57 protein-coding genes (1 of these 57 only partly in view) are annotated in these 57671 nt (G+C 60.9%); 7 read left to right on the forward strand and 50 right to left on the reverse strand.

Features of this window, described 5'->3' with window-relative positions; genetic code table 11:
- The 34 genes from NITMOv2_RS16090 to bamA all read right to left on the reverse strand — a co-directional run.
- Positions 1–260 carry the 5' end (the start) of a glycosyltransferase family 2 protein gene (locus NITMOv2_RS16090; protein ID WP_053380837.1) on the reverse strand. 754 nt of this gene lie to the left of the window's left edge, so the window shows 260 of its 1014 coding nt (coding positions 1–260); its start codon is at positions 258–260; its stop codon lies off the left edge, out of view.
- 21 nt (positions 261–281) lie between these two features.
- A complete protein-coding gene (locus NITMOv2_RS16095) occupies positions 282–1361 on the reverse strand; it encodes a glycosyltransferase family 4 protein (protein WP_053380838.1) in 1080 nt (359 codons plus the stop codon).
- 45 nt (positions 1362–1406) lie between these two features.
- A complete protein-coding gene (locus NITMOv2_RS16100; RefSeq protein WP_145976383.1) occupies positions 1407–3122 on the reverse strand; it encodes an ABC transporter ATP-binding protein in 1716 nt (571 codons plus the stop codon).
- A 207-nt stretch (positions 3123–3329) separates the two neighbouring features.
- Entirely contained in the window at positions 3330–4421 is a 1092-nt protein-coding gene (gmd, locus tag NITMOv2_RS16105) for a GDP-mannose 4,6-dehydratase (RefSeq protein ID WP_053380839.1), read from the reverse strand.
- A 29-nt stretch (positions 4422–4450) separates the two neighbouring features.
- On the reverse strand, positions 4451–4954 hold the full coding sequence (locus tag NITMOv2_RS16110; RefSeq protein ID WP_053380840.1) for a UpxY family transcription antiterminator: 504 nt from the start codon (positions 4952–4954) through the stop codon (positions 4451–4453).
- Between the two features lie 5 nt (positions 4955–4959).
- A complete protein-coding gene (locus NITMOv2_RS16115; RefSeq protein WP_053380841.1) occupies positions 4960–5340 on the reverse strand; it encodes a four helix bundle protein in 381 nt (126 codons plus the stop codon).
- 141 nt (positions 5341–5481) lie between these two features.
- The gene (locus NITMOv2_RS16120; protein WP_053380842.1) at positions 5482–6042 is read right to left on the reverse strand and encodes a winged helix-turn-helix transcriptional regulator; all 561 of its coding nucleotides are present in this window, start codon (positions 6040–6042) and stop codon (positions 5482–5484) included.
- Between the two features lie 174 nt (positions 6043–6216).
- On the reverse strand, positions 6217–7020 hold the full coding sequence (locus tag NITMOv2_RS16125) for a glycosyltransferase family 2 protein (RefSeq protein ID WP_053380843.1): 804 nt from the start codon (positions 7018–7020) through the stop codon (positions 6217–6219).
- A complete protein-coding gene (locus NITMOv2_RS16130) occupies positions 7017–8267 on the reverse strand; it encodes a glycosyltransferase (protein ID WP_083448116.1) in 1251 nt (416 codons plus the stop codon). The genes NITMOv2_RS16125 and NITMOv2_RS16130 overlap by 4 nt, the downstream gene beginning before the upstream one ends.
- Entirely contained in the window at positions 8171–8668 is a 498-nt protein-coding gene (locus tag NITMOv2_RS24040; protein WP_238590371.1) for a class I SAM-dependent methyltransferase, read from the reverse strand. The genes NITMOv2_RS16130 and NITMOv2_RS24040 overlap by 97 nt, the downstream gene beginning before the upstream one ends.
- 37 nt (positions 8669–8705) lie before the next feature.
- Positions 8706–10211 (reverse strand): B12-binding domain-containing radical SAM protein, encoded by a 1506-nt coding sequence (locus NITMOv2_RS16140; protein WP_053380846.1) that lies wholly within the window; start codon positions 10209–10211, stop codon positions 8706–8708.
- 45 nt (positions 10212–10256) lie between these two features.
- On the reverse strand, positions 10257–11345 hold the full coding sequence (locus tag NITMOv2_RS16145) for a glycosyltransferase family protein (protein ID WP_053380847.1): 1089 nt from the start codon (positions 11343–11345) through the stop codon (positions 10257–10259).
- A 3-nt stretch (positions 11346–11348) separates the two neighbouring features.
- Positions 11349–12386, reverse strand: coding sequence for a putative lipopolysaccharide heptosyltransferase III (rfaQ, locus tag NITMOv2_RS16150; protein ID WP_053380848.1), 1038 nt, complete (start codon positions 12384–12386; stop codon positions 11349–11351).
- Positions 12387–12395: 9 nt separating this feature from the next.
- Positions 12396–13514 carry a glycosyltransferase family 4 protein gene (locus NITMOv2_RS16155; RefSeq protein ID WP_053380849.1) on the reverse strand — a complete coding sequence of 373 codons (1119 nt, stop codon included), beginning with the start codon at positions 13512–13514 and terminating at the stop codon, positions 12396–12398.
- Between the two features lie 22 nt (positions 13515–13536).
- On the reverse strand, positions 13537–14298 hold the full coding sequence (locus NITMOv2_RS16160) for a glycosyltransferase family 2 protein (RefSeq protein WP_053380850.1): 762 nt from the start codon (positions 14296–14298) through the stop codon (positions 13537–13539).
- A 9-nt stretch (positions 14299–14307) separates the two neighbouring features.
- On the reverse strand, positions 14308–15078 hold the full coding sequence (locus tag NITMOv2_RS16165; RefSeq protein ID WP_053380851.1) for a methyltransferase domain-containing protein: 771 nt from the start codon (positions 15076–15078) through the stop codon (positions 14308–14310).
- A gap of 18 nt (positions 15079–15096) precedes the next feature.
- Complete coding sequence (locus tag NITMOv2_RS16170; protein ID WP_053380852.1) at positions 15097–15942, reverse strand: glycosyltransferase; 846 nt, start codon at positions 15940–15942, stop codon at positions 15097–15099.
- Positions 15939–16532, reverse strand: coding sequence for a Uma2 family endonuclease (locus tag NITMOv2_RS16175; protein ID WP_053380853.1), 594 nt, complete (start codon positions 16530–16532; stop codon positions 15939–15941). The genes NITMOv2_RS16170 and NITMOv2_RS16175 overlap by 4 nt, the downstream gene beginning before the upstream one ends.
- Before the next feature lie 11 nt (positions 16533–16543).
- Positions 16544–17287, reverse strand: coding sequence for a glycosyltransferase family 2 protein (locus tag NITMOv2_RS16180; RefSeq protein ID WP_202967250.1), 744 nt, complete (start codon positions 17285–17287; stop codon positions 16544–16546).
- Entirely contained in the window at positions 17284–18399 is a 1116-nt protein-coding gene (locus NITMOv2_RS16185; protein WP_053380854.1) for a glycosyltransferase, read from the reverse strand. Before NITMOv2_RS16185 ends, NITMOv2_RS16180 begins: the two co-directional genes overlap by 4 nt.
- Entirely contained in the window at positions 18396–19442 is a 1047-nt protein-coding gene (locus tag NITMOv2_RS16190) for a glycosyltransferase family 9 protein (protein WP_083448119.1), read from the reverse strand. The genes NITMOv2_RS16185 and NITMOv2_RS16190 overlap by 4 nt, the downstream gene beginning before the upstream one ends.
- Positions 19442–21226, reverse strand: coding sequence for a lipopolysaccharide heptosyltransferase II (gene waaF, locus NITMOv2_RS22920; RefSeq protein WP_083448120.1), 1785 nt, complete (start codon positions 21224–21226; stop codon positions 19442–19444). Before waaF ends, NITMOv2_RS16190 begins: the two co-directional genes overlap by 1 nt.
- Positions 21227–21279: 53 nt before the next feature.
- Positions 21280–22344: a tetraacyldisaccharide 4'-kinase gene (lpxK, locus tag NITMOv2_RS16200; RefSeq protein WP_053380856.1), complete on the reverse strand. Its 1065-nt coding sequence runs from the start codon at positions 22342–22344 to the stop codon at positions 21280–21282.
- 1 nt (position 22345) lies between these two features.
- Positions 22346–23749, reverse strand: a complete 1404-nt coding sequence (locus NITMOv2_RS16205) for a 3-deoxy-D-manno-octulosonic acid transferase (protein WP_083448121.1) — start codon at positions 23747–23749, stop codon at positions 22346–22348.
- A 134-nt stretch (positions 23750–23883) separates the two neighbouring features.
- Entirely contained in the window at positions 23884–24522 is a 639-nt protein-coding gene (locus NITMOv2_RS16210) for a lysophospholipid acyltransferase family protein (protein ID WP_053380858.1), read from the reverse strand.
- Positions 24523–24542: 20 nt separating this feature from the next.
- Entirely contained in the window at positions 24543–26288 is a 1746-nt protein-coding gene (gene msbA, locus NITMOv2_RS16215) for a lipid A export permease/ATP-binding protein MsbA (protein ID WP_053380859.1), read from the reverse strand.
- Entirely contained in the window at positions 26276–27406 is a 1131-nt protein-coding gene (gene lpxB / locus NITMOv2_RS16220) for a lipid-A-disaccharide synthase (protein ID WP_053380860.1), read from the reverse strand. Before lpxB ends, msbA begins: the two co-directional genes overlap by 13 nt.
- A gap of 87 nt (positions 27407–27493) precedes the next feature.
- The gene (locus tag NITMOv2_RS16225; RefSeq protein ID WP_053380861.1) at positions 27494–28447 is read right to left on the reverse strand and encodes a Gfo/Idh/MocA family protein; all 954 of its coding nucleotides are present in this window, start codon (positions 28445–28447) and stop codon (positions 27494–27496) included.
- Between the two features lie 24 nt (positions 28448–28471).
- Complete coding sequence (locus NITMOv2_RS16230; protein ID WP_202967251.1) at positions 28472–29314, reverse strand: LpxI family protein; 843 nt, start codon at positions 29312–29314, stop codon at positions 28472–28474.
- Positions 29315–30127 carry an acyl-ACP--UDP-N-acetylglucosamine O-acyltransferase gene (lpxA, locus tag NITMOv2_RS16235; protein WP_053380862.1) on the reverse strand — a complete coding sequence of 271 codons (813 nt, stop codon included), beginning with the start codon at positions 30125–30127 and terminating at the stop codon, positions 29315–29317.
- Positions 30128–30209: 82 nt separating this feature from the next.
- Positions 30210–30644, reverse strand: coding sequence for a 3-hydroxyacyl-ACP dehydratase FabZ (gene fabZ / locus NITMOv2_RS16240; protein ID WP_053380863.1), 435 nt, complete (start codon positions 30642–30644; stop codon positions 30210–30212).
- Positions 30645–30791: 147 nt separating this feature from the next.
- Positions 30792–31331 (reverse strand): OmpH/Skp family outer membrane protein, encoded by a 540-nt coding sequence (locus tag NITMOv2_RS16245; protein WP_083448122.1) that lies wholly within the window; start codon positions 31329–31331, stop codon positions 30792–30794.
- 15 nt (positions 31332–31346) lie between these two features.
- Positions 31347–31895, reverse strand: coding sequence for an OmpH/Skp family outer membrane protein (locus NITMOv2_RS16250; protein ID WP_053380865.1), 549 nt, complete (start codon positions 31893–31895; stop codon positions 31347–31349).
- Between the two features lie 167 nt (positions 31896–32062).
- The gene (gene bamA / locus NITMOv2_RS16255; RefSeq protein ID WP_083448386.1) at positions 32063–34384 is read right to left on the reverse strand and encodes an outer membrane protein assembly factor BamA; all 2322 of its coding nucleotides are present in this window, start codon (positions 34382–34384) and stop codon (positions 32063–32065) included.
- Positions 34385–34712: 328 nt separating this feature from the next.
- Here bamA and galU point away from each other — a divergent pair, with 328 nt between their 5' ends.
- The 5 genes from galU (at position 34713) to NITMOv2_RS16280 (ending at position 41171) form a co-directional block, all read left to right on the forward strand.
- Entirely contained in the window at positions 34713–35606 is an 894-nt protein-coding gene (gene galU / locus NITMOv2_RS16260; protein ID WP_053380866.1) for a UTP--glucose-1-phosphate uridylyltransferase GalU, read from the forward strand.
- A gap of 87 nt (positions 35607–35693) precedes the next feature.
- Positions 35694–38201 (forward strand): endopeptidase La, encoded by a 2508-nt coding sequence (gene lon, locus NITMOv2_RS16265; protein WP_053380867.1) that lies wholly within the window; start codon positions 35694–35696, stop codon positions 38199–38201.
- A 9-nt stretch (positions 38202–38210) separates the two neighbouring features.
- On the forward strand, positions 38211–39245 hold the full coding sequence (thiL, locus tag NITMOv2_RS16270; RefSeq protein ID WP_053382126.1) for a thiamine-phosphate kinase: 1035 nt from the start codon (positions 38211–38213) through the stop codon (positions 39243–39245).
- On the forward strand, positions 39242–39739 hold the full coding sequence (locus NITMOv2_RS16275) for a DUF2062 domain-containing protein (protein ID WP_053380868.1): 498 nt from the start codon (positions 39242–39244) through the stop codon (positions 39737–39739). The genes thiL and NITMOv2_RS16275 overlap by 4 nt, the downstream gene beginning before the upstream one ends.
- 13 nt (positions 39740–39752) lie before the next feature.
- Positions 39753–41171 carry an HD domain-containing protein gene (locus tag NITMOv2_RS16280; protein ID WP_053380869.1) on the forward strand — a complete coding sequence of 473 codons (1419 nt, stop codon included), beginning with the start codon at positions 39753–39755 and terminating at the stop codon, positions 41169–41171.
- Between the two features lie 232 nt (positions 41172–41403).
- Here the strand turns inward: NITMOv2_RS16280 and NITMOv2_RS16285 are convergent, their stop codons facing one another.
- Positions 41404–42171, reverse strand: coding sequence for a hypothetical protein (locus NITMOv2_RS16285; RefSeq protein ID WP_053380870.1), 768 nt, complete (start codon positions 42169–42171; stop codon positions 41404–41406).
- A 199-nt stretch (positions 42172–42370) separates the two neighbouring features.
- Here NITMOv2_RS16285 and NITMOv2_RS16290 point away from each other — a divergent pair, with 199 nt between their 5' ends.
- Complete coding sequence (locus NITMOv2_RS16290; RefSeq protein ID WP_145976384.1) at positions 42371–42733, forward strand: hypothetical protein; 363 nt, start codon at positions 42371–42373, stop codon at positions 42731–42733.
- 15 nt (positions 42734–42748) lie between these two features.
- Here NITMOv2_RS16290 and NITMOv2_RS16295 read toward each other — a convergent pair whose 3' ends face one another.
- From NITMOv2_RS16295 to thiS, 9 genes are all read right to left on the reverse strand, one after another.
- Positions 42749–43720 (reverse strand): M23 family metallopeptidase, encoded by a 972-nt coding sequence (locus NITMOv2_RS16295; RefSeq protein WP_083448125.1) that lies wholly within the window; start codon positions 43718–43720, stop codon positions 42749–42751.
- A complete protein-coding gene (pafA, locus tag NITMOv2_RS16300; protein WP_053380873.1) occupies positions 43717–45093 on the reverse strand; it encodes a Pup--protein ligase in 1377 nt (458 codons plus the stop codon). The genes NITMOv2_RS16295 and pafA overlap by 4 nt, the downstream gene beginning before the upstream one ends.
- Before the next feature lie 93 nt (positions 45094–45186).
- A complete protein-coding gene (gene prcA / locus NITMOv2_RS16305; RefSeq protein ID WP_238590372.1) occupies positions 45187–45882 on the reverse strand; it encodes a proteasome subunit alpha in 696 nt (231 codons plus the stop codon).
- Positions 45879–46706, reverse strand: a complete 828-nt coding sequence (gene prcB / locus NITMOv2_RS16310) for a proteasome subunit beta (protein WP_053380875.1) — start codon at positions 46704–46706, stop codon at positions 45879–45881. The genes prcA and prcB overlap by 4 nt, the downstream gene beginning before the upstream one ends.
- A 29-nt stretch (positions 46707–46735) precedes the next feature.
- Entirely contained in the window at positions 46736–48238 is a 1503-nt protein-coding gene (gene dop / locus NITMOv2_RS16315; protein WP_238590373.1) for a depupylase/deamidase Dop, read from the reverse strand.
- An 8-nt stretch (positions 48239–48246) separates the two neighbouring features.
- Positions 48247–50016, reverse strand: a complete 1770-nt coding sequence (gene arc / locus NITMOv2_RS16320) for a proteasome ATPase (RefSeq protein WP_083448126.1) — start codon at positions 50014–50016, stop codon at positions 48247–48249.
- A gap of 127 nt (positions 50017–50143) precedes the next feature.
- A complete protein-coding gene (thiE, locus tag NITMOv2_RS16325; RefSeq protein WP_053380877.1) occupies positions 50144–50770 on the reverse strand; it encodes a thiamine phosphate synthase in 627 nt (208 codons plus the stop codon).
- Positions 50771–50860: 90 nt separating this feature from the next.
- Positions 50861–51634, reverse strand: a complete 774-nt coding sequence (locus NITMOv2_RS16330; RefSeq protein WP_053380878.1) for a thiazole synthase — start codon at positions 51632–51634, stop codon at positions 50861–50863.
- Positions 51627–51899 (reverse strand): sulfur carrier protein ThiS, encoded by a 273-nt coding sequence (gene thiS / locus NITMOv2_RS16335; RefSeq protein ID WP_238590375.1) that lies wholly within the window; start codon positions 51897–51899, stop codon positions 51627–51629. Before thiS ends, NITMOv2_RS16330 begins: the two co-directional genes overlap by 8 nt.
- Before the next feature lie 90 nt (positions 51900–51989).
- Between thiS and NITMOv2_RS16340 the strand changes: the two genes are divergently transcribed.
- A complete protein-coding gene (locus tag NITMOv2_RS16340) occupies positions 51990–52466 on the forward strand; it encodes a histidinol-phosphatase (RefSeq protein ID WP_083448127.1) in 477 nt (158 codons plus the stop codon).
- On the opposite strand, the gene NITMOv2_RS16345 is transcribed toward NITMOv2_RS16340, so the two are convergent.
- From NITMOv2_RS16345 to NITMOv2_RS16370, 6 genes are read right to left on the reverse strand one after another with little or no spacing between them, the layout of a single operon-like run.
- The gene (locus NITMOv2_RS16345) at positions 52444–53772 is read right to left on the reverse strand and encodes a S41 family peptidase (RefSeq protein ID WP_053380879.1); all 1329 of its coding nucleotides are present in this window, start codon (positions 53770–53772) and stop codon (positions 52444–52446) included. The two genes, NITMOv2_RS16340 and NITMOv2_RS16345, sit on opposite strands and share 23 nt — an antisense overlap.
- 50 nt (positions 53773–53822) lie before the next feature.
- On the reverse strand, positions 53823–55004 hold the full coding sequence (locus NITMOv2_RS16350; protein ID WP_053380880.1) for a murein hydrolase activator EnvC family protein: 1182 nt from the start codon (positions 55002–55004) through the stop codon (positions 53823–53825).
- Positions 55001–55900, reverse strand: a complete 900-nt coding sequence (locus NITMOv2_RS16355; RefSeq protein ID WP_053380881.1) for a cell division protein FtsX — start codon at positions 55898–55900, stop codon at positions 55001–55003. Before NITMOv2_RS16355 ends, NITMOv2_RS16350 begins: the two co-directional genes overlap by 4 nt.
- A complete protein-coding gene (gene ftsE / locus NITMOv2_RS16360; protein ID WP_053382130.1) occupies positions 55897–56565 on the reverse strand; it encodes a cell division ATP-binding protein FtsE in 669 nt (222 codons plus the stop codon). Before ftsE ends, NITMOv2_RS16355 begins: the two co-directional genes overlap by 4 nt.
- Before the next feature lie 24 nt (positions 56566–56589).
- Positions 56590–56991 (reverse strand): YraN family protein, encoded by a 402-nt coding sequence (locus tag NITMOv2_RS16365; protein ID WP_053380882.1) that lies wholly within the window; start codon positions 56989–56991, stop codon positions 56590–56592.
- On the reverse strand, positions 56981–57640 hold the full coding sequence (locus NITMOv2_RS16370) for a ribonuclease HII (protein ID WP_238590376.1): 660 nt from the start codon (positions 57638–57640) through the stop codon (positions 56981–56983). The genes NITMOv2_RS16365 and NITMOv2_RS16370 overlap by 11 nt, the downstream gene beginning before the upstream one ends.
- Positions 57641–57671: the final 31 nt, after the last annotated feature.

A 57671-nucleotide genomic window follows, 5' to 3' on the forward strand; every position in this document is an offset into this window, starting at 1 on the left:
CAAGTTCCCGTCGCGCGGCGGGCCAACTCGCAGAACGTGCCATCGTACCCTATATTCTTTTCATTCTCGAAATATCGGACAGGATACGGATGATGATCTTTAAATTCGGTGACAACGTTTCTTATCTCTTTTTGCCTAGGGCTGCAGTCTTCGCAAATAACCACCTCAATCTCATCTACCCGAACAGTGTCGATCGTCTTGAGAAGTCTGAGAAGCAATTCCGGGCGGTTGTAACTAAGGATGCAGATTGACGCGAACACAGGTTGGCTCATAGAGCAGGGCTAAGCGGCCATTCGAGCCTTCACAGGTTCCGACTGACAGAGCAAATCAAGTAACATCTTCACACGCTCATTCCATGCAGCCATTCCATAGACTTCTAATGTCCGTCTGCGCAAATATTCACGGTCACAAAATCTTTCACTTGCTCTCTTTTCAAGAACTTCCACAATCGTGTCGGCTATCATTTTCGTATCGTCTGGATTCACTAGGAGCCCTATCTCACCGTTCAGAAGGCCTTCACGGCATCCATACCCATCGCTTGCCACGACGGGTACACCACATGCCAGAGACTCAATAAAGACAATGCCGAAACCCTCGAACTTCGATGGTAGTACAAATACATCTGCAAGATTGTAGTAATCGACCCGCTCACTGTCCGAGATCGGTCCGGCAACAATAACGCTTCCATCAAGAACGGAAGATTCATGAAGAAGGGTGTTCACCCGATCATCGTGACCGCTCCCTACGATTAGATAGACGGCGTCGGGAATCCTTTTCAATACACGAGGGAAAGACCTTAACACCCTATCCTGACCTTTATGTTCAGAGGTCGCAAGACGAGCCAAGGAGAGAATGACAGGGCGACCTGCAATATTGAACTTTTCAATTAGCGATTGGCTCTTCTCCTTGATGTGAAAAATGGATCCATCCACAGCGCTCGGCAGCATAAAAATCTGGTCTTTCTTTTCAGGGAACTGACGAAGGATTAAATCTTTCGTATATTCCGAAATCGTAATGATGAGCTGCGCACCAAGCACTCCCTGACGCTTCAACAACCCATTGACTTTTATGACTTCGATTCCATAGAGAGCGAGTGTGTACGGCGTACCCCATATCGATTTCAGAATGATACAGACAGGGGAGAAATTGAGGTGACCACAAAAGATGATGTCTGGACGATGCTGCACAAACGTGAAGAGGAATCGACAAAGGAACGATGCCTTTGCCATGAACCCTCCCTCTCTTCTCTGGACAAGGCTGATAGTTGCACCAGCTTGCGAAAGAGCGTAAACGAAGTCCTTATTGTACTTTTCAATCCCCCCTATCCGTTTGACATCGCCGGCGACAAACAACACTTTCATAGTATCACTACCCCACTGAATAGCGATCGCGCATATCTAGCTCCTTTACTCCCCGTGAGCCAGAGCACTTCGACGGAAAATAGGTCTAGTAGCCAAGAGATCATCGTAGGTCCCTTGCGCCACAACGCGTCCACTCTCCAACTCCAGGATCATGTCGCAACAACGCACGGTAGTAAGCCGGTGCGCTATCAGCAAAACGGTGAGATCACGATCTAGAGCATTAATGGCGTCCATTACAGACTGTTCGGTAGCATCATCGAGTGCGCTAGTAGCTTCATCAAACACCAGCACGCTTGCTTGCTTATACAGTGCCCGCGCGATGCCGATTCGCTGCCGCTGGCCGCCACTCAAACGAACGCCTCGTTCTCCTACTATGGTGTTGTAGCCTTCTGACTGACTCTCGACGCAATCCGTGATCTGAGCCTGGCGTGCAGCGAGCCGAATACGCGCCATATCCATATCGGCGGCTGGCACACCGAGGGCGATGTTTTCAGCAATGGTCGTATCTGCCAAGAAGATACTCTGAGGAACATGAGCAATGGTTCGCTGCCATGCTCTCAGACGGTTGCCAGCAATGGGCTGGCCGTCTACCAGAATCTCGCCTTCGGTAGGGACCACTAGGCCCATTAACAAGTCTAGTACGGTGCTCTTTCCGCTACCTGTCCTTCCTACAATGCCGACCCGTGCACCCTTCGGGATGACTATGCTAAGCCCGTTTACAATCCAAGGTCCGTCGCTCCGATAACGAAAGCGGACTGAGTTGAAGGTGACATTGTCTAGAAACACTAGCGGGGGCGGAGGAGGCTGTACAGCCTCAGCGGAGAGTGGCTGGTCGAGTAATTGGAGAGTATCGATTACTGACGCGTGGTTCCCAATGACCACAGCCCATGCATTGTAGCCTTGCTGTAAGGCCGGTAGAATTCGTTGGGCGCCGAGCGCGAGTGCGCCCAATACCGGCAATGCCATAGCGATACCGCCAGATTGACGGCTAAGGACGTATGCTACGACCGCGATAACCATCATACCCAGAGCTTCAATGGCATACCGAGGGCAATGGCCCATAAAGATATTGTCGCCTTGTGCGACTCGTAGGGGTCGATCTGCTCTGCGGTAGGCATCACAATAAACAGCTTGAGTGCCATCTAAGAGTATATCCCGTATACCACCAAGACCTTCCTGCAAAACTTTGATAACCTGTGTTTGTTCAGTTGCAATCCGTTCGCTATTACGATTGAGCTTTCTTTTAAACAGAAAAGCGATGGCTCCATAGCTGAGCCCGAATCCGAGAGTTGTCGCCATAGCTGTCAGGGGATCAATCGCGATCAGCGCAGACGTCACTGCGATCAACAATACGACAGAGCTCAGCAGTATCAGCACTGGAAGCAGAACACCGAACACCACACCATTGACCTTGTTAGTTATGCCGTTAATGACTTCGCTACTATTGCGATTAACATGTACGCAATACGGCTGATACAGAGTACGTCGATACACCTCTATGCTCAGGTCTGCGCCACAGGCGAATGCCAGCCGGGTGCTCGCCCATAATAGGAGCAAGCGAATCGCTCCTGCGCTCAATGCGGCAATGGCAAAACCCATAGTGAAAGGCAAAACCAGTTCATCGGGCGAAGTAATACCCCAAACTCGCATTAATTCGGCAAGCATTGGATGGCTGAAGACCTTCTGTGGTGCTGTAAGGATTCCGATAAAAGGGAGCACTGCACCGAGGCTGATAACCTCGGCAACAGCGCTCACCAGCATGAGTAGCATTAGAAGAACAAGCTGCCTACGGCGGCGTGGAGTCAGATTCTCCCAAAGGCGCCATAGCATGGCTAGAAACCCGTTTCTCCACTTGCCTGACATCATCTCATGTCGAACTAGAACGAAACGACTCGATTGAGTATGTGGCGGGAATTCAGAACTAAGCAAGGCAGGATGTTAAGCCGAATTGATTCAAAATTACTGTGCCTACTCATGCTGACTCAAAACATCATAGCCGTGTTTCTTTACAAGCTTGTCTCTTTCAGCAGACTTCAAATCCGCACAGACCATTTCATCGACCAATTGCTGAAATGTAATCTTTGGCACCCAACCGAGCTTCGTCCTTGCCTTCGATGAGTCACCGAGAAGGGACTGGACTTCTGCAGGGCGGAAGTACCGGGGGTCCACTGCCACAATACATTTTCCGCTAGCATCATATCCCCTTTCATCGATACCAGTCCCTTGCCAATGAATCGAAATTCCCAATTTCTTAGCGACCGCCTCAATAAAATACCGCACACTGTGTTGAACACCCGTGGCAACCACAAAATCTTCAGGGTGTTCCTGCTGCAGCATCAGCCATTGCATTTCCACATAGTCTTTCGCATGTCCCCAGTCACGCTTAGCATCGAGATTCCCGATGTACAAAGTGTCTTGAAGGCCCATCTTGATGCGCGTCAATGCACGAGTAATCTTGCGAGTGACGAAGTTCTCGCCTCGAAGAGGAGATTCATGATTGAATAGGATGCCGTTGCATGCGTAGATGCCGTACGATTCACGATAATTTACTGTGATCCAATAAGCATACAGCTTCGCTACACCATACGGAGATCTGGGATAAAATGGCGTAGATTCTCTCTGCGGAGTCTCTCTTACCAGACCATATAGCTCAGACGTGGAGGCTTGGTAAAATTTGGTCTTCTTTTCCAATCCTAATATCCGAATTGCTTCCAAGAGCCGTAAAGTTCCTACCCCATCAACGTCTGCTGTATATTCGGGAGATTCAAACGAAACAGCCACGTGGCTCTGAGCAGCTAGATTATAAATCTCATCTGGCTTGGTCTGTTGAATAATTCTCGTCAAGTTAGAGGAATCGGTAAGATCGCCATGATGCAAGAAAAACCTCACACCCTCTAGATGTGGATCTCGATAGAGATGATCTATCCTTGCTGTATTAAAGAAGGATGCTCGGCGCTTGATCCCATGTACGATGTAACCTTTTTCCAACAACAGTTCCGTTAGATAAGCCCCATCTTGTCCAGTAACCCCAGTCACGAGCGCTACTTTTTTCGTTAGCACGCCTTACTCCCCTAGCTGGCTTTGCCGCATTATGACGGCATGACGTCTCTTACATCAATTTCCACCGCAGCCGCCTGCTGAATCAAATGGACGCCGAGCACCAACCGATGGCGTTTGTCTTTGCGCAGCAGAACGCCGTGCACACCCTGCAACGGCCCACGGACGACTTCGACTCGCATGCCTTCATGGAGATACGGATGTGGATCGTACGGCAGCACGCTCGTCATGAGCCGGCGGAGCGCGTCGATCTCTTCTTCCGGGATGGGCTCCGGCCGGCTGCCGCTGCCGACGATCTCGACGACGCCGGTGACCTTCTGCACCGGCACTTTATCGTGCTGCGCGAAGCGCACAAAGCAATAGCCGGAAAACAGCGGCACTTCGATTTCTTTCTTCCGATCTTTCCACTGGCTCAAGCGCTTCACGGTCGGCAGCAGCGGCTCGATCCCTTGCTTGTCCAGCTGATCACGGACCACTTTTTCGTGGCGGGACTTTGTGCGAAGGGCGTACCAGTGAAGACTGTCTATCTGGTCCATCTGGTCTATCTCGTCTGTCTCGTCTTAGTTCGGAGGTATTTGATGAGTCCGGAGATGATTTTGCTGGTCTTCTCCACTTGCGCATAAATGTCGTCGAAGCTGTCTTGGGAAAGATACTTTTGGTCAATCGCGACATAGAGATGGCTTTGGACTTCGGCTGAGGAAGACATAGCGATAAATAAAAATTGGACGAATTCTTTGTCAGAATGCCGGACGAATCCTTCAGCGATGTTCGACATAACAGATACAGAAGCCGCTTGAATCTGCCCGCATAGTCTAACGTCACGTTGCCAGATCGGATTTCGACTTATCGCTTCATAGACCTGCCGCGTGAGTTTCCGAGCTTCTTTCCAGCAATCGAGATCTTCAAATCGAGTGAATTTCATGGCATCCGTCTGGCTGGTCTATCTGGTCGACGAGATAGACGAGATAGACATCTTCCACCAGATAGACGGTTTTGGACACAGCTTCGCCCTCTCACTTACAGTCGGATCAAAAAACGGCGCACAATATGGTCGACCGATGCGCTAAGCCCTGAAGCCCAGCGTCAACACTTTGTCCCGGGGGACGCCGGATCGGACCAACTGCTCTTCGCAGTCCGTCGACCCGTCGAAATCGGCGATCAAGACCCGGTCGAATTGCCACTGTCCGATGCGATCTACCGACGATACCGGATAAGACAGAAATGACTCGCGTGAGTCTTCGTCCACGAATCCGACACAGGTCAAATTCATCTCTCTCAAAGAGAGATAGGCCAGCTCGGCCAATTCTCCCGTCCCGCAGATCACGACACGCTGCCCCGGCGCCCCATCGAGCGGCGCCAACATGTCGCTCAGTCGCTCCCGGATATCTCGGTAGTAGGAAAGCGAATACTTCATGTATTGATAGGTCAGCCGCGATTTTTCGCTGAGGCCTTGCGGCGTCAAGAGATACCGGATCCGGTTGCCTGGAATCGTCGAGATTTTAATGTAGCCCTTGCGGGCGAGACGCTTGAGATAGAGATTCGTCAAGCCGAGAGCCACGCCGAGCTTCGACGCGAGCGACCTCTGGGTGATCGCGCCGTCGCGCTCCAACTCCGAGAGCACCACAAGATCTCGTTGGCCCTCTAGATCCAATCCACAACCTCAAGGAGAGCGGCCCGTTCAATAACTGAACGGGAAATAAATGTCAACACAAGTTTTGTGGATCAGCAGGTAAAAAATTGGCAAGGATGTGTAGTGTCTGAGAAACGAAGTTGGCAGGATCACGAGCGAGCTGAAAGATTATCCATAGTTCTTCTCCACCAACGTGTGGCCGTAACGGAATTGTTCGTATCGTCTTCGCCATGCCGAGTGAAAATCAGTCCAACGGCGCTGGAACCAGTTGCCGCGTATCGTTCGGTTCCACTTCTTCTTAAAATGGGCAAGGTTCTCGGCCGGGTACGCCTTGGTTTCAGATCGCTTGATGGCATCCTGCGTCACCATTCCGAAGTGATGGATCAGGACCGATCCCGTCGTGCCGATGGAAAACCCGGATTCTTGAGCGCGCCAAAAAAAGTCGATGTCTTCGCATCCTCCGTACGCAAATCCTTCATCAAAGAGGCCGATCCGGTCGAACACTTCCCGTCTCACTAGAAAACATGCGCCGTAGAGCTCTGCTCGGACCGCGTTGCGACAACAGCCGGTAAACTCGCGCGCATACGCCTCTAACTCATAGTTCAACGGTCCTTCGCGCGCGGCGGGACTCACGATTCCGTGGCTCGTTCCTTCCATATAACGCAACAAACCTTCCAACCAGCCCGGCGTCACCACGATATCGTTATTCAGGATGCCAATGACGCGTCCAGAACTGGCCCTCACGCCCTGATTCCAGGCCTTGGCGCAGCCCAGGTTGGTTTTGTTCGTGATAACCGTTGCCTGTTGATCTTGAAGATATTCGGGCGTACCGTCCGACGACGCATTGTCCACGAGAATCAGCTCATAGGGCTGGGGAGTATGTCGCCGAATCGACTCAAGACACTGTCGAGTGTAGTGAAGCTGATTATAGAGGGGGATCACCAGACTGATGAGGTGAGCACGATCCGTCACGCGCGATCTCCTTCAGCGGCAATAGGCGCAACCGGCGCGATGGCGGCATATGCCGACGTCAGGCCTTGCATCATCGCATCAATGGTAAAGTGCGTCTTGGCCCTGTCTTGGCCGGCTCGAGCGAACCGCTCCCGCTTCTCCAAATTCTTCAACAAGACCCTAACCGCCTCGGCCAATGCTCCAGGGTCATCCGGCGGGACGAGCAGGCCGGTTTCTTCGTGTACGATCACTTCCGGCAAACCGCCGGTTGCCGTTCCTATCACCGCTTTCCCCATCGCCATGGCCTCGATCACGGCGATCCCGAAACCTTCCATCCGGGACGGCTGAACATAGAGATCCATGGCCGCGATATAGGGATAGACCGGGTCCTGAAAGCCTGCGAACTGCACGTGCCTGGAAAGCTCAAGCGCCTGGACCTGTGACCGCAGGGCGCGCTCGTAGGCAGGGTCTCCCGTGCCTACGATGACATACTGCACCGATGGTTCTGTTTTCACCACACGAGCGAGGGCGGCGAGCATCACATCGTAGCCTTTTCGCTCAAACAGGTTGGCCACCGTTCCCAATAACAGGGCGTCCGGCGGGATCGATAATTGCCGCCGAACCGCTTGTCGATCACACGCGAGCGCACCGGGTGGAAGGTCCAATCCGCTATACAATGTGCGGACGCGGGCAGCATCAATTCCCGAAGCCTTGATCGATTCCTCGATCTGCCGGGACACCGCCAGTACGAGGCCCGCGTGATTCAGCCGATATCGAGAGACTTTGGGCGGCTCGATCTCCTGGCGTACGTGTGCAATCACCGGGAGGTTCATTCCATTTACAGCGAGCATGGTCTGGGGAACCCACCAGATATCGTTGACGTGAACCACGTCGGGGTTCAACCGTTCGAGCATCATGGCCAACTGCCGCACCGCGCGCCGACGCCGGAACATCGTGGTCCATTTCCGCCATGGCGGAAACTCCGCGGCATGGACCGGCGCACGGCGCATGCGGAGTTCCGCCGATAACGCTCCATCCGGGGGACAAATCACTATTGGCGTGAGCCCGTGTTGAGGCAAGCGCTCGACATAGAGCAACAGTTCCCGCTCAGCGCCGCCGATCGCCGCGACTCCGTGAATGAAGACCACCGTCGGAGTCTTGCGCGGCTCCATCATTTCGATTTCCGCGCCCGCAGGGTCACATGCATGTTGTCCACGACGTTCCAGAGGTAGCGACGGCACCGTTTTTGGAGGTATTCGGGAAACCATCGGAAGGGCTTCCGCACTTCATACACAATCTTCTCGATCGCAAAGTCGGTCCGCACTCCGTAGTCCGTCGGAGACTCAAAGTACTGAAAGGTGTCTTCAGCGATGTAGCGCACGTGAGTCGGGTCCCGGAACGCGCCGCGCGAGGTGTAGTATGGCACGATGATCTCCACGGCAGCGCCCGGCTTACAGACGCGATACACTTCCTCCATCAGGCCAATGAGGTTCTTCACGTGTTCGATCACGTGGCTCATATACACGAAATCGGCGGCCCCTTCCGTAAGAGGGAGCGGCTCTTCGAGGTCGCAGACCACGTCGATGCCCGGCTGAGGCCGGCGATCGAAGCCATAGGCTCCCGGCCGCTTATGCGGACCGCAGCCGAGATCAATGATGATTTTTTTCACGTCGCCCTGGCTGGATGGGATCTCGCCCACGCAATGACTATGCCGACCTTCCTCGATCAAGGGCATGATCGGACGAGCGAAGAATGCGGGGCGGGATGTGGCCTTGTCCCATGGAATGTTCATAGCGCAACGCAGGGGCGCCGGCATTGAAGGGAATCTCGAGCGTGGCCCGCACGTCGTTCTCAAGCCAATCCCTGAGCCGAACCAGTTCTTGGCTCGAGAGGTGATCGGTATAGACATACGAGGTGTATTCGCCGGGGACGCCTTTGTAGTATTCAGCCACCTCTCGGTAATCCACTTCAACGCTATGCAGGCGGTCCCCGGTTCGCGGATAGGTATACGTCCAAATGCCCGGCTTGGTCTCCACCGCTTCATCGAAATACGGAGTGCCGGGATAGGTGGTAATGACCGTCGCGTCGAAATCGTCCGGTTTCACGCTCACCAGCCAGTCCCTCGTTGCGCGGATCGTGCCTTCCGACTCGCCGGGATGACCGAGAGACATCAGCGCCTTGACTTTGAGGCCGTGCCGCTTGGCAATCTCCATGGCTCGCGTATTGTCCGCGAGTGAAGCCTTTTTTTGGATGTTCGTCAGGATGCGCTCATGTCCGGATTCAAAACCGATCAAAATCCACCGGAAGCCGGCGCGGTACATGGCGTCGGCCTGCTCATCGGTAAACAGCTCGGCTTTGATAAATCCACGCAGTCGAAATTCTACGCCGAGGTCCACCTGTGTTTTGGCAATAAGGTTCATGAGCTCGACTAACTTTGGGCTTACATTCAGTTCGTCATCGTAGAGCATGAACCCCTTGACGCCGTATGTTTCATAGAGGGAGAGAATTTCCTTCACGATGTTTTCGGACGTCCGCATCCGGATGCGCCGCAAAAACGGGCTCATCCGCCCCCCGCAGAATCCGCAGCCGAACGGGCACCCGAGCTGAGCGATCAGAGACAGCGCCCGTTCCCCGTCGATCGTGTAATGGTAGCTCTCGACGTCCACGAGATGTCGTGCGGGGAAAGGCAACTCCGTCAGAGTATGGTCGGTCAAGAACAATTCGGACCGAGGATCGTCCGCGTCGATGACCGGTTCCGGATGCTCTTTCACCGCCCGCAACACAGCCGATTCGCCGTCACCCAGGACGAGCACATCGAACATCTCCCGCAGTTGCTGGAATGCCAGCGTCCCGCGTCCCTGCACCCCTCGCTTTTGCTCATGACGAAAGGCGGCATGGACCAACGTCGCATGGGGGCCTCCCAGCATTGCGCGAGCGGAGGGGGCATATTGCCGCAGCGTGCGGAGGATTTTCGTCGCAGCGGGCATCTGCGGCGTCGTCGCCGTCAAGCCGTAGCACGACACGGAGCCGGACCGCGCATGGTCCTCAACCACCTCCTCGAAGTTTTCAACGCCGGACAGATCGAGGAGTTCGACGTAGAAGCCCGCCTGTTCCAGCACCGCCGCCACCTTCAGGATTCCCAAGGTCATGAAGACTCGTTCGTCCAGCAGGAATAGAGACGGTGGAATCACCAGACAAATTCGCTTCACCATGGCCGATTTCTCATAAGGTAATCCTGAGTCGCGTTGCCGACTCCATTAGATCATCCGCCGGCAGACGTCAAGAAAATACTCCGCTCGTCGCTCGCAGGTATGGTGCTTGAGCGCATGCTCGCGGCCGGCCCGGGAGATTTCTTCCCGTTCGTTGTCGGCACTCAGATAGTGACGGACCAACGGCTCCAGGTCCTTGAGGTCGTTCCGGAAAAATACCGCATGCCGGCCGTTTTCAAAGTTGTCGGGAACCACGGATTCCGGCGTATCCGACAGAAGCAGGGTTCCGAGCAACGGAATCTCGTAATATCGGGGAGAGGGGGTGAGCCCTCCCCCTCGGATATGAACAGCAATCTTGGACCGCGCGATCTCTTGATAGTACTGCTGGGGAGCCTTTTTCTTTTCCACCACGCTTCGATCCACCGGTCCATCGTCTGTGAGCTTGACCCACAAGCGTTTCGCGCCTTGCCTGATGAGCTTCGATCGGCGATCGGTAGGTTCCGCGTAGACCCCGCCCTCGAAACGTACGCCGGCCAAGGAGGAGAGCTTGCCGGTTACATCGAGCCGGCGCGGATGGGACACGCGCCCGGTGTACGAGACGTCGATGTCTTTGCATGCGGACACGGAGGGAAGGATCTCGGGAATAATGGACACGGGAAGAGGAATCGTCCGATCGAACAACTGCCGGTCGCCCCTGAAGTGCCAGAACCGTCGGCTGACATCCGGCCACCAGTTTCTCATCCCCCAGATATAATCGCGCTTGAAATAAAGCGCCGGCCGGTAGCGGCTGACCACATCGTGGCGAATGTTCGCGTCGTCGGCGCCGTCGATGAACACAACCGGCGGGAACGGTACACGTCCATAGAGCCGAGTGACTTCTTCTAAACAATCGGGGCGAAAAGATGCAATGCAGACCAGATCGACCTTCTTGTGCGCGAGCAGGTCCTGCACCTCCTCACGTCCATAGCGGATACCGGGCCGCTGAATCATGTACCAATTACTGGCCTCCGGGTCGTGATACAGGCGCTTGTAGGGATAATCCACCACGCAGTCGTTTCCACGCAGCCGTGAAAGACCGACGTACAGGGGGTCCGATACGTAGTCGAAGTGCTGATCGCCGAGAAACAGAATGAACACGTCCTATTGAGTCCTCAGCTGAGACGCTGGAGCCGCTTGTCGGAGCATATCGGCTGCAACCTTCAGGACCGCCTCGACCGAGATCTGCCTCATGCAGTTCAATTCCCCTCGGGTGCAAGTCGGGTGGAAGCAGGCCCGACAGTCGAGCCCCTTGTATAACACGTTGACTCGTTCCCCTCGCGGCCCCCATTCTCTCGGGTTGGAGGGACCGAACAGTCCAATCACCGGCGTTCCCACGGCAGCGGCAATATGCATGGCCCCGCTGTCATTTCCGATGAAGAGTATGGCGCGCTTCGCCACGGCGGCAAATTGCTTCACCGATGCGTCCGTCATTGGAATGAGCCGGCTTTTCGCATATCCGGCCACCTGCCGCGCCAAATCACCTTCGCCCCGGCTGCCACCGACGAGGATTTGGCAGCCGTATTCGGCGATGAGGCGGTCGGCCAGCTCGGCAAACCGCTCGGCGGGCCAAGCCTTAAACCAGTAACGGGCGCCCGGCTGAAGGATCACTATTTTCCGATCCATTCGCACGCCGAGCCGGTCCAACAACTCGTCGGCGCGTCTTTCGTCGTCCGCTGACAACCACAAGCGCGGCATCGCACCGGGGGTCGTAATGCCCAACGGTTGGAGCGCCGCCACATCGCGCTCGATTCGATGCCCGTCCGGCCCTCCTCGTACCACCGCGGTATAACAGCGGCCTCTCCAGCGACCTTCATCATTGAACCCGATGCGCACCCGCGCTCCGCTGGCCCAACTGAGGAAGGCCGACCGATCGGCGTCCGTCAAGTCGATAACCGCGTCGAATTGTCGACGTCGCAGACGGGACACCAAACGCATTTGCGCCATGAGCGAGGTTTTTTCAAGCGGCACCACCTCATCGACGTCGGGATTCCCGATCAGAATCTCTTCAGTCCCACGATTGACGATCACCGTCAATCGCGCCAGCGGATGTGCCGCTTTCAAGGCGCGGAGCGCCGGAGTTGCGAGCAATACGTCGCCGAGATACCGCAGCTTAATGACCAGAACATTGCGGAGGCTCATAAACCCTGCTCACTCATGCTTCCCGGTACACAGGTCCTGATACAAGCTCAGCGTTTGGACGGCCGCGGCATGCCAGGTCATCTCTTTCGCCCGTACAAAGCCTCTCATGCGGAGATCCTTGTGCAGCGGCTCCTCTGTCAGCACGCGGCTCATCAGACCAGCCAACTCTTCGGGATCGCCGGGATGTGCCAAGAGGGCCGCTCCTCCGGCGACCTCCGGCAGCGCCGATGTCGTCGACGTGATGGTCGGCGCTCCGCACGCCATCGCCTCCAGCACCGGCATCCCGAAGCCCTCGTATCGTGACGGAAACACGAAGAGGCGCGCATAGGAATAGAGTAGCCGAAGCACGTCCGGCGAGACCCGCCCGGCGCAGACGATATCGGACTCCAGCCCATACGCCTTGGCGGTGTCCCGATAGTTCCCAAACCTGTGCGCTGGGTCGCCGACCAACACGAGTGACAGCCCCTTCCATGCCTCGCGGCACTTGGCCGCAGCAGCTAAAAAGCCGGTGTGGTTCTTCCTGGGGTCGGCGCCTCCCAGGAACAAGATGAACCCCTCTGTCCCGAGACCGATTCGTTGCCGCAGTCCCTTCATGGCTTCATCATTCCGCTCCGGCCAGAAACTCTCCGATACGCCGTTCGGAATAACGGCGATGCGCTCAGCCGGTAAACTATAGAGCTCCGCTATTTCACCGGCGGAGAAACGGGAGACCGTCACCACCTTCCTCGCGCGCCACACTGTCCGCCTGGTCCGCTGAAACGACCATCGCTGGCCGAAGGTCTTCCTGGAATACTCCGGCGCCCGGTCCAGCCACATGTCGTGGATGGTCACAATTCCTCCGCACCGCCCTTCGGCGCGCATTTTGAAGTTAGGGCCGTGAAAGAGGTCGAGGCGGTCCTTTCGCGCCCGCCAGGGCACCTTCCATCGGCCTGCTTCGATCCACCGTACATTCGGCGACGACGTCCAGCCTCCTTTGCGTAAGACGCTATCCGCCGTTCCCGGTGGAACGTAGGCGAAGAACTCGGTCGCCTTGTCGTGGCTTACCATGGCCTTGAGCAATTCCGTGGTGTGAGTTCCAACCCCCCCCTCACCTCCGACGATCGGCGCGGCATCAATTCCAATGCGCATCCCCCCGTACCCCTCTAGCCCCTTACCCCTTGCCCCGTTGCTCCACCAGCGCCCAGGCTTTCGCATATTTGACGAACGTATACATGGCGGCAAATAGCGCAGCAATGAGGCCCGGCGTTCCATCTATATAGCCCTTACGCACCCCATAGACCTTGAGAAATGTTCCAAGGTGGTGCCATGCGACTTGTGCGGGCGAAATGCGGATCTCCGCCTTCAGCTTTTCACTTGCGGCGAGCGTCGTATAGCGCGCGATTTTCCGGAAATGGTGTCCGACGGTCGGGATACTGTAATGGTCAAGGGGCTGGGTCAGGCGGGAGATCCGGCCGTGGAGATTCAGCCGCTCGTGCACGAGCGTGTCGTCATATCGCCCGGCGCCCCGCCGGAGGAGGCGGATTTGATAGTCGGGATAGACCCCTCCCCCGCGCAACCACCGCCCATAGAAAAAGTTCCTCCTGGGAATTTCGAACGCGGCGACCTCGTCGGGAACCGTCCCGCCGATCGTCCGTAGAATTTCGTCCCGCAAGACGTCAGTCACACGCTCGTCGGCATCGACAATCAGAATCCACTCAGAGGTAGCCTGATCCATGGCGAAGTTTTTTTGTGGTCCGAATCCTGGCCACTCTCTGACCACTACATGCTCGGTGTATCGACGCGCCAGATCGACGGTCCTATCGTCGCTGCAGGCATCGACGACGATGATTTCATCCGCCCACCGGATGGACCCGAGGCACGCGTCGATGTTCCGCTCCTCATTCTTTGTAATCACCACGATGGACAGCGGCATATCGGCCTCTTAGTGAATGAACAACGAGCGATATCCGTGCGCTCGGAAGATTCGAGCGCAGTCGGGGAACCGCCGTCGAAGCCGCAGCAATCGCGGCGCACGGAATACGTCGTTGCCGCTTGCCACGAGGGCTCTCGCCATCCCGACAAACCGGCACTCCCGCCCCGTCTTCCGGCAGTCGGCCATTGTCATCCTGACTTCAGGAACCCAGGTACGGTGCCAGTACAAAGCCGTCCGCTTCGCGCGTCCGGGGAAACAATGCTGCGCTTCCGGGAAATCAACACCGGCATAGAAATCCTTCATAAACTCGCCCGCACGACATGAGCAGAACCGAACCACTTCATCAGCGGTTTTCGGCTCGAACACGAGCCGGTTCCCCTCAATCACAAACACGAACCATTTATGGATCCACTGCTCAGGTGATTGCATATCGTGCATTGCAAGTCCCTGCTCCAGGAAGGGCGACGGCGTCTCGACATAGCCGGCGGTGCCGACGCGCATGATCTCCTCACAGGCCCCGAGCGGGTTGTCGACATGTTCCAAGATATGCGATGCATAGACGAAATCGAATGACGCGGATCGATACGGCAGGGCTTCGACATCACCGATCGTAAGAACGGCGGATTCCGGCACGCAGAGGCGTTGCATCCCTCGCTCCCGGCCTTCCTCGGCGTCAATCTCGAGAAGGTGTGTGGCCCCATGATATGGGTTGTGTCCCGCGCCGATATCGAGAATACGGCGCGCACCATACGGGCGCTTCCAAAGCGGCAGTTGCTTCATGGCGCTCCGCCAGAAGGTTCACCCCCGATAGCCGCGATGCGCCACCTCACGGTAAAATCGCCAATTCAGCCAGCGAGAGGTTCGAGAAGCCCACCGCGACGCCGCCTTCACCCGCGCCTGCATCACGCCGGGATGCGTACCACGAAATTCTTTGAGGATCGCATAATCGTCGAAGTGGAATGTCGGGTGAGCCAGCGCCGCGGCTTCCTCGGCCGGGAGGCTGTCTCCATGATGCTTATCCGCCTGTTCCCGCTTTTTGCTCAAGAGCGTCTGCGGGTCCTTAACCCACCCGTAGTGGAACATTCTGGCCCCCGAAGAGGCCAGCCATTCCTTCGGCCCGCTTTGCAGGTATCGCTGCGTCGGCTTGAAGTGAAATCCCACCGCGTCGCCGCACGACTCCACTTCCCCGTTGTTGCGGATGATGCGAACGGCCTTGTGATAGAACCAGGGGTTGGTGGACCAATAGTCGGCCACGAAGTGAAGATAGCGGAACAACAAGCCCTTCACCGCCGGATTGCCAAGATGGCGCTGCATCGATTGCCGGATGATCGGCAGATCATCTTCATGCACCACCTCGTCGGCTTGGATGTAAAAGGCCCAGTCGCCCGTGCACTGAGCCAAGGCGATGTTCGTCTGCTGTGAATAGATGAGCCCGTCCTTCCGCAGCGAGTCATCCCAGACCGATTCCACGATCTTGATCTTGGGGTCCGCGATGGATCGAATCAATTCCAGTGTGCCGTCGTCGCAGCGGCCGACGTTCACGATGAACTCGTCGCACACCGGCAACGCCGACCGGATCGACTCCACGATCGGATAATCGTACTTCACCGCGTTGCGGCAAAACGTAAACCCGCTGACTTTCATGCTTGGCCGTCCTGCTCCTTCTCCGGTTCCGGCGGCGCGACGTCGAAGACCTCCCAGAGGGCGATCTCGAGCTCTTCCAAAACCCGAATCACCAATCGCTCGCCCGCGCCCAGAAGATCCGGGCCTTGGAATTTCCCGCCGTCCAGCCAGTAGCGCTCAATCAGCAGTTCCTCAGGATGGATCAAGATATACTCACGCACGCTGAACCGTTCGTACAGCGCTTTTTTCTCCCGCTTGTCCTTCAGGCCCGTTGAGGGAGACAACACCTCGATGACGACGTCAGGAGCCCCATAGATTCGGTCCTTGATTTTGGCCGGATCGCAGACCACCAGCACATCGGGCTGCACGAAATTATGTTCATCAAGATAAACATCGAGGGGGGCGATTGCCGGGATACAGCGCTTACCCCGTAACTTTTCGCGCAAAATTGCGAAAAGATTCCCTGCCAGCCTCTGGTGACCAAAGCTGGGCGAGGGTGTCATCGCATAGGCCCGGCCGTCGATGACCTCCCAACGTTCATCCTCCGGCCAGGTCAAATAGTCTTGCCAGGTGTATTTGGCGCCGGGCTCTTTTTTCGAGGGATGTCCCATAACGCCTCCTGTCACCGCGTCTGCTCCCACAATTTGGCGTATTTCACGAAGGTGTAATAGGCATAGAGGCCGGAAAGAATCAACCCGGGCATGCCGTCGCGAAAGCCCTGGCGCAGCAGGTACATCTTCACAAACGTGCCTGTGGGATGGGTCACCAATTGATGCGCCGCGAACCGCCGGCCCTGCTCCTTCATCCGCCGCGCCATGAGATCGGAATACCGGTCGTGCTTCGCAAGAAAGTGATCCACGTCCCGGAAGGGAATCTGAATGGCCGGCTTGGTCAAGTAGCCGACCGGCCCGTCGCAATCGAAACTCTCATGGACGACCTCGTCGCGATAGCGAAACCGGCCCTTGCGGAAGAGCTGCGGTTGGCGATAGTCGGGATACCAGCCGCAATGTTTGATCCAGCGGCCGAGGAAATAGTTCTTGCGCGGCACGAAATAGGCGTCGGCTTTCGGACCTGCATCGAGCACCAGCCGGATCTCTTCGCGCAGCTCCGGCGTCATCCGTTCGTCGCTGTCCAGACTGAAGACCCAGTCGTGCGTACAGAACGAGACGGCCTGATTCCGCAGATGCCCGAAGCCCTTGAAATCGACCTGATAGACCTTGTCGGTAAACTCGCGGGCAATGGCGGCCGTCTTGTCCGTGCTGTGGGAATCGACGACGATCAGTTCGTCGGCCCAGGCGACGGACTCCAGGCAGGCCTTCATGTTGGGTTCGTCGTTATAGGCGATGACGTAGAGGGAATACTTCACGACGTTCCCTGCGCCCCTACTAATTGTTGATAGACCGCTTCCATGCGATCCAGCATCTTGTCGATGGAATAGGACTGGACGACCAGGGCCCGCCCTTCGGCCGCCATCCGCCGGCGTAGGGACGGGTCGTTCAGCAATATCTGAATCCGCTCGGCAAGCGCCTGCGCGTCCCGGGGAGGGACGACGAAGCCGGTTCGCCCTTCGATCACGACATCAGGAATGGATCCGACCGTCGTCGAGACCACCGGAACGCCCATCGCGAGGGCCTGCATCAGCACTTGGGGAATCGTGTCGCCTTCCACCGATGGAATGGCGAAGACATCCAGGGAGCGAAAAACGTTCAATAGATCGTCTCGGAATCCCAACATTCTCATGCCGGCGGAATGCCCCGTTCCCTCAATTCTGGCGCGGATCGACGCTTCTTCGGGACCTTCGCCGACGATCAGGAACGTCACATCCTTGCGCCGAGCGAGAATCCGCGCAGCCGCCTCGATGAAATACTCGTGGCCTTTGTACGTCCGCAGGTAGGAAATCAACCCCACCAGCAACCGGCCTCTCGGCAGGCCCAACTCATCCCGCAGGTCGGGATCAGGCGGAGCGGGCGAGAACTGGGCCACGTCGAGGCCGATGGGAAAAGCCGCCACCCGCGCGGGGTCCAATCCGTCCCGCTCGATCAAGTCGCGTTTCGTCCGCTCCCCGCCCGTCACGACCACCATGTCGATCAGCCGGCGATAGAGGAGCTGGGTCGTCAGAGTGCGGTTCAACGGCGTCGAAATATGGCGGATGCGAATCAGCTTGGGCCGGGGCGAGACGAGCCGCGCCGCCAGCGACCCGATCCAGCTGTCGCGGGAACTGTTGAGCTGCACGATGGCCGGCCGATGGCGGCGGAGCAGGGCTCGAAAGGCGAGAATAGCCGCGGGGTAGCGGGAGCGGCGCATCGAGACGAGCTCCACCGGCAGCTTCTTCTCCCTGGCCATGTCCGCGATGGGACTGCCCGGCTCGAGAATCAGCCGCAGATCGTGCCCCCGTTTCAGCAGCCCTTCGGCGTGCAGCAACACCGCCAACTCCTGGCCGCCGACCGCCATGCTGGATTCGGAGATCACGATCTTCATGGGAGCGCCACCGTGCCGCGCATACGCCGCCGGATCTTCACGGCGTCCACTACCCGCGCCGGCGTAATCTGCGTCAGACATGCCAGCGGCTCGCCGTTTCGGCATATCCGGCTGAAGCAGGGGCGGCACGATATCTCGTGCGTCAGCACGGTGTGCTGGTCCCCGTAGGGTCCCGTCCGTCTCACGCTCGTCGGGCCGAAGAGGGCCACGACCGGCGTGCCGACCGCCGCGGCGATATGCATCGGACCCGAATCGTTGGTGATCATCGCCGCCGCCTTGGAAAGAAACGCCGGCAGGTACCCGAGCGGCACCGCGCCCGCCACATCGATGACGGAACTCGTGACGAGCCTTTTGAGCCGCTCCACTTCGCTCCGTTCACCCTCACCTCCCATGACCACGAGCGGGCCCAGCCCTTCTTTCGTCAACTGATCGGCCACGGCGGCAAAGGACTCCAGCGGCCATCGTTTGGTCTCCCACCGCGCGGAGACATGCATGGCGATCCAGGATTGATCCTGGACCCCTCGGGACCGCAACAGTTCCCGCACAACCCGCTGATCCTGCTCGTCTATCTTGAATCGAAACCGAGGTTCTCCGAGGGGCGCTGCGCCCACCGCTTCCGCCGCCAGCAGATACCGGTCGACGGCATGCATCTCCGAGGTCGGCACGGGCACGCGCGTGGTGTAGAACCACGGGCTGCCCTCCCGGCCGTTGGCAAACCCCACTCTGACCCCTCCTCCGCTGAGCCGGCCGATCACGGCGCTCCGGAACAACCCTTGAAGATCGAGCACGAGGTCCCAGCGTTCCGATCGCAGCGCGGGAAGGACCCGCAGCGCGCCGCCGAGCGTCGCGTCGAACGGCCACACCCGGTCGACTCCTTCGATCCGCTCCACCAACTCGGCCCACCGCCGCTTGACGAGCCAGGTCAGATGGGCGGCAGGCCACCGTTGCTTCACCGCGGCGACGACCGGCATCGTGTGCACGATGTCGCCGAGCGAGCTGGGTTTGATGAGGAGAATGCGCTGCACGGCGGGCATGTTAGCCATCAGCTTTCAGCATTCAGCGTCTCAGCACGAGCAGACTGACAGCCGACGGCTGAGTGCTGATGGCTGTTCTTCCCTTTTGACAAAATCCATACAGCCGCGTCTCCCAGCGACGCAGCCACATAGTCCGGCGTCATCCTTTTGGCCGCCAGCTCAGCTTGCTCGTGCGCTGCCTCATTCCCCGTCGTGACGAACAGGCTATGTGCGCCGGCTCGCTTTGCCAGCTCGATGTCCCGAGCATGATCCCCAATGACGTAGGACCGTGCCACATCGATCCCATGGTCGCGAACGGCTTGTTCGATCATGCCGGTCTCCGGCTTGCGACAGCGGCACCCGTCATCGGGATGGTGCGGGCAAAAATAGATGCCGTCGAGCGACGCCCCTGCCGCCTCGAGCACATGGCCCAACTTGGCGTGAATCCGCTCGAGGTCGCCGACCGAGAGGTGGCCGCGGGCGATGCCGGACTGATTGGTGATGAGGATCAGCCGCGCGCCGGCCTTCTTCAGCTTCGCCAAGGCCTCCGGCACTCCCGGAAATAGCTCAAACTGCTCCGGCGACTTGATATAGCCGGGATCGGGATTCAAGGTGCCGTCGCGATCTAAGAAGATGGTGACACCGGAGAGAACGTTTGTCTGGTTTGTCTGGTCTGTTTTGTCTGTCTGGTCTATTCCGTCCTGGCGAGACAGACCAGAGAGACCAGACAGACGAGATAGACCAGCCTCGTACACCTTCTCCACCGACAACCGTGTCATGCAGCGATGATCGATGGGACATTCCCGCAGAAGACACGGGGCACAGTCCACCGGTTCGCGGACGATCCCCTGCGCCTGGCCGTAGGGGGCGGTCGTCCGCCAGTCGGTCGGGCCGAAGACCGCCACGACCGGCACGCTGAACGCCGCGGCGATGTGCATGGGCCCCGTGTCGTTCGTGATGAGCAACGAACAGCGTTTCGTCGCCGCCATCAATTCGCGGATCGTCGTCGCACCGGACATCACGATCGATCGGTCGCCGATCCGATCGGCAATGTCGCGGCCCAAGGCTTCTTCTCCCTTGGCCCCAAGAATCATGACGGCGGCTTGGCGTCCCTGCTGTTCGGAAATCCGCCGGCTCAGCCGTTGCGCCACCTCCGCGAACCGCTCCGGCAGCCAGCGCTTCGCGCCGCCATAGGTCGATCCGGGATTGATGCCGATCACCACATCGGATGGCTCAATCCCGGCCGCCGTGAGCCGGACCGCCATCTGCTGTTCTTCGTCGGCCGCCAACGCGAGAGTGGGAGCCGGTGGCTCTCCCGCCACCCCGAGCGGACGGAGGAGGTTCCAATAGTACAAGACCTGATGTGCCAAGGTCTGCTTGTCCGGCACCGCGACGGGCTGCGTGAGAAAAAACGTCCGGCCGTCGGTCGCGTAGCCGTAGCGGCGCGGAATCCCGGCGAGCCAAGTGAGGAAAGCCGCTTCGAACGCATTCTGGAACAGCACCGCCAGATCGAACCGGCGCTGCCGCAGCAGGCCGGCCAAGGTCCACTTTCCGGAGAGGCCGGCATGGACCCGCTTGTCCTCATACACGATGATGTGATCGAAACCGGGATGAGTCTTGAACAGCTCCGCGATCGCCGGCTTGGCCAGCAAGGTGATCGCGGCCGATGGGAACAACGTCCGCAGCGTTCGCAGGGCCGGCTCGCAGATGACCGCGTCGCCGATCCAGTTCGGCGCCCGCACGAGGAGACGCCGGATCGAGTGCCGAGTGCCGAGTGCCGAGTGCCGAGACGGTTCGGTTTGCTGAGGCTGCACCGTTATCCCTCTTACCCCGTTATCCCACTACCCCGTTACCCCATTACCCCTCGTTATCCCTCTACCCCGCGGGACACCAAGTCCCGCAAACGGGCCTCACCCTGCGTCACCACCGTGGCGATGCGCAGCGCCCACCAGTTATCACCGGCCACGAGCAGCGGCGCCAGTTTACCAGCATCCTTTTCCGTGGTCAGCACCAGATCCGCGCCCGCGCGTTTCGCTTCAGCCTTCATCCGCTCGATGTCATGCTTGCCATACCGGTAGTGGTCGCGGAACGTGCCGGCGCCGCACACCACGAGGCCGAGCGCGGTGACAGACCGGTTGAACGACGCACTGTTGCCGATGCCGCTGACCAGCCAGGCCCGTTTTCCGCGCCATGTGTCCAGGGCCCGAACCTCGTCCGCCAGCACCGATACCGTGCAGTGGGGGCGAAAGACCGCTTCGATCGGCTGTGCCTCGCTACGGTGGATCGACGCGAGACGGCGCCGGACGGTCTGCACCTCCTGTTTGTCGTCAGCTCGCGTGATGACGAGGGCGTCCGCGCGCGTCACTCCCTTGAGCGGCTCCCGGAGCCGTCCCGCCGGCACCATGGCCTCCAGCCCGCCGGCATCCATCGCGTCCACCAGGACAATGTCCAGGTCGCGATGCAGGGCCCGATGCTGGAAGCCGTCGTCGAGCACCACGCAATCCACGCTGAATCGGTCCAGGACCCAACGGCCGAGCGCCGCCCGATCCGACCCCACCGCCACGACCGCCCGCGGACACCGACGGGCGATCAAAACCGGCTCGTCGCCTGCCTCCGGCGGCCCAGCGAGCAGCCTCGTCCCGTCGGACACCAGCACACGTTCGTCTGCACGGCTCCGCCGGTAGCCTCGACTCAAGACGGCGACCCGGCGGCCCTCCGCTTCCAACCATTCCACCAACAGGATAACGACCGGCGTTTTCCCGGTTCCACCGACGGTCATGTTGCCGACGCTGATGACGGGGACCGGCAGCCGGGCGGCGGTGAACCAGCCTCGGTCATAGCCCCAGTTGCGGAGTTGCGCGGCCGCCCCATAGAGCGCAGCCGGTCCCCGCAACCACGCGCGCGCCGGCCGGCCTGGCTCCAAGAAGGACATGTTAGGACCTGGCCGCGGCGGAGTGAGGTACCGGGCGCACCGGACCGGCGGCGCACAGCGGCGAAGCGGTCAGGCAGGATTCGATGAGTCGTACAGTGCGGTCGAGCGCGCCTTGGTTCTCGAGGACGACCCGGCGGGCGGCCTCCCCGACAGACCGCCGGGCCGACTGATCGGACAGCCATGCGTCAACATGCCGGATCATCGCGTCCGCGCCATCTACCTGTGAAGCGCCCCCCGCCTGGAGGAGGAGCGCGGCGATTTCCGCGCAGTGATCCGTATGGGGCCCGAACAGCACCGGCTTCCCCCAGACGGCCGGCTCCAGGAGATTATGCCCGCCGACGGGAACGAGCGTGCCGCCCACGTAGGCGATCGCCGCTTCGTGATAGGCGCGGGCCAATTCGCCTCTGGTGTCCAGAATGATGACGCGGGGGCCGGCCATGACGCCGCCGAGCCGGCTCCGCCTCTGCGCGGGCAATCCCGCCCCCTTCACCATCAACTCCACCTGATCGGCCCGCTCGATGTGCCGGGGCGCCAGCATCAAGACCAGGGAGGGATGCCGCGCGAGCAGCCCCCGATAGGCGCTCACCAGTTGTTCTTCCTCACCCGGATGGGTGCTGCCGGCCAGCCACAACGGCTCGTGATCGGAAAGCCCGAGACCCCGGCGAAATGCCGGATCGACCGGCAAGGCCGGCATCGGCTGATCGAACTTGATGTTGCCCGTCACATGGACCCTCTCCGATGGCGCTCCCAAGGCCGCGATTCGTTCTGCGTCGCGCTTGGATTGCATGAGACACAGGGCGAGCGTGCCCACGATCGATCGATAGAAGGAGCGGAGCACCGGCACATTTTGCCGCCCGAACGAGCGGGACGACAATCGACCGTTGACCAGGACGGCCGGCATCCCCCGTGTATCCAACATCCATAACAGATTCGGCCAGAGCTCGGTTTCGACGAAGAGATACAGAACGGGACGCAGGCGATTCAGCATGCCGGACACCGCCCAAGGAAAATCCAGCGGCGCATAGCGATGCTCCGCGATACCGGCCAGCCGCTGCTCGACCGCTTCACGCCCCGTCTCCGTCACGGTCGTCACCACGTAACGATAGTCGGGATGCGCCTGGCGCAACGCCTTGACGAGCGGCGTGACGGCGACCACTTCACCAAGCGAGACGGCGTGGATCCAGATGGTTGGTCTATCATGTCTATCTGGTCTGTCTGGTCTATTTGGTCTGTCTGGTTGATCGGAAAGACGAGATAGACGAGACAGACCGAATAGACCAGATAGACGTCCTTCCAACCCGAGCCTCTGCGGCAGTCCTCTCCGGCAGCGGGGCTTCAGCAGTAGGACGCAGATCACCACCGGCGAAGCGAGAATCAGCAGGACGTTATAGAGCAGGCGCCACATGATTCTAAGAGCGAGAGGTGCGAGACGGGCGAGACTTGCGGGAAAAGCGAGACGAATTCACCTCTCGCCCGTCCCGCCCCTCTCGCTCGTCTCGCTGTCTGTGACAGCTTTTTCCGCCTCTTCCGTCAGCCGATTCAGAACGGTTTCGAGCTCCAGGCGGGCGGCTTCGAGCATGGCCTCGCCGGCGTCACGCGGCACGACGATCGGCTCCCCGTAGAGAAAGAGCCCCCGCGAGAACGGAGAGGGGACCATGAAGCGATCCCAGCTCGCGAAGAGTTTTTTTTTGAGCAGGCGAAGGCGAGCGGGACAATCGGGAGTCCGGTGGCCTTCGCCAATTGGACGACGCCGAGCTTGGCGATTTGACGCGGCCCCTTGGGACCGTCCGGCGTGACGACGACATCTCTGCCTGAGCGGCCCAGCTTGATCAGCGCGCGCAGCGCGCCGGCGCCTCCTCGTGTGCTGGATCCTCTGACGGCCTGATGGCCGAAGCGGGCGATGATGCGGGCGATGATCTCGCCGTCGCCGTGTTGGCTGATCAGCACGTGCGATCCGGCGCCGCGATAGCCGAGCGGAATCATCAACTGTTGCGCGTGCCAGAAGGCCAGGATGATGTTGCGCCCTTCACCGTAGATCTTATCCACCGGGCCATGCCCGCCCGTCTCGACCCGCATCGTTCGGCCGATGGCGCGGATGACCCCAGCCGCCACCGGAGGCAGCAGCGAGAATTTGAGCCAGTTCTCGACGCGTCGTTTTCTTCCGTGCCCATCACCCATCACGCATCACCCATCACGCATCACGCGCTCGGGACATCCTGGAACTGCATCGCGTGCAGACGCTTATACAAGCCGCCTCGCCGCAGCAATTCTTCATGCGAGCCGATCTCCGCGATCGTGCCGTGGCTCAGCACGACGATGCGGTCGGCGTTTTGGATCGTCGACAGCCGGTGCGCGATCACGAGCGTCGTCCGGTTCTTCATCAGATTCGCCAGGGCCAGTTGGACGACGCGCTCGGACTCCGTATCGAGCGCCGACGTGGCTTCATCCAGAATCAAGATCGGCGGATCGCGGAGAATCGCCCGGGCGATGGCCAGCCGCTGCCGCTCGCCCCCCGACAACTTCAACCCGCGCTCGCCGATGATCGTGTCATAGCCTTGGGGAAGGCGCTGGATGAAGTCGTGGGCGTACGCGAGCGCGGCGGCCTGTTGGATCTCCACGTCCATCGCCCCCGTCCGGCCGAAGGCGATGTTGTTGCGGATCGTGTCGTCGAAGAGCACGACGTCCTGCGAGACAATGCCGATATGGGCGCGGAGCGACTGTAAGGTGTACGCCGTCAACGGGAGGCCGTCCAGCAGAATGCGGCCTTCCGTCGGCTCGTAGAACCGGGGCAGCAGGCTCACCAACGTGCTTTTGCCGCTGCCGCTGCTGCCGACCAACGCGACGACTTCGCCGGCTTTGACGGAGAGATCGATCCCGGCCACCGCATGAATGGCCTGACTCTCGTACCGCAACGACACCTGCTGGAACTCGACCGTATGGCTGTGTCCCGCGAGCACGACCGTGCCGCGATCCCGCTCCTGTTCCGTCTCCAAATCGAGGACTTCATAGACCCGCTCGGCCGCCGCCAACGCCTGCTGGATGGTGTTGTTGGCGCCCGACAGTTTGCGGATCGGCGTATAGGCCATGAACATCGCCGTCAAAAAGGAGAAAAACGCGCCCGGCGTCATCGTGCCGTTGATCACGAGAAACCCGCCGTACCACACGATGGCCGCCACGCCGACCACGCCGATGACTTCCATGTGGGACGACCCGAGCGACGACACTTGGATGGCCTTCATCGTCGTGTCGAGAAAGGCTTTGTTGCTGCGCCTGAACCGCTCGGTCTCCTGATCCTCGCGGCCATAGGCCTTCACCATCCGGATGCCGGCGAGCGCCTCCTGTAAGGTGGAGGCCATGTCGCCCATCCGTTCCTGCCCGCGCGTCGCCAGAATCCGCAGCCGCTTCCCCATGCGCACCGTCGTGACGGCGGCCATGGGAATGACCACGATCGAGAGGGTGGCGAGCTGCCAATTCTGATAGAAGATCACGCCCAGCATCGCGAGGAACGTGAGCCCCTGCTGGAAGATGTCTTTCAGCACGCCGGCCACCGCATTGGCCATCAACGTCACGTCGTTGACGACGCGGGAGACGAGCCGGCCGGACGTATTCCGATCGTGGTAATTGACGGGCAGCCGCAGCAGTTTGGCGAACAGCGCCTGGCGCACGTCGGCAATGACCTGGTTGCCGACGTAGTTCATCAGGTAATTCTGGCCGTAATTGAACGCGCTCTTGCAGACCGCTACGGCAAAGAGCGCGAGGGGCAGAACTAAGAGCAACGTGTCGTTCTTGTTGATGAAGATTTCGTCCAGGACCGGCTTGACCAGCCAGGCATAGGCGGCGGAAAACGCCGCGACGAGCCCGGAGCAGACGAAGGCTGCGATCAAGCGGACCTTGTGAGGCCGCAGATACCGGACCAATCGGGCAAAACGGTCTACGTTCGACATGCCGCCAGCACCACTTCCGCCGCTCTTGTGGACGCGCCCGGCCCGCCCAACGCCGCCTTCACCTGTCTCAAACTCCGTTTCATGTCTTCATAGACGGCGGGATTGTCCAGCATCCGCACGGCTTCCTCGTACAACCGCTGGGCCGTCGCGTCGGATTGGATCAACTCCGTCACCACCGTGCGGTCCGCCACGAGATTCACCAAGCCGATCCATTTGACGCGGATCAGCAGCCAGGCCAACCAGTAGGTGAACCAAGTGGTGCGATAGAGCAGCACCATCGGCGTGCCGACCACCGCCGCCTGCAGGGTGGCGGTCCCCGACGCCACCAGCACGAGATCGGAGGCGGCCATCACTTCGCCGGCCTGCTCCTTGACGACGGTGACCGGGACCGGACTCTCCCGCAAGAGGGATTCCAGCAGATTATCCTGAATTGTGGAGGCCTGCGCCAGGAGAAACTGCGTTTTCCGGTCGCGGCGGGCCAATCGTTCGGCCGCGCCCAACAGGATCGGCAGCAGCGCCTTCACCTCGGTGCTGCGGCTGCCCGGAAGCAGTGCGACGACCGGTCCCGCCGCATCGAGGCCCCATCCCTTCCTGAGCCCGATCCCATCATACTGCGGCGCGACCGCGTCGAGGAGAGGATGGCCGACGAAGGTGCACGGAATTCCCGCCCGGTCGTAGATCGCTTTCTCGAACGGCAGAATCACGATGACGTGATCGACCCGCCGCTTGATCCAATGGATGCGGCCCGGCCGCCAGGCCCAAATTTGCGGAGCGATGTAGTAGATCACCCGCAACCCGGCCGCCTTGGCGAAATAGGCATAGCGGAGGTTCAGACCCGGATGGTCGATAAAGACGACGGCATCCCAGCGTTCGGAGCGGAACAATCGCCGCATGGAGCGAAACCGCCGAACCACTGAGACGAGCGCGGCCGGCCCCACCATGCCGATGATGTCCAGCTCGCCGAGATCCCGCACCAGCTGCACCCCGGCCGCCTGCATGGCCGCCCCGCCGATACCGGCGAGCGAGACATGGGGATCCAGAGCCTTGAGGGCCCTCGCAAGATTGGCTCCATGGAGATCTCCCGACGCTTCGCCGGTGACGATGAGGATGCGCCGCATATGAGAATGGGGTCGCGGGGTAGCGGGATAACGGGGTATCCTCCATACCGCGTTCTATCCCTTACCCCCCTTACCCCGTTTATCCCTTTACCCACCCACATGCCGCTCGGCAAACTGGGTGATCGCCTTCAGGACCTCGTGCGCCACTTCGAGCGCCGCGGCACCGTCTTCGCCGGAGACGACCGGGCGTCCGCCGGTCTTGACCGCTTGGAGGAACGATTCCAATTGCAGCTTCAGCGGCTCCTCGTCGCCACCCTTGAACTCCTCGAGCTCGATGCTCGGCCGCCGCCCCGGATGAGCCGAACGCCGGGAGACCATCCCCTGTCTCGATTGGAAATCGATGGAGACATAACTATCGCGCTGGAACAGGCGGAGCCGCCGCATTTTATTGAGCGACACCCGGCTGGCCGTCAGGTTGGCGACACAGCCGCTGCTGAATTGGATGCGCGCGTTGGCGATATCCACGGTGGACGAGAGCACCGGCACGCCGGCGGCCCGCACCTCTTCCACCGAGCCGGGATTGAACGAGAGCACCAGATCGATGTCGTGGATCATCAAATCCAGCACCACGTCCACGTCCGTCCCCCGCTCGCTGAACGAACTGAGCCGGTGCCCTTCGATAAACGCCGGGGTCCCGATGTGCGGGCGCATCGCCAGCATGATCGGATTGAACCGCTCGCTGTGGCCCACTTGCAGCCGGCGGTCGTGAGCCACGGCGAGTGCGACCAGTTCCTGCGCTTCGGCGGGCTGGACGGCGACCGGTTTCTCGACCAAGACGTGCTTCTTGGCTTCGAGACAGGCTTTCGCCACCGCGTAATGGCCGGACGTGGGTACGGCGACGCTGACCACGTCGACCTGCTTCAACAGATCGGAAAGGCCGGCGAAGACCTGCGCGCCGTGGCGGTCGGCGATCGCCTTGGCCCGGTCAAGATTTTGATCGGTGACGCCGACCAGCAGGGAATCCGGCAGTGTCGCATAGAGACGCGCATGGTGCTGTCCCAAATGCCCGACGCCGATCACGCCCGCGCGAAGTTTCACCATAACACCCGCTACCCCGTTACCCCTCTACCCCATTACCCCGTTATCTTTTATTCCGACCACCGCGATCCCGTTCGCGTCCGCCTTTTTGACCAGCAGGTCGCCGTCCAACATGACGGTCTTGCCCGCCTCCACGGCCAGCACGGCGGCTTTCACCGACGACATGACGTCGATGGTCCGCGGTCCGATGGCCGGCAAATCGAACCGCAGATCTTGCTGCGGCTTGCAGCGTTTCACGACGACGGCCCCTTCCTTGGCCAGCTCGCCTCCGCGGGTGATGGCGCCGTCCGTGCCCTCCACGGCCTCGACCGCCACCACGACCCGGTCTTTGACCACCACACACTGGCCGATGTCCAGGCGGCCGATCTCACGCGCCACGTCCCATCCGCAGCGGATGTCTTCCCACTCCTTCTTGGACGGTTCGCGCGACGTCAACGTGCCTTCGTCGACCAGAATGCCCTCCAGCCCGAAGGTCGACTCGCAGATCGTGATCCCTTCCCGCTCCAGCTCCGCGGCGATTTCTCTGAGAATATCGTCGTCCTTCCACAACGCCAGGCGGGCGGCCAGCGCCAGCGCGCGGAAGTCCGGACGCACCGTGCTGAACACATGGGTCTTCTTGATGCCGCCCAGCATCACCGCCTGCCGCACGCCGTCGTCCTGGAAGGCGCGGATCAGTTTGTTGAGCTGACCGATCTTGATCCAGTGGATGCGGTCGACATGGCGCGCAAGCTCGGGCTCGGTTTCTCCCTCGTGCGCCACCGCCGTCACAAACAGCCCCAGCTTCCTGGCGTTGTCGGCAAAGATGATGGGAAACCGGCCGTTGCCGGCGATCAATCCGATGCGCCCGTTGGCGGGAATCGACGCAGTCACCTAGGATGGTTCCTCGCTCTCCAGTTCCTTGCTCACCGACCGGGAGACCCCCCGCTTGGTGCCTTCCATGAACGTGATGATCTGGGCGACGTCCGCATCCCCCTTGAACTCCTCTTTGGCCAGTCTGATCGCTTCCGCCGCGCGATGGCCCGACCGGAACAAGAGATCGTACGCCTTCTTCAGCACGGCAATCCGGTCGGCGGAAAACCCGTGGCGCCGAAGACCGACGGAATTCAACCCGTAAAGATGCGCGCGGTATCCGCCCGCGGCCCGCATGAAGGGCGGCACGTCCTGCCCGATCGCGCAGCAGCCGCCCACCATCGCATAGTCGCCGACCCGGACATACTGATGGATCCCCGTCAGCCCGCCGACGATCGCATGGTCGCCGATCTCGATATGGCCCGCCAGACTCGCTGCGTTGGCCATGATGAGATGGCTGCCCAGCCGGCAATCGTGGGCCACGTGCACGTAGGCCATGAGGATGTTTTTCGATCCCAGAGACGTCACGCCGCCCCCTTGGACGGTCGCCCGGTTGACCGTGACGTACTCGCGGAGAATATTCTCATGGCCGATGACCACTTTCGTCGGTTCACCCTTATAGCCGAGGTGCTGCGGCGGTCCGCCGATGGAGGCGAAGGGATGCACTTCGTTCCGTTCGCCGAGCTCCGTCCAGCCGTCGATCGAGACGTGGGACAGGAGCCTGGTCCCTTTGCCGATGGTCACATGCTCTCCGATCACGCAGTAGGGGCCGACGACGACGTCGGCGGCGAGCTTCGCCTTGGGATGTACAATCGCTGTGGGATGAATCTGCACGCTTACCTCCGTGACGAGTGACGAGTGACGAGTGACGAGTGGTGACGGCCTTTTCCGCTCGTCACCGGTCACGTGTCACGCGTCACGTTTTCTCTTCAGTTACCATCGCCGTGACTTCGGCTTCGCACACCAGCTCGTTGTCGACGAAGGCCTTGGCCTGCATCTTCCAAAACGGCGGCCGCTTTTTCAGCAAATCCACCTCGAAGCGCAACTGATCGCCCGGCACCACCGGCTTGCGGAATTTGGCGCCGTCGATGCCGGTCAGATACACCACCGGCCGCCCGGTCGGCGCCGTCGATTTGAAGGCGAGGACCCCGCCCACCTGCGCCATGGCTTCGATGATCAGGACCCCGGGCATGACGGGACGGCCGGGGAAATGGCCTTGAAAAAACGGCTCGTTGATGGTCACGTTTTTGATCCCGACGATCCGCCGGTCCACGTCCAATTCTTTGATCCGGTCCACCAAGAGAAAGGGATACCGGTGGGGAAGTAACGACTGAATCTCTGCCTGCTCCATCGCTGCCCTCCTCAGAGCACAAACGTTTATTTGGTTGATTAGGTTTGTCTGGTTATTTGGTTGAAAAGCTGACGGACCCGCCACTCAACCAAACAAACCAAACAAACCAGATACAGATCAACCAAACAAACCAGACAAACGGTCCCCCTACTTGTTTTGCCGATCGAATTCCTTGGTCACCGCGTCGGTCACGTCCAGCGCGGGCTGGTGATAGATGACGACGCGGATGGCGGCTTCGTTGCCCTTGTCGAGGATCGCCAGGTAACCGTCCTTCTGCGCCACCGCCTGCGCGGCCTCGGCGATCTTCTTGGAATATTCCGCGATCATCTCGCGCTGCTTTTGCTGAATCTCCCGGTTGAAATCCTGCAGCCGGCGCTGGTAGGCCTCGAGCTTGACGCGGAACTGCTCCTGCTTTTCCTGCTTCGCCGCCTCGCTCAGCTTGGCGTTCGGATCCTGAATCGCCTGTTCCAGCTCCTTCAATTCCTGGTCGTCGGCGTTGATGATCTTCTGCCGCGTCAGCGAATAGCTCTTCATGTCCTCCAGCGCGCGTTTGCCGGCTTTGGACCGCTCCATGACCAGTTGCTGATCCATCACGCCGATTCTCACCGGCTCGGCCGCGTCCGCCGCCCCGAGGCCGAGGACGACCGCGAGCCCCAGCCCCATTCCGATAGTTCGTCCGTTCACCATGCCATCCTCCACCGTCTACGGATACTCCCGATTGAATTCCTCGATCACCGGACCCGAGATATCGAGCCCCTCCTCATGATACAGCGTCGGCCCGCCTTTGCTCTTGTCCACGACGACCTGAAGGCCGAGCCGCTTCGCCACTTTCGCCACGGCGGTTTCCAGCTTGTCGCGGAACGATTCCAGCACGTCCTTCTGCTTCTCCTGCACTTCCCGGTTCAGCTCGGCCACTTTTTGCTGGTACTCCTGCATGCGGCGGCGAAACTGCTCCTCGCGCTCGCGCTTCGCCGTCGGGCTCAGGACGCTCGCCTGCTTGATGAAGTCCTCCTCCATCCGGCGCAATTCTTTTTCATCCAACTCGATCAACGCCTGGCGGTTTTTCTGGAACGACGAGAGACTGTCCTTCGCCTTTTTGCCGGCGCTCGATTCGTTCAAAATGCGCTGCGGATCGATCACGCCGATCTTGCCCTCGACCTTCATCTCGGGGCCTGTGCAGCCGGCCATGCCACCTACCAACAATACCAGCCCGAGCATTTGCATGATGTTCAAAAAGCTCGTCGTTCTCACCCGCCACACCCCGATGCGCCGAGACGCATCGTTCCGCGGGCAAGGCCGCAGTAATGCGAACGATGCGAGGTGCGCGAGGCGACGAATAAGTCGCCTCACGTTTGCGCACGGGCGCGAGATGGTGAGCGCCCCGTGTCCCCAGCTGGCGAGATTTTTGAACATCATGCTTAGAACAGCGATCCGATCGTGAACTCAAACACCCCCGTCCGCTCGCCCTCTCTCGGCGACAAATTGATGCCGTACGCGATGCGCAGCGGCCCGAAGGGGGAGATCCAGCGGGCTTCCAGCCCGGCCGCCTTCCGCAGATTGAGCGACAGCGGCTCGTCGTCGTCGAACCCCTTGCCGTAGTCGAAGAAGATCACGCCGTTCAGCTTGGCGTCGGCGGAGATCGTAAAAATGAAATCATTGTTGAAGATCAGCTCCTTGGCGGCGCCCAGGGCTGAAAACGTCGTCGGCACGACGGGACCGGCGCGGCCGAATACGAAGCCGCGCATCGTATTGATGCCGCCGACGAAAAACCGCTCGGTCAGGGGAATCTGCTTCCCCCCGGCCGCTTCAATCTGGCCGAAGCGCGCGTGGATTGAGAAGCGGGTATCGAACGGCAGCGGCGTGTACTTGATCACGTCAAAATAATATTTGTAGAAGTCGTTGGTCCCCCCCAACAAGGGCGTGCCGAGATCGAACCCGCCGCCGACGCGCCAACCCGATCGGGGATCCAGGAAATAGTCCCGCGTGTCCCTGAAGAGCGCGGTGCGGAATCCGGTGGTCGTTTGATTGCCCAGCTGCCGGCACACCAGTGGAATGAGATCCGGGCAAATGCCGGGTGCCGGATCCGAGAAATTGAGCTGCTCGGCAAAGAGGCTGACGCTGCCGGTCACATATTCGGAGAGCCACCGGCCCAGGGAGACGCTCGCGCCCGACTTGGTTTCGAAGTACGAAATGTAATTCGTCATGCTGCGGTAGACATCGAGTTGAAGCGAGGTCAGCGAGTCGTTCAAATACGGATTGCGGAAGGTGATGAGCCCGAGGCTGCGCTGCTGCCCCAACTGTCCGCGGATGCGGCCCATGTACCCGTTCCCGCCGAGGTTGCCTTCGGTGATGTCCGCGATCGCAACCAGTTTGTCCAGCGTGCTGAATCCGCCTCCGATGCTGAACTGCCCCGTCGGCTTCTCTTTCACCCGCACGTTCAAATCGACTTTGTCGGCCTCCACCTGCTGGGGGAGGATCTCGACCGTCTCGAAAAAGTTCAGGTTGTTCAACCGCTGGAAGCTGCGCTTGAGGGACGGGGTGTCGATCACGTCCTGCTCGTCCACGCGGAGCTCCCGGCGGATGACGTTGTCCCGCGTCTTGTCGTTGCCGTGGATATTGATCTGGCGGATGCGCATCATCTCGCCCTCTTTGATGTTGAGGATGATGGCCGCGGTCCGCTCTTCGTTGTTCGGCACGACGTTCGGCACGACCTCGGCGAAGGCGTAGCCCTTGCTGCCGTACATGTCCGTGATCCGCGTGATCTCATCCCGGATCTTGGCGCGCTGGAAGATCTCCCCCTCCTTGATCTTGAGCCCCTCCCGGAGCTCCGACTCTTCGAACACGGTATAGCCTCGAAAGCCGACCTCCGAGACGGTAAAGGGCTCGCCTTCGGAAATATGGAAGGTGACGATGAACCACTTCTGATCGTCGGTCAGCTCGACCGTCGGCAGGCTCACCTGCGCGTTCAAGTATCCTTTATTCAGCAGCACCTCTCGGATGCGCTCCACATCGTTGGCCAGCTCTTCGCGCTTCAGAATGCCGGCGTCGGAGAGAAACGAGGGCAGCTTCAGCTGCGTGATCAACCCATACCAGGGCACCCACTCGCGGGTCGCCGTGACTTTGAACAGCTCCTCCTTCGTGGCGGCGCGCAGTCCCTCGAAATTCACGGTCTTGATCCGCGCCTTCTCGCCCTCTTTGATGAAGAAGGTGAGCCGTTTTCGGTCTTCGTCCAAGGTCTGGACGACGGGGATCACCTGCGCGTTGTAGTACCCGTCTTCCTGATAGGCCAGGCGGATTTTTTCCGCGCTTTCCTTCGCCTGCTGCTGATCCAGGAAAGCCTGGCTTTTGATCGTCGTTTTTTCCTTGAGCTTGTCGTCGCTCAGACTCTCATTGCCGTCATACACGATTTCCGTGATGAAGGGCTTCTCCCGGACCACGAAGGTGACCGCCATCCCCCCGGGCTCCGCCTCCGTCTCGACCTGCACGTCCTCGAAAAATCCCGTGTCGTACAGGATTTTGACCTGTCCGCGCACGGCTTCGGGCGTGTACGGGTCGCCGACCTTGAGGGTCAACCGGCCGGCGATGGCCGGCAGCTCGATCCGCTTGTTGCCGCGGATGTCGAGCGACGTGACCTTCGGGGCGGCGGTCTGGGCGGCCGCGTCACAGACACAGGCCGCGACACAGATCGCGACCAGAAGAATCAGCGCCCACCGAGGTCTGTAGAGAAACGGCGTGGTCACCGAGGGGACTTCCCACGCCACGATAACGACGACGGTCTAGCCACAATGGTCCTGGTGATGAAACCCGCCGGACCCACATTGCTCCATCCCGCCCGTCCGGTCCGGCGGGCACGCGGAGAACCGGCTCGGATCCGGGCCATAACCTCCGGCCGATACGCCGACCGGCGCACCGGTATTCGATTCACGGCCGCGCGAGAAAAACTGCCGGATTATAGGGAGGCCTCGATGCATTGTAAAGGACTGCCCGCCTCCCGGCCGCGCGCGCACGCGACCGGAACGCGAGGTCTCATTTCTTGACTTCACCTGACCCATCACATACTATCGGTCCATGTCGAAACCCGTCAGGAAAGCCGTCATTCCCGCCGCCGGACTCGGCACCCGATTCCTCCCCGCCACCAAGGCCTCTCCCAAAGAGATGCTTCCGCTGGTCGACAAACCGTTGATCCAATACACCGTCGAGGAAGCCGTCGCGGCGGGCATCGAAGACATCATCATCATCACCGGGCGCGGCAAGCGGGCCATCGAAGACCACTTCGATCGATCGGTGGAACTGGAAGAAAACCTCAAGGGTACCGGCAAGAGCCAGGTCCTCAATCAAATCCGGCAAATCTCCAATCTCGCGAATTTCTGCTACGTGCGCCAATCGGAGGCGCTGGGATTGGGCCATGCCGTGCTCTGCGCGCAGCACCTCGTGGGCGACGAACCCTTCGCCGTCATCCTGGGCGACGAGATCATCGATGCACCGGTCCCCGCGCTCGCGCAATTGATCCACGTCTACAAGAAGCGCCATGGGGCGGTCTTGGGCGTCCAGGAAGTGCCGAAGCCCGACGTGAGCCGCTACGGGATCGTGACGCCGAAGCGCCTGGCGCGCGGACTGCATCGCGTGCAGGACTTGGTGGAAAAGCCGTCCCCCGCCGAGGCCCCGTCGAACCTGGCCGTCATCGGACGGTACGTCCTGCCGCCGGAGATTTTTCCGATCCTGCGCAAGACGACGCCCGGGAAGAACGGCGAAATCCAGTTGACCGACGCCCTTCGGGAACTCGCCAAAAAATCGCCGATGTTCGCCCACGAAGTCGAGGGCCAGCGTCACGACGCCGGAGACAAGCTCGGATTTTTGATCGCCACGGTCGAATTCGCGCTCAAGAATCCGGCGCTCGGCGCCGACTTCAGCGACTACCTGTCGACCAAAATGCGCGCGACAGCCAACGGACGCCGGGGATAACGCCGATGGCGTGACCCGGCGGCGAGCGCGCGACCCCGTCCTCGTCGTCATGCCACCGGCCAACGGAGTCGAGAGACCCACACCATTATGACAGACCCGAACGAACAAGAGATCCAACCGCCCCAGAACGTCGACGTGCCCGATCAGCTGCCGATGCTGCCGGTCCGCGACATCGTCGTCTTTCCCTATATGGTGCTGCCGCTCTTCGTCGGGCGCGAGATGTCGATCAAGGCCATCGAAGCGGCGCTCGCCGGGAACCGCATGATCTTCCTCGCGACGCAGAAGGCGCTGGATGTCGAGAATCCGACCCCCGACGACATCCATGCCGTCGGCACGGTCGGGATCGTGATGCGCATGCTCAAGCTGCCGGACGAGCGCATCAAGATCCTCGTCCAGGGCATCGCCAAGGGCAAGATCACGAACTATATCCAGACGGAGCCCTACTACTCGGTCCGGATCGACAAGCTGCCCGACACCAAAGCCTCCGTGACGACGCTCGAGGCGGAAGCCGTCATGCGGACCGTGAAAGAGCAGATCGAGCGCATCGTCAGCCTCGGCAAAGTGCTGATCCCCGACGTGATGGTCGTCATCGAGAACCTGGAGGAACCAGGCCGGCTGGCCGACATGGTGGCCTCCAACCTCGGGCTGAAAGTGGACGTGACCCAGGCCGTGCTGGAGATCACCGATCCGATTCAGCGCCTGCGCCAGGTGAGCGACATTCTCGGGAAGGAAATCGAAGTCCTCTCGATGCAGCAGAAGATCCAGGCCCAGGCCAAGGGCGAGATGGACAAGACGCAGCGCGAGTACTTCCTGCGCGAGCAGCTCAAGGCCATTCAAAAAGAGCTGGGCGAGCTGGACGAACGGGCCGAGGAAGTCACCGAATTCCGCAAGCGCATCAAAGACGCGAAGATGCCGGAGAAAGTCCTGAAGGAAACCGAGAAGCAGCTCAAGCGCTTGGAGAAGATGCACCCGGATACGGCCGAGTCGGCCACCGTGCGGACGTATCTGGAATGGATGGTCGAGCTGCCCTGGTCGAAAAAATCGAAGGACAATCTGGATCTGAAGGCCGCCGCCAAGGTGTTGAACGAGGATCACTACGATCTCGAGAAGGTGAAGGAACGCATCCTCGAATATCTCGCCGTGCGGAAGCTCAAGGAGAAAATGAAGGGCCCGATTCTCTGCTTCGTCGGCCCGCCGGGCGTCGGCAAGACCTCGCTGGGCAAATCGATCGCGCGGGCGCTGGGACGGGAATTCGTCCGGATCAGCCTCGGCGGCGTGCGGGATGAAGCGGAAATCCGCGGCCATCGCCGCACCTACGTCGGCGCCTTGCCCGGCCGCATCATCCAGGGCATGAAACAGGCGGGCACCAGCAACCCGGTGTTCATGCTCGACGAAGTGGACAAAGTCGGGATGGATTTCCGCGGCGACCCCTCGGCCGCCCTGCTGGAGGTCCTCGATCCCGAGCAGAACAACGCCTTCACCGACCACTATCTGGGCGTCCCGTTCGATTTGACGGAGGTGATGTTCATCACCACCGCCAACTTGATGGACCCCATTCTCCCGGCGTTGCGCGATCGCATGGAGATCATCGAGATCCCCGGCTACACGGAAGAGGAAAAGCTCGGCATCGCTCAGCGGTATCTGATTCCCCGCCAGCTGGAGGAGCACGGCATCACCGGCCGGCATGTCCGCGTGGCGGAGCCGGCGATCCGCATGATCATCTCCAATTACACCCGCGAAGCCGGCGTCCGGAATTTGGAGCGCGAAATCGCCAATGTGATGCGCAAGGTCGCCAAGAAAGTGGCCGAGGGCAAAGGCCAGGGCTTTCCGGTCAACCCGGGCAACCTGCACAAGTATCTCGGCGTGCCGAAATACCTGCCGGAGTCCGAGCTGGAAAAGGACGAGGTCGGCGTGGCGACCGGCCTGGCCTGGACCGAAGCGGGCGGCGACGTGCTCTACATCGAAGCGACCGTGATGAAAGGCAAGGGGCAGCTGACGCTGACCGGCCATCTCGGGGACGTGATGAAGGAGTCCGCGCAGGCGGCGTTGAGCTACGTGCGGTCGCGGGAAAAAACGTTGAACATCAATCCGGACGCCTTCAGCAAGCAGGACCTGCACATCCACGTCCCGGCCGGCGCGATCCCGAAAGACGGACCTTCCGCCGGCATCACCATGGCGACGGCCATCGCCTCGGCCCTGGCCGGCATCCCGGCCCGGCGCGATCTCGCCATGACGGGCGAAATCACGCTGCGCGGACGAGTGCTGCCGATCGGCGGGCTGAAGGAAAAAATCCTCGCCGCGAAGCGGGCGAAGCTGGCGATGGTCATCCTGCCGCGCCGCAACAAGAAAGACTTGGAAGAGATCCCGAAGCACCTGCTCAAAGGCATCCAGTTGTCCTTCGCCGACACCATGGACGACGTGATCAGAATCGCGCTGGGGCGGAAGCCCAAACCGGCGCAGGCCGCCAAGAAACCGTCGTCGCCGGCGGCCCCGCCGCGGAATCGAGCGGCCCGTCCCAACCGAGGCGGCCGGCCGGCGGAATCCCACGTGCCCCGCCCCGCCATGAGAACAGCGCCCCCCGCGCTGACGCGGTAGGTGGCGCCCGTGGCCCCGCGCCAGGCCCGACACCCCCTTTCGGAATTCGGGTTGATCCGGACTCTTCAGCGCCGGTTTCCATCGCGCGACAACGCGCTCATCCGCGGCATCGGCGACGATGCCGCGGTCGTCGCGATGCCCGCGGGCCGCCACCTCGTGCTGACCACCGATCTCCTGGCCGAAGGCGTGCATTTCGACCTGCGGACCGCGTCGTTCGAGGACGTAGGATACAAAGCCGCCATCGCCAATCTGAGTGACGTCGCCGCCATGGGGGCCAGGCCCGAGCATGTTCTCGTCGCGCTCGCCGCTCCCGCTGCCTGCGCCGCGCCGCAAATCCTGCAATTGTACAAAGGCCTGATGGCCGCCTGCCGGCCGTACCGGGTCTCGTTGATCGGCGGGGATACGTCCGCCTCGGCGAACGGGTGGTTTCTCAGCGTGACGGTCACGGGCACTGTGCCGGCCGGATCCGCCTTGTTGCGCAGCGGCGCGCGCGTCGGCGATGCGATTTACGTGACCGGGACGCTCGGCGATTCACTGGCCGGACTGCAGCTCCTCTCCCGCCGCCGGCCGATGGCGGCGACACGGCTGCCTCCGGCAGACCGCCGCTTTTTGCTCCGCCGGCATCGCCGGCCCCTCGCCCATTGCCGCTTCGGGCAACTCCTGGGCACGCATCGGCTGGCCACCGCCGCCATCGATCTCTCCGACGGCCTATCCGGCGACATCCGGCATCTTTGCGAGGAGAGCCGCGTCGGAGCCGAACTTCACACCGCCGCGCTGCCGCTGTCTCCAGCGCTGACGGCCTATGCCAAGGCAGCCGGCACCGACCCGGCCGCGCTGGCGTTGCAGGGCGGTGAAGACTACGAGCTGCTGTTCACCGTTTCGCCGGCGAACTTGCGCCGGCTGCAGCGCGCTGCCGGCGAGCCGGGCCGCCGCCTGACCCGTATCGGGGTGATACAACCGAAGAGCTTCGGAATACGCCTGCGCGACGCCAGCGGGAACCTGCGCCGGCTGCCGGTCACCAGCTACGAGCACTTTCGCTCATGAGCACAGACCAACCGAATCGGTCGTTCAGGTCGCTCTTGCGGCAGGTGCTGCACCTGCGGGAATCGCCTCGTCGGACGGCCTTGGCGTTTGCGCTGGGAGTCTTCATCGCCTTCTCGCCGGCCTACGGGCTCCATACCGTGATGGTCGTGCTCTGCACCTGGCTGTTCGGCCTGAATTTTCTGGCCTTGATGGCCGGCGCGTTCGTCAACAATCCCTGGACGGTCGTGCCGATCCTCGGCGCGACGTACTGGACGGGTGCGCTGTTGATGGGACGCACCGACGTCCCGAGCTTCGACTGGGACGATCTGAGCTTTGCTGCGGTCTATCAGCAGATCCTCCCCTACGCCATCCCATTCGCGCTGGGCGGTTTCGTGCTCAGCATCGTCGGCGCCCTCCTGGCCTACCCGGCTGCCTACTTCTTCATCTCCAAGCACCGCCGCCGGTCCGGCCCGGTCGCCGTCGAGCCATTGCCGCCTTCCGAGCGGGTGGGCTAAGATCGTCCCGACCATGGGACAGCGGCACGATACTCAGGCACCCTATGACGGCTCGGCCCTCATCGCCGATCCCATCCACAAATACGTCTCCTTCACTGTCCCCTACGCCCGCCCCGATCCACACGAGCGGACGGAAAAAGATTTGATCGATTCGCCCTGGGTGCAGCGGCTCCGGTATATCTATCAACTCCAGAGCGCCCGCTGGGTCTACCCCTCCGCCGAACATACCCGCTTCGTCCATTCCTTGGGCACCATGCATGTGGCGGGACGATTCGCCCGGCATCTCTATCCGTTCCTCAAGAAAGTCGTGAACGACGTGCCGTCGGCCAACTACGTCGAAGAGCTGCTGCGCGTCACGGCGCTGGTCCACGATATCGGGCACGGCCCCTTTTGCCATTTCTTCGACGACAACTTCCTGGATGCGTTTCATTTGACCCATGAAAAGCTGGGCCAAATCATCATTCGCGAGCACCTGGGGCCCATCATCCGGAAAATCCGCCGCAGCCCCTCCGGACCGTTCGCCACAGGGGAAGAGCTGAACCCCGACCAGATCGCGCATCTCATCCTCAAAGAAAAGAGCAAGGACAACAGCCGCATCCCGAAATGGCTCAATATGCTGCAGCCGGTGATTTCCGGCAGCTACACCGGCGATAACCTGGACTATGTGCTGAGAGATTCGTACATGTGCGGTGTGGCCGTGGGGCCGGTGGACCTGACGCGGCTCATCCACTACACCATCGTGACCGAAAAGGGCTTTACGATCCACAAAACCGGCCTGCCCGCGTTGCAGATGTTTCTCAACACGAGGATGTATCTCTATTCCAACGTCTATTTTCACCGGACGACCAGGGCCATCGACATCCACCTGCGGGATATTTTCGGGGACACGATGAAGCTCGTGCTGCCGCACGACCCGCGGAAGAATATGGCGGAGTACCTGACCTTGACGGATTGGTCGCTGCTGGAAGAGGTGCGGGGATGGAAACGGTCACGCCGGCGGGCGCGGCAGCGGCTTGCGGCGGAGTGGGGGCGGATCCTGGATCGGGATGTGAAGTGGAAGATGGCCTACAGCACGGCGCTGAAGGAAAAGGGCCAGGAGCGCGGCATGGATTTTCCGAGCCGCGAGCAATTCGAGCAACAGATCGTCAAAGAGCTCCCGGCCGGCCTCAAGAAAGTGCCGTTCCGTGTCGATATGGCGCCGCTGGACCCGCGGCCCGATCCCAAAGACCGGCGCGGCAATCCGCTCTATGTCTACGATCCCGGCACCAAGCAAGTCTCCACCGAGCCGTTGGAAGAATTTCTGGACCTGCTCCCCACCAGGCTCGTGCAGTTCCGCATCTACGCTCTCGACCATTCCAACGACGCCGCCCTCTCCCGCGCAGCCGGCACCGTGTTGAACAAGACGCCGTCGAGCCTGGAATCGAACTACTAGCCCGCATTATTCATGACGGTTCGTCGCGAAATCGCGGAGCCGCGTCGCGAGACCGGCGCGCGGAGCCCTGAGGACGCGCGGCGTACTCGTGCAGTACGTCGAGGGCCCGAAGGGCGAGCCCGCCGGCCGAAGGTTCGTCGCAGCAGCGGATCGGCGATTGCAGCAGAAGCGCTCGTGAATAATGCGGGCTAGGCGGATAGGGGGCAGGCAGGACGAGACGTCGCTCCCCCGGCTAGGCCGGCATCTTCAGCGGCTGGCTTTTGATGAGGTGTGTTTTTCTCGTTTTGATCACCTCCCGCTGCTCATCCGACGGAAAATGCGGGCCCCGCTTGTTGGCCGGGAACCGGTTCTCGAAGCGCTCGATCAGCTCCAGGGCTTTCTCGCTTTCACCCGACCGGACCAGCAACTGGATCAGCCGGAGATAGGCCGGCACGAGCAGCATGAGATGCCGCACCTCTTTCGCCTCTTCGACCACGTACCGGTACCCGACCGTCGACACCGCCTGGTTGATCTTTTCGTAGCAGAGCGCCTCGATCATGTGGATTCCCAGCCGGTCCGTTTCCGCGCTGATACTCCGCTCCCACTGCCCGTTCACCATGGCCCGCATCTCTTCGCTGGAGAGCTGAATCCCGCCCTTCTTTAAGTTCGCCCGGAGCCGCTCCACGACCCCCCTGGCTTCCAACCAACCTCCGTAGAGGCCGACCAGCACCCCGAGGCACGGGACCGGCCGTTTGCATTTTCCGGCAAGCGGAGAAAATCCCTTTTTGGCGACCTGGGAGGGCGAGAATACACGGCCGCTGGACGCCGAGCACACCTCGCAGATATGGTCGTCATCGGGCGTCGCAAAAATATACATGCGGACGCCCGACCGATCGAAAATGTCGACGGCCAGGATCCGCCCGGCCATGATCTGCATCTGATAGTACTGCCACAGCACCAAGAGCCCCAAGATCGCGATGAGGTACACCGTCACGTCGGGAAACTCGAATTCCGCCAACATGGATAGCCCTCCTGGCCGTCAATGATAACCGGCCTAAGCATATCCCCTAGGCACGAGGGCGCCTAGCGAATTCAGATTCCCTTGCCCCTCGTGAGACGAGCCGATCAAAGCAAAACCTGTTTTTTCCTGTCGCGATCTCTCGGAACGCCGCATAATGAATCGCGATCTCCGGTGGATCCACAATACGAAGGAGCATGCGATGAAAATACTCTGCGCGATCCTCTTTGCGGTGCTCTGGCTGACCAATCACCTGTCCACGGCCTCCGCTCAGATGGGCGGACGTCAGGACGCGATGAATATCCTCAACTCGATGTCTCCCGAGCTGTACGGCAAAGTGCAGCGGCTGGCGCAGATGCTGGATCAGAGCATTAAAGCCGGAAAACTGACCGAGGGAGAAGTGCAGCAAGGCATGTTGTCGGGCCACTTGGGCGAGAAATTGAAGAGCATCGATCCGGAGGCGGGGCGGCTTCTCGATGACATCAGCGAGGCCATGAAGAACGGCCAGGGCCCCGGCGAAGCCGCCCTCATGCCGTTGCTCGGAGGACTGGGAATCGCGCCGTAACAGTTGGAAGATTTGCTAGCGGGAAGCCGGTACGCTGACCGGCACTGAGGTAGGAAAGCTTTGAAACGGCAGTTCCAGCAGCGCGTAGGGATTCACGCGGGCGCCGTTGAGTTTGACGCCCCAATGGAGGTGGGGACCGGTGGCGCGGCCGGTGGCGCCGACTTTGCCGACGACCTGGCCCGCCTTGACGACATCGCCTTCTTTGACGAGCACGTCGGACAGATGGAAGTACATGGAATAGAAGCCGAGGCCGTGATCGAGGTAAACGCCTTTGCCCGAAAAGATGTGATCGACGGTCAAGCGTACGATGCCGTCGTTGGTCGCGAGAACATCCGCCCCGAGCGGCGCGCCGATGTCTTCGCCGTTGTGGGGACTGCGCGCCTGCCCGTTCATGATCCGCACGCTGCCGAAGATGCCCGTCCGCCGGCCGGCGACCGGCTCCAGAAACCCGGCTTGCCACAGTTTCATCGGTGACTCAGCCGCCAGCGCTTCCTGTACCACTTGTTGTTCGGCCTTCCACCGCGCGAGGCTCTTCTCGTCCAAGTCGACCTTGTCTTTCGGCAGTGTCAGGTGCTCGACACGGAACTTTTCTTTGACGACGAGGATGTGGTAACTCAACCCCCTGGTCTGGTCACCTTGCCTGATAGCCACCGTGAGCTCATGCGTCCCCGGCTCATCCTGCAAATCTATGCCGACCAGCCCGACAAATCCCTTCGGCTCACCGGGCCGAGGATCGGCAAAAAACGGCACGGTGCGGCCGAGGAAGCTCCCATGAATCTCCGCCGTGGGGTCATCCGACGGAATCTTGACCACGATGATCCGGCCCTGCTTCCCGCTGTATTGTCCGTCGATGCCTTGGGGCGCCGGCAACGAGCCCGGGAATAAATCGACGGGGAACACGCCGGCCAAAAGGACGACGGCCATGATCAGCCGGCGGCCCGCCGGAACCACCCCTCGTCCGATTCCCGGTGCTGCGAGTTTCCTCATCGGTAAAATCTCGTTCCCGACACCTGCGCAACCAGTTCTTCCACCCGCCGATTGGCGGCGCTGAACGGGTCCATACAGAGGATGGTCTCTTCCCAATAGCCGTTCAGCTTCAGATATGTCCAATCCACCGTGTAGGACCGGTTCTTGGCCCGGGCGAAGCGGATGAAGTCGCCGCGCACCTTGGCCCGCGTGGTTTGCGGCGGGGTCGACATCGCACGCTGCACCGCCTCTTCTTCGACCACCCGTTCGATCAGCCCCCGGGACTCCATCAGATAGTACAGCCCGCGGGTGCGTTTCACGTCATGAAATTGCAGATCCAGCAAAAACACCCGTGGGTCGTCCCAACCGCATTCCTTCTTATCGACGTAGGACTGGATCAAATGTTTCTTCGTCACCCAATCGACACGATGCGTGAGCTGCATCGGGTCGTCTTCGAGCTGCGCCAGTACGTCGGCCCATTTGTCGAAGACGTCGTCCAGGATCGGCTCGTGCTCCTGCCGGTCCAAATAGTCTTTCGCGCGCTCCAGGTACACTTGCTGGATTTCAATGGCGGTCATCTGCCGCCCGTCGTCCAGCTTGACCTTCTTTTTCAACGTCGGATCGCGCGAGATCTCCCGAATGGCTTTGACCGGATCTTCCAGTTCCATGCCGTGCACCGCATAGCCCTCTTCGATCATCGACAGGACGAGCGCCGCCGTGCCGACCTTCAGATAGGTGGCGAACTCCGACATGTTGGAATCGCCCACGATGATGTGGAGCCGGCGATAGCGCTCCGCGTCGGCGTGCGGCTCGTCGCGCGTGTTGATGATGCTCCGCGACGAAGTGGTCGAGGACGACGTCTTCTCGTGGATGTGTTGCGCGCGCTGCGAGATGAAGTACTGCGGCTTGCCGCTGACCTTCAAGACCTTGCCGGCGCCCCCGTACACCTGCCGCGTAACGAAAAACGGAATCAGTTGCTCGGTGACTTTCCAGAAATCGACGTCGCGGCGCATGAGGAAATTTTCATGGCACCCGTAGGTGTTGCCCAGCGAATCGGTGTTGTTCTTGAAGATGTAGATCTCGCCGGACAGGCCTTCTTCGCGCAGCCGCTCCTCGGCCGCCGGCAAACAGGCCTCCAGCAGGCGTTCACCGGCTTTGTCATGCGTCACGAGCTCCAGAATGTTGTCGCATTCCGGCGTCGAATATTCCGGATGGCACCCGGTGTCCTGATAGAACCGCGCGCCGTTCACGAGAAACGCGTTGGACGGCCAGCTGTTGGGAATCAGCCCCTCGAAGATATAGCCCAGGACCTTTTCCATCGGCAGATAGATCCGCCCGTTCGGCGAAAAGATCAAACCGTACTCGTTCTCGAGGCCGAAGATCCGCTGTTTCATTGGGCCGGGGGACAACATGGAGTGTACAAACAGAATACACACCCCACCCGTGATCTTCAACTGACGGACGACTTGGTGATGTCGAGGCTGGGGTCAGGAAGCAGAGAGAAGCTGCCGGATTTCGGCCACGCCCAACCGCCGGAACTTGCGGCCGGGTCGATTCCGATCCAGCACCGCCGCTTCGAGACCTTCCGGCTGCAATTTTTGGTTCGCGGTCTGCTCAAGCGCCGAGACACAGAGGGTCACGGCGGCTTTGAGAGACGGGAGCTGGCCGGAGATCCGGTCTTTCAGAAACGTCTGGACCGCCTCGGCGCGGCCGCCGATCACCGCGAAGTTCTTTTCGTCGATGATGCTGCCGTCGAACGAGATGCGATACATTTCGTTCGGGTGGCCGTCGGCGCCGACCTGCACCACCAGAATTTCCACTTCCAGCGGCTTCAATTCCTGGCTGAAAATGGTGCCGAGGCTCTGCGAGTACCCGTTCGCCAAGGAGCGGCCCGTCACATCCTCGCGGCTGTACATGAAGCCCTTCAAGTCCGCATGGCGAATACCGGCCTTGCGCAGATTTTCGAACTCGCTGTACTTCCCCGCCCCGGCGAAGGCGATGCTGTCGTAGATCTCCGAGACTTTGTGCAGGGAGGCGCTGGGGTTGTCCGCCGTCAGCAGCAGGCCGTCCACATATTCCATGGCGACGATCGACCGGCCCTTGGCGATTCCCTTGCGGGCATACTCCGCCTTGTCCTGCATCATCTGCTCGGGAGAGACGTAGTAGGGCATCGGCATCGTCATCCCTCCCTGAAGCGGCGGGTCTTCATCAGTTCGTCGTAGATATCGCGAATCCGCCCGTCCGACACGTCGGTGATCCCCGACGCCGTGACGAGCTTGGCGGTGGGATAAATTCCGCGGATGAGGTCCGGGCCGCCCGTGCCGACATCGTCGTCCGCGGCGTTGTAGAGAGACAGGAGGGCGAGCTCCAGGACATCATTCTCCGACAGCCCCTTTTTGAAATGCTCCCGCATCGTGTTGCGGGCGTCTTTACCGCCGGACCCGATGGCATGGTAGTCGGACTCTTCGTAGCGGCCTCCGGTGATGTCGTATTTGAAAATGCGCCCTTCGGTGCGCTTCAGATCGTAGCCGACGTACAGCGGCATGACGACGAGGCCTTGGAACACCATCGGCAGGTTGGCCTTGACCATCTGTCCGAGCTTGTTGGCCTTGCCTTCACAGGAGAGCGGCATCCCTTCGAGCTTTTCGTAATGTTCCAGCTCGGTTTGAAACAGCTTCGCCATTTCAATGCAAGGACCGGCCGCGCCGGCGATCGCCATGGCGGAGTAGTCGTCGATCTTGAAGACTTTCTCGATGCGGCGATCGGCGATCTGAAAGCCTTCCGTCGCCCGGCGGTCTCCGGCGATCACCGCCCCCTGCTGGTACTTGATGGCCAAGACCGTCGTGGCCTGCGGGACGATGATCGGCGCCGTCCATCCTGCTGCATCGGCGGACACCGGTCTGGCGGCCGGCAGCCCGTCCTGTTTCAGCGTGAGATCCGGATAGTGGGTGGAAAGGAAATGGAAGAAACTGGATTCGTCGTGATTCGGAAAGAACGGCAGCTTCATCGGGGGCTCGGCTCAACCATGGCGCATCGTCATGCTTTCAGCTTCTCCAGCAGGGCGTCCACGGTGTCGACGCTGTCCAGCAACCGCTCCGTCAACGCCCTCGTGCCTCTCTGGGGATCCATGAGCGGCACTTTCTTGATCGTGGCGTGCTCCCCGTCGAACAGCACGGAGGTCCAACTGGCGCCATAGAGCGCCTGCGCGAACTTGCTCGCGCACCGGCCGCGGAAGTAGGCCCGCGTCCCGGGCGGCGGCGTGAGCTCCGCCCGCTCGATCTCCTGGTCGCTGACGATTCGGTCGATCATGTCGCCCCGTTCCAGCGTGTAAAACAGCCCTTTGTCGGGGCGCACATCGTGATACTGCAGGTCCATCAGCTTCATGCGGGAATCGTCCCAGCCGCAACCTTTGCGCCCCATGTACGATTCGATGAGATGGCGCTTCGCCACCCAATCCAGCTCGCGCACGAGCAACCGTGGATCCTGCTCCAGCTTATTCAACACGCTCTCCCACCGTCCGAGCACGTCCTGCGTCACCGGATCGGGGGGATGCGCGCCATAGTATCGCTGAGCCGCTTGGAGGTACGCTCGCTGGACCTCGATGGCCGTCGTCGGCCGCCCGCCCGCCAGCTTGACGGTCTCCTTCATGTCCAAATCGCGCGACACCTGCTTGATGGCCCGGACCGGCTCGTCCAGCTCCAGCTGCGGCAGCTCCCAGCCGGCTTCGAGCAATTCGAGGACCATATTCAACGTTCCCACCTTGAGATAGGTGGATACTTCCGCCATGTTCGCGTCGCCGACGATGACGTGCAGGCGCCGGTACTTGGTCTGATCGGCATGCGGCTCGTCGCGGGTGTTGATGATCGGCCGTTTGACCATCGTATTGAGATCGACCAGACATTCGAAAAAGTCCGCGCGCTGGGAGATCTGATATTCGGCCGGCCCGGTCTGATTCTCTGCTCCAACTTTGCCGGCCCCCGCAAAAATGAGCCGGGTCACCAGGAACGGCGTGAGCGTCCTGACGATGGTCTCGAACGGGACGGAGCGGGACACCAGATAGTTTTCGTGATACCCGTAGCTGTTGCCCTTGCCGTCGGAGTTGTTCTTGTACAGCACATACTGTTCGCGCCCGCGGGCCTTCGTCATGGCCTCCAAGCTCTGGGCCAGAATGCGCTCGCCGATCCGTTCGAAGGCGACGATCTCCCGCGCATTCGAACATTCCGGCGTGGAGTATTCGGGATGCGCGCCGTCCACGTAGAGCCGCCCCCCGTTCGCGAGCACCTTGTTCAGTTGCCGATTGTAATCGGGGTTGGGCCGCTCCCGTTCGCCGTCCACTTCGAATCCCCGCGCGTCCAACAGGGGATTCTCATGCTCGTAATCCCAGATGGCGGCCGGCGCGGGCAGGCGCGGATAATGGCCGATGACGGCGATGGAGCCCGACACCGGATCGGCGGCAGAAGCGTCCTTCGCCGCGATGCCGAACTCCGTTTCGGTGCCGATGACTCTGGAGCGACTCGTCGGTGCCTGTTCCTGCATCATCTCGATGATCAGAGATAGTGGCCCGTGGTGATGGTTTCGATTTGTCTCGATTCAGCGGGGCCGCCGCTGATGGTCCGGATGTGGATGATCTTTTCGCCCTTCTTGCCGGCGACCTTCGCCCAGTCGTCCGGGTTGGTGGTATTCGGCAGGTCCTCGTGCTCTTTGAATTCTTCGCGGATGGCCCGGATCAGATCGTCCGACCGGAGACCCGTGCCTTCGTTCGCGATGGCCCGTTTGACCGCGAACTTCTTCGCGCGCGAGACGATCCCTTCGATGAGCGCGCCGCTGGCAAAATCTTTAAAATACAAAATCTCCTTTTCGCCGTTCGCGTAGGTCACCTCGATGAACTTGTTTTCCTCGGAGGCGGCATACATCGTCTCCACCGTCAGGGACGTCAGCCGCTCGACCAGCGCCTTCCGGTCCCCCCCGTGCCGCTCCAGCTCGTCGGCCGCAAAGGGCAGATCGGTCGACACGTACTTGGAGAAGATGTCGCGGGCCGCCGCCGCATCGGGCCGCCCCACTTTCACCTTCACATCCAACCGGCCGGCGCGCAGCACCGCCGGATCGATCAGATCCTGCCGGTTGCTGGCCCCGATCACGATGACGTTGCGGAGGCTCTCGACGCCGTCGATCTCGGAGAGAAACTGCGGCACGATCGTCGACTCGATGTCCGAGGAGATGCCGGTTCCTCTGGTCCGAAACAGGGCGTCCATCTCGTCGAAGAACACGATCACCGGATGTCCTTCCTCGGCCCGCTCCTTCGCCTTCTTGAAGACCTCCCGCACCTGGCGTTCGGACTCGCCGACGTACTTGTTCAGCAGCTCCGGCCCTTTCACGTGGAGGAAGTAACTCCGGATCTGCTTGCCTTCCAGATGGCCCAGCTTCTTGGCGATCGAATTGGCCACCGCTTTGGCGATGAGCGTCTTGCCGCAGCCGGGAGGGCCGTACAGCAGCACGCCCTTCGGCGCGTGAAGCTTGTACTCCGCGAACAGATGGGGATGCAGGAACGGCAGTTCCACCGCGTCGCGCACCTGCTCCAATTCCTTTTGGAGGCCGCCGATGTGATCGTAATCGACGTCGGGCACCTCTTCGAGGACGAGCTCTTCGGCTTCGGACTTCGGCAGCTTCTCGATCACGTAGCCGGAGCGCGGATCGTAGAGGAGATGGTCCCCGACGCTGAGCCGTTCCGCCAGCAACGGATCGCCCAGGTCCGCGACTTTTTCCTCGTCGAAATGCAGCGTCACGAGCGCGCGCCCGCCTTCCAAGACGTCTTTCAGGCGGACCACTTCGCCTTGACTGTCGAACCCCTTCGCCTCGATGACGTTCAGCGCCTCGTTGAGCACGACTTCTTGGCCCTTGCGCAGCGCCGGCCCTTTGATCGACGGATGGAGGCTCACTTTCATTTTCCGGCCCGAGACGTACACGTTGGCCGTGCCGTCGGCGTTCATGCTGGAAAAAATGGCGTAGGACGAAGGCGGCGCCGTCAGCTTCTCCACCTCGGCGCGCAAGGCTTCGATCTGCGCCTTCGCTTCCTGGAGCGTGGAGACGAGCTTCTCGTTTTGCTTGGTCGCTTGGTCGAGCTGGTAGCGGGATTGATACAGCCGGCGGATTTCGTCTTCCATCGACTGGATCTGGACGCGAAGCTTTTCGACTTCGCGGGCATGGTCTTCGTTCTTGTGTATCACGTCCGCATCACCCTCAGACAACCGTTTCGTGATCTTCTTCACGGAATCTCGGAGGGACCGGAGTCGGCTTGACTGGCTCTTGTTCTCTCCCATCTTTGCACTCATTGCCTCGCTGCCACATCGGACCAGAGCGCATCGTCAAGCTGTGATCGGATTCTAACATCCGACTTGGGGGTGGTCAACTAGACGAACGCAACGCTCACCGAATTGACCGCGCGCCTCATGCGTTCGCGGCCGCGAGCAACTCCCGTGTCGCCGCGGCGACGTCGTCGCGCGCGAGGATCGCGGCGATCACGGCGACGCCGTGCGCGCCGGCTCGCCGCACGTCGTGCGTGCGCGCGCGCGTGATGCCGCCGATGGCGAACACCGGGATGGACGAATGCCGGCACGCCGCCGCAAGCGCGTCGAGGCCGAGCGGCGGGCCGAACGCGCGTTTGGACGGCGTCTCGTACACCGGGCCGAACACGACATAGTCCGCGCCTTCCTCGTTCGCCCGACGCACCTCGTCCAAGGAATGAGTGGAAACGCCGAGCAGTCGATGCGGGCCCAACAACCGGCGGGCCGCCGATACGGGAAGGCTGCTGCTGCGGAGGTGCACGCCCGCGATATCGAGGGCGAGCGCCAGGTCGACACGGTCGTTGACGATCAGCGGCACGCGGCGCGCGGAGGTGGCGCGATGGATTCGTCGGACAAGCTCGACGAGATCGGCCGTCGGCACATCGCGCTCCCGCAATTGCACGGCCGGCACGCCGCCCTCCACCGCCGCCTCTATGACGGCGGACAGCGGTCGTCCTTGCGTCGCCTGGCGATCGGTGACGAGGAGCAGGCGGAAATCGACGGACGGCATGGGCAAGTGATGAGTGATCGGTGATGCGTGATGGGTGACTCAGCGATTGTGACGCGCTCTCCGAACCCATCACGCATCACTGATCACTCTCTACAGCATGCCTTCGATGGGACTGCTGGCTGTCGCGTAGAGCTTCTTCGGAATACGCCCGGCCTTGTACGCCAATCGGCCGGCGTGCACCGCGTACTTCATCGCCTCCGCCATGGCGATCGGATCCTGCGCGCCCGCGATCGCGGTGTTCATCAACACGGCGTCCGCCCCATATTCCATGGCGAGCGCCGCGTCCGAGGCGGTCCCGACGCCCGCATCAACGATGATGGGCGCCTTCACGGTTTCCATGATGATCTTGAGGTTGTAGGGATTGCGGATCCCGAGGCCCGATCCGATCGGCGCCGCCAGCGGCATCACGGCGGGACATCCGATGTCCACCAGTTTCTTCGCCACGATGGGATCGTCGTTGGTGTACGGGAGGACGACGAACCCTTCTTTGATGAGAATCTTCGCCGCCTCGATGAGCCCCGCCGTGTCGGGAAACAACGTCTTTTCGTCCCCCAGCACTTCGAGCTTCACCAAGTCGGACACCCCGGCCGCGCGCGCCAGCCGGGCATAGCGGACGGCGTCCTCGACGGTGTAACAGCCGGCCGTGTTCGGGAGGATCGTATATTTTTTCGGATCCAGGTAGTCGAGCAGATTCTCCTTGGAGCGGTCGGTGATATTGACGCGCCGCACCGCGACGGTGACGACATCGGCTCCCGACACTTCGATGGCCTTTTGGGTTTCGAGGAAGTTCTTATATTTTCCCGTCCCGACCCACAACCGGGATTTGAATTCACGGCCCGCGATGATCAACCGATCGTCAGCCATGGCGTGCTCCAATTAGATCTCGCGTCACCACATCGTACTTCGTACTTTTTTCGCTGCCGCCGCCGATAAAACTCAGGATTTCCACGCGATCGCCGTCTTTGAGCCGGCGATGAGGAAAGGCGGACCGATCCAGGATTTCGAGATTCAGCTCGACGGCGACCCGTTCGGTTTTGATATCCAACTCCCGCAACAGATCCGCCACGGTTCCGTCGGACCGCCACGGCTTCGCTTCGCCGTTGACCTGAATCCGAATCCCTTCTTCCATCGCTCGCCATCCTATGAGACGAGAAATCGCCTTGTCAACAAAGCGCGCCCCTTGCCTCCGCCGCCGGACCATAGCACAATGACGGCCGCGATGACGGCTCCTGCCAACAATCAGCGGCTGGCGGCGTTGTTTCGGTCCATGGCCGAGCTCCTCGCGGCCCAACGCGCCAATCCCTATCGCGTGCGCGCGTACCGCCGCGCGGCCGACACGCTGCTCGCCGCGGAGGAGGACATCGCCGCCGTCGCGCGGCGCGGAGGGTTGGGGGAGATGGAGGGAATCGGAAAAGAGCTGGCGGGAAAAATCACCGAGTTCCTCGAGACAGGAAAGGTCCGCGCCTACGAAGAGCTGAAGGCACCCCTCCCCGAAGAAGTCCGCGCCTGGGCGCATCTCCCGGGATTGACCGATTCGCTGGTCAGCTACCTGTACTTCCGTCTCGGCATCCGGACGTCGGCCGATCTCGAGCAACTCGTGCGGTCACACATGCTCCGCACGATGCCGGGATTCGCCGGCTCCGAGGAGGAGTTGCTCCGAGCGATTCAACACCTCACGACACCTTCAGCTCTTTGAAGATCTTCCAACTCTTCAGCAGCTCGACGGCCTTTTGCAGTTGGGCGTCGGACTCCAGCGACGGCTCGCTTGACGGATCGGCTGCGGAGGCCTGCGGCGCGGAGCCGTTCCTCGCCTCGTCGGGCAGCTTGGCGGCATCCTTGGGCTTGCCGGTCTTCGGGTCCGCCTCCTTTTCTCCCGGCTTTCCTTCGGCTTTGGCCGTGACCGGCGGAGCGAGCTTCACTACGATGTCGGGCGTGATCCCGGTGGATTGGATCGAACGGCCCTTCGGCGTGTAATACTTCGCCGTGGTCAGCCGCAAGCCGGAGCCGTCGCCGAGCGGCAGAATGGTCTGCACCGATCCTTTGCCGAAGGAAGTGGTTCCGACGACGACCGCCCGTCCCCAATCCTGCAGCGCTCCCGCGACAATCTCCGAGGCGCTGGCCGATCCTTCATTGACCAGGATGATGACCGGCAAATCTTCCAATTGATCTTTGGACTTGGCGAACCACTCATCCTTCTTGCCTTCGCGGCTCTTGGTGTAGACGACGAGCTTTCCGTTCGGCAGGAACTGCTCCGAAACATCGACGGCCGCCGTCAGAAGGCCGCCCGGATTGTTGCGGAGGTCGAGGATCATCCCTTGAACTTTCTGCTCCCGGAATTGCCGGATCGCTTTGGCGAGATCCCTCCCGGTCGCCTCCTGGAACTGGGTCAATCGGACATAGCCGAGATTGTCGATGTTCTTTGATTTGACGCTCTCGATCTTGATGGTATCCCGGACGAGGGTGAAGACCATGGGGTCGGGGGTGCCGTCGCGCTGAATCGTCAGATTCACTTTGCTGCCTTTCGGGCCGCGCATTTTTTGAACGGCATCCATCAGCGTCAAGTCCTTGGTGGTGTCGTCGTTCACTTTCACGATGTAGTCGCCAGCCTTGATGCCCGCCCGATAGGCCGGCGTGCCTTCGATCGGCGCGATCACGGCCAACCGGCTGTCCTTCACGCCGATCTGGATGCCGACGCCCCCGAACTCTCCCCGGGTCTCCACCTGCATCTCTTTGTACATATCGGGGGTCATGTAGGCGGAATGCGGATCCAGCGTGGAAAGCATGCCCCGGATCGCCCCCTGGATCAGGTCTTTCGGTTTGGTTTCGTCCACATAATGCTTCTGGACTTGATTCAACACTTCGGAGAACGTCTTGAGCTCTTCATACGTCTCACTGGCGTGACCGCTCGGCTCCCATCCCTTGCCGAGAAGGACTCCGCCGAGCAGGGCCAGCGCAATCATCGGACCGACCACCCATGATTTCCGCCGCGGGTGCTGTTCCATAGTCTTCACATCCCTTTCTTCCGCCTACTGCGCGCCGTTGGATCGATCCATCAGCGCTTGGCCAGCCACAGCAAGGGGTCGACCGCTTCCGCCCCCTCGCGCAGCTCAAAGTATAAAGTATTTTCTCCGATCATGCCCGTGTCGCCCGTTTCTCCGATGGGATGGCCCTCGGCTACCTGTTCCCCGACTTTCGTGAGGATTTTCGATGCATGGGCGTACAATGAAAAGAACCCGTTTGCATGGTCGACAATTATAACGAGTCCGTAGCCTTTCAACCAGTCCGCATAGACGACCGTGCCCGGCATGACGGCATGGATGAAGCTCCCCTCGGTGGTCCTGATTTCAATGCCTTTGCGCTGGACATAGGTGTTGAACGTCGGGTGTTTCTGGCGCCCGAAGAAGGACACGACCTGGCCGTCGGCCGGCCAAGGCAGGGACCCTTTGACCCCGCGCGGCAGGCCGGGAGCCGTCGGCGGCTTCATGGCGAGCGCCTTTCGGCGGGTCTCCAACTCGCGGAGCAGGCTGTCTACCCGCGACGCCGACCGCTCCAGCTCCTCCACCGCCTTATTGTAGGAATCCTTTTCCTGGGTGATCTTGGTCAGATACGCCTTTTTTTCCTTTTGCAGGGATCGAATGTCCAGGAGCTTGCGCTCGATGCTCTCTTTGAATGCCACCATCCCCGCGCGCGCGTCGGCTCGCTGCCGTTCGGCCTGCTCCATGCGCGCCACGTCGGCTTTGAACGATCCCAGCAACTCGTACTCCTTGTGCGAGACGGCCGACAGGTACTGCCGCCGCCGCTCGAAATCTCCGACGGAGTCCGCCGCCAGGAGCGCCTTCACGTAGCCGAACCGTCCTTCCATATACTGCACGCGGAGGCGGGCCAAAATGGCCTTCCGCCGTTCTTCGATGCCGGCGCGCATCACGCCCAGCTGCTCGGTAATCTCCTGGATCTCGCGGTCCTTTTTGCGGAGTTTCTTGTTGATCTCGTGATGGTCCTGGCGATGGCGCACCAGCCGTTCGTCGAGCGATTGAATGCCCTGGAGCACCGACTCCCGTTTCTTCTCCGCTTCATCGGCCTGCTTCCGCTTTTCCTCGATCTTTCCCTTTAACTGCTCCAGCGCCTTCCGCTCCCGCTCGATCTTGTCGGTGATCGGATCCGCGGCGACAACCGGCGGGGGACCGGCGCTCCACAGCGCGAGACAGAACCCTATGGCGGCGGCAAGGCGGATCACGCCCGTCCCTCCCCGAAGCGCCGGAGCGACACGAAGCTGCCGGCAAACCCCAACGCCGTGCCGACGACGACCAGCGCTACACACATGGAAAGGGGGAAAAAGACGATGAGATTCTCGATGCCGCTGAACCGCCCCGTGGACCGGATTTGCTGGCGAAACAGTTCGAACCCGATTTTTAGAATCCCCAACGACAGGGCGCTGCCGAAGGCGCCGAGAACTGCGCCTTCGAGGACATAGGGGATGCGGATAAAGGCCCGCGTGGCGCCGATCAGCCGCAAGATCTCGATTTCCTCCCGCCGGGCGAACAGCGCCAGCCGGATCGTATTGCCGATAATCGTCACGGCGGCGGCGGAGAGGATCACCCCCACACCGATCGCCGCCAGCTCGATATACCGGATCAGCCAGGCCAGCGCGTCGATCCATTCCTGATTGTAGTCGACCTTCGCCACACCGGCCATCGTCCCGATCCGCTCGGCCCAGCGTTTCACGGCGTCGGGGGACCGAAAACTGGGGGCCAGCGTGACCACGAAAGAGGCCGGCAGCGGATTCTCACCGAGGCCCTCCAAGAGGTGGGACTCGGAGGGAAACTGCGCCCGGAATTCGCCCAGCGCCTGCTCTTTGGAGATATAGAGGATACCGGAGACCATGCGATCGGCTTTCAGCTTTCCTTCCAACTCCTGCACGCCGTCGCGCGACACGCGATCGTCGAGGTACACCATGAGCTTAATGTCGTCCTGCAGCCACCCCGCGGCGCTGCGCAGATTGACGTACAGCAGCAGGAAAATGCCGACGCAGGCCAGCGTGAACGCCGTCGTGAGGATGGCCACCACCGTCGTCGTCCGGTTGGTCCGCATGTTGGCCCAGGCTTCGTGCACGAGGTAGAACAGGCGCCTCATACTCCCATCCGCAGCTCGGGCGCCATCACGCCCTGCACCAGCGTGATGACCCGGCGGTTCACCTGTGCCATCACGTCGGGATCGTGCGTCGCGACGATGACCGTGGTGCCCCGCGCATTGATCAGTTTGAAAAGCTCGATGATCTCGGCCGTCCGTTCGGGATCGAGGTTGCCGGTCGGTTCGTCGGCCAGCAGCACGATCGGTCCGTTGACGATCGCCCTGGCGATGCAGACCCGCTGCTGCTCGCCGGCCGACAGGCTGCTCGGCGGCTGGTCCTTCTTGTGATCCACGCCGACGGCGCGCAACGCCTCCGTCACCTTTCGCCGGACATCCTGCGCCGAGGCGCCCTGCACGATCAAGGGCAGCGCCACGTTCTCGAACACCGATTTCTTGGGAAGGAGGCGGAAATCCTGAAAGACCGACCCGACCTTTCTGCGGAGATACGGCACGTCGGTCTCTTTCAGCCTCGTGACGTTCCGTCCCTGCACGAATATCTGGCCTTCGTCCGGCTGCTCCGCGCCGATCAACATGCGCAGCAGCGTGGACTTGCCGGCGCCGCTCGGGCCCATGAGCAGCACGAACTCGCCTTTCTCGATCTCCAGCGTCACGTCGGACAATGCCGCCCGGCGGTGATAGAACTTCGAGACATGGATGAGCTGTATCATGGCCTCCATCCGCCTGTCTCCGTTCTACGGCCGCTCGCCGTCGCCGGCGTCGAACGCGCTCTGCAGATGTTCGACCTGCACGCTGCCCGATGATCGGCCTTGCACCAACACGACATCGAACCGGCACGCGCGGTCCGTCAGGTGCCGTTGCGCCAAATACTGTGAGGCCAGCTTCACCAGTTTGGCCCGCTTGCGACGATCCACGGCCGACAGGGCACCGCCGAAGGCGTCCGACGCGCGGGCCTTGACCTCGACAAAGACCAGCACATTCCCGTCCTGCGCCACGAGGTCCAGTTCGCCCAAACGGGTCCGCAGATTGCGCTCGAGGATCCGGTACCCCTTCGATCGTAAGAATTGCTCCGCTTGCGCCTCGCTGGTCCGCCCGAAGAGATGGCGCGGATCGTCTGTCGTCGGCTCACCACTCATCCGCCGTCTCCACGACCACCGGCACTTCACCGGCCCGGACATACGCCGCCGCATCCCGCACCGGCGCGAAGGTTCGGCGGTGAATCGCGCAAGGTCCATGCTCCGCCAAGCGGCGCAGATGCTCTTCGGTACAGTAGCCCTTGTGGGACACGAAGTTGTAGCGCGGAAAGGTGTCATGGTACGCGGTCATAATCCGGTCTCGCGTGACCTTGGCAATAATGGAAGCGGCGGCGATGGAGCACGACAGCGCGTCCCCCTTGATGATGGGACGCGAAGGAATCGGCACCGCCGGGAGCGTCACCGCGTCCAGCAACAGAAAATCAGGAGGAAGAGGCAAACACTCGACCGCCCGGCGCATCGCCAGGCGCGTGGCCTCGAGAATGTTGAGCGAATCGATTTCGGACGAATCCGCCGATCCGATGCCGACGCCGATCGCGGCATCCATGATGGCGGCATACAACTGCTCCCGCTGGGACTCGGACAGCTGCTTGGAGTCGTCAAGCCCCGCAAGACGGCATTGGAACGGCAGGACGACGGCCGCCGCGACCACCGGGCCGGCCAGGGGTCCGCGGCCGGCTTCATCGAGGCCGGCGATACGGCGAAACCCCCGCCACCGCGCCTCTTGCTCAAAGTCCTTGGTGGGTCCCACCAGGCGCTCCCCCGATCCGGTGTTTCATCAG

Origin of the sequence: Nitrospira moscoviensis, assembly GCF_001273775.1 — a bacterium.
Taxonomy (GTDB): domain Bacteria; phylum Nitrospirota; class Nitrospiria; order Nitrospirales; family Nitrospiraceae; genus Nitrospira_D; species Nitrospira_D moscoviensis.

What these genes read in the sequence shown, in the direction of transcription:
- NITMOv2_RS16095 (WP_053380838.1), bottom strand. Translation starts at nt 1,361, where the DNA reads ATGAAAGTGTTGTTTGTCGCCGGCGATGTCAAACGGATAGGGGGGATT.
- NITMOv2_RS16100 (WP_145976383.1), bottom strand. Translation starts at nt 3,122, where the DNA reads ATGCTGGTGAGCGCTGTTGCCGAGGTTATCAGCCTCGGTGCAGTGCTC.
- NITMOv2_RS16110 (WP_053380840.1), bottom strand. Translation starts at nt 4,954, where the DNA reads ATGGACCAGATAGACAGTCTTCACTGGTACGCCCTTCGCACAAAGTCC.
- NITMOv2_RS16115 (WP_053380841.1), bottom strand. Translation starts at nt 5,340, where the DNA reads ATGAAATTCACTCGATTTGAAGATCTCGATTGCTGGAAAGAAGCTCGG.
- NITMOv2_RS16130 (WP_083448116.1), bottom strand. Translation starts at nt 8,267, where the DNA reads ATGGTTTCCCGAATACCTCCAAAAACGGTGCCGTCGCTACCTCTGGAA.
- NITMOv2_RS16140 (WP_053380846.1), bottom strand. Translation starts at nt 10,211, where the DNA reads ATGGTGAAGCGAATTTGTCTGGTGATTCCACCGTCTCTATTCCTGCTG.
- rfaQ (WP_053380848.1), bottom strand. Translation starts at nt 12,386, where the DNA reads ATGAGCCTCCGCAATGTTCTGGTCATTAAGCTGCGGTATCTCGGCGAC.
- NITMOv2_RS16155 (WP_053380849.1), bottom strand. Translation starts at nt 13,514, where the DNA reads ATGCGCATTGGAATTGATGCCGCGCCGATCGTCGGAGGTGAGGGGGGG.
- NITMOv2_RS16160 (WP_053380850.1), bottom strand. Translation starts at nt 14,298, where the DNA reads ATGCCGCTGTCCATCGTGGTGATTACAAAGAATGAGGAGCGGAACATC.
- NITMOv2_RS16165 (WP_053380851.1), bottom strand. Translation starts at nt 15,078, where the DNA reads ATGAAGCAACTGCCGCTTTGGAAGCGCCCGTATGGTGCGCGCCGTATT.
- NITMOv2_RS16170 (WP_053380852.1), bottom strand. Translation starts at nt 15,942, where the DNA reads ATGAAAGTCAGCGGGTTTACGTTTTGCCGCAACGCGGTGAAGTACGAT.
- NITMOv2_RS16175 (WP_053380853.1), bottom strand. Translation starts at nt 16,532, where the DNA reads ATGGGACATCCCTCGAAAAAAGAGCCCGGCGCCAAATACACCTGGCAA.
- NITMOv2_RS16185 (WP_053380854.1), bottom strand. Translation starts at nt 18,399, where the DNA reads ATGAAGATCGTGATCTCCGAATCCAGCATGGCGGTCGGCGGCCAGGAG.
- NITMOv2_RS16190 (WP_083448119.1), bottom strand. Translation starts at nt 19,442, where the DNA reads ATGGCTAACATGCCCGCCGTGCAGCGCATTCTCCTCATCAAACCCAGC.
- lpxK (WP_053380856.1), bottom strand. Translation starts at nt 22,344, where the DNA reads ATGTCCTTCTTGGAGCCAGGCCGGCCGGCGCGCGCGTGGTTGCGGGGA.
- NITMOv2_RS16205 (WP_083448121.1), bottom strand. Translation starts at nt 23,749, where the DNA reads ATGTGGCGCCTGCTCTATAACGTCCTGCTGATTCTCGCTTCGCCGGTG.
- NITMOv2_RS16210 (WP_053380858.1), bottom strand. Translation starts at nt 24,522, where the DNA reads ATGGGTGATGGGCACGGAAGAAAACGACGCGTCGAGAACTGGCTCAAA.
- msbA (WP_053380859.1), bottom strand. Translation starts at nt 26,288, where the DNA reads ATGTCGAACGTAGACCGTTTTGCCCGATTGGTCCGGTATCTGCGGCCT.
- lpxB (WP_053380860.1), bottom strand. Translation starts at nt 27,406, where the DNA reads ATGCGGCGCATCCTCATCGTCACCGGCGAAGCGTCGGGAGATCTCCAT.
- NITMOv2_RS16225 (WP_053380861.1), bottom strand. Translation starts at nt 28,447, where the DNA reads ATGGTGAAACTTCGCGCGGGCGTGATCGGCGTCGGGCATTTGGGACAG.
- fabZ (WP_053380863.1), bottom strand. Translation starts at nt 30,644, where the DNA reads ATGGAGCAGGCAGAGATTCAGTCGTTACTTCCCCACCGGTATCCCTTT.
- NITMOv2_RS16245 (WP_083448122.1), bottom strand. Translation starts at nt 31,331, where the DNA reads ATGGTGAACGGACGAACTATCGGAATGGGGCTGGGGCTCGCGGTCGTC.
- galU (WP_053380866.1), top strand. Translation starts at nt 34,713, where the DNA reads ATGTCGAAACCCGTCAGGAAAGCCGTCATTCCCGCCGCCGGACTCGGC.
- lon (WP_053380867.1), top strand. Translation starts at nt 35,694, where the DNA reads ATGACAGACCCGAACGAACAAGAGATCCAACCGCCCCAGAACGTCGAC.
- NITMOv2_RS16275 (WP_053380868.1), top strand. Translation starts at nt 39,242, where the DNA reads ATGAGCACAGACCAACCGAATCGGTCGTTCAGGTCGCTCTTGCGGCAG.
- NITMOv2_RS16280 (WP_053380869.1), top strand. Translation starts at nt 39,753, where the DNA reads ATGGGACAGCGGCACGATACTCAGGCACCCTATGACGGCTCGGCCCTC.
- NITMOv2_RS16285 (WP_053380870.1), bottom strand. Translation starts at nt 42,171, where the DNA reads ATGTTGGCGGAATTCGAGTTTCCCGACGTGACGGTGTACCTCATCGCG.
- NITMOv2_RS16290 (WP_145976384.1), top strand. Translation starts at nt 42,371, where the DNA reads ATGAAAATACTCTGCGCGATCCTCTTTGCGGTGCTCTGGCTGACCAAT.
- NITMOv2_RS16295 (WP_083448125.1), bottom strand. Translation starts at nt 43,720, where the DNA reads ATGAGGAAACTCGCAGCACCGGGAATCGGACGAGGGGTGGTTCCGGCG.
- pafA (WP_053380873.1), bottom strand. Translation starts at nt 45,093, where the DNA reads ATGAAACAGCGGATCTTCGGCCTCGAGAACGAGTACGGTTTGATCTTT.
- prcA (WP_238590372.1), bottom strand. Translation starts at nt 45,882, where the DNA reads ATGACGATGCCGATGCCCTACTACGTCTCTCCCGAGCAGATGATGCAG.
- prcB (WP_053380875.1), bottom strand. Translation starts at nt 46,706, where the DNA reads ATGAAGCTGCCGTTCTTTCCGAATCACGACGAATCCAGTTTCTTCCAT.
- dop (WP_238590373.1), bottom strand. Translation starts at nt 48,238, where the DNA reads ATGATGCAGGAACAGGCACCGACGAGTCGCTCCAGAGTCATCGGCACC.
- arc (WP_083448126.1), bottom strand. Translation starts at nt 50,016, where the DNA reads ATGGGAGAGAACAAGAGCCAGTCAAGCCGACTCCGGTCCCTCCGAGAT.
- thiE (WP_053380877.1), bottom strand. Translation starts at nt 50,770, where the DNA reads ATGCCGTCCGTCGATTTCCGCCTGCTCCTCGTCACCGATCGCCAGGCG.
- NITMOv2_RS16330 (WP_053380878.1), bottom strand. Translation starts at nt 51,634, where the DNA reads ATGGCTGACGATCGGTTGATCATCGCGGGCCGTGAATTCAAATCCCGG.
- thiS (WP_238590375.1), bottom strand. Translation starts at nt 51,899, where the DNA reads ATGGAAGAAGGGATTCGGATTCAGGTCAACGGCGAAGCGAAGCCGTGG.
- NITMOv2_RS16340 (WP_083448127.1), top strand. Translation starts at nt 51,990, where the DNA reads ATGACGGCTCCTGCCAACAATCAGCGGCTGGCGGCGTTGTTTCGGTCC.
- NITMOv2_RS16345 (WP_053380879.1), bottom strand. Translation starts at nt 53,772, where the DNA reads ATGGAACAGCACCCGCGGCGGAAATCATGGGTGGTCGGTCCGATGATT.
- NITMOv2_RS16355 (WP_053380881.1), bottom strand. Translation starts at nt 55,900, where the DNA reads ATGAGGCGCCTGTTCTACCTCGTGCACGAAGCCTGGGCCAACATGCGG.
- ftsE (WP_053382130.1), bottom strand. Translation starts at nt 56,565, where the DNA reads ATGATACAGCTCATCCATGTCTCGAAGTTCTATCACCGCCGGGCGGCA.
- NITMOv2_RS16365 (WP_053380882.1), bottom strand. Translation starts at nt 56,991, where the DNA reads ATGAGTGGTGAGCCGACGACAGACGATCCGCGCCATCTCTTCGGGCGG.